Source organism: Pseudomonas putida (assembly GCF_022627325.1).
GTDB classification, from domain to species: Bacteria; Pseudomonadota; Gammaproteobacteria; order Pseudomonadales; family Pseudomonadaceae; genus Aquipseudomonas; species Aquipseudomonas putida_X.
In genome coordinates this window covers 111,949-153,713 of sequence record NZ_JAETZZ010000014.1, presented here as the reverse complement: position 1 = coordinate 153,713, position 41,765 = coordinate 111,949, and the positions used below count along the sequence as shown (strand labels likewise).

The window sequence follows — 41,765 nt, the reverse complement described above, 5'->3', positions numbered from 1 at the left end:
ATCGGCGCTTTGGTGGAAGGGGTGGGGCGATGTCTCCCACAGTCTGTACTGCGTCAACAGTCAGAATCCGGCATTTAGTCCCACCACCCCTTCAAGTCTAACCATACAAGCCGGCTTGCCGGCGATAAGGACGCCGCGGGTCAGCGCCTGGCACCTGGAACGCGCATGCGAGGATTGGTCACGATGCGCGTGAATCATCCATCTACTGCTGACCCTCAGTGCGCGCCGGCCGACTTGCTCAGGTCGCTTTGCGCCCATTGGGTGTAGATGCAGGCATCTGCAACCGCCCAGCGGACCTTCACGGTATCCCCGGGCTGCATGGACATTCCCGCAGCCGAGAGAGCTTTCACGGTCAGTTCGGTCCCGCCCGGGGTCATCACATGGCAGGTCTGGCTTTCGCCGAGGAACAGCACTTCGCCGACCTTGGCAATCACTTCGTTCCAGCCCGCTGGCAACGGTTGGCGTGCCGCTTGCTCGGTGGTGAGTGCCAGGGCCTTTTCCGGGCGTACCATGATCAACGCATCTTGCCCCGCCGCCAGGCCAGGCGTCAGGCGGATCGCCACCGGCTGGCCTTCGAAGCTGCCAGCGCCGTTGCTGGTGGCCGTGATGCGCAGGAAGTTGGAATTGCCCAGGAACGACGCGACAAAGGCGTTGGGTGGATTCTGGTAGAGGTCATAACCGGTGCCCAGGCCGACGATCTTGCCGTGGCTGAAGATGGCGATGCGCTGGGACAGGCGCATGGCTTCTTCCTGGTCGTGGGTGACGTAGACGATGGTGATGCCCAGCCGGCGGTGCAGCTGGCGCAGTTCATCCTGCAGGTCTTCGCGCAGTTTCTTGTCCAGTGCGCCAAGGGGCTCGTCCATCAGCAGGATACGAGGTTCGTATACCAAGGCGCGGGCAATCGCCACCCGCTGCTGCTGGCCGCCCGACATCTGCGAAGGCTTGCGATGGGCGAACGCCTCCAGTTGCACCAGCTTGAGCATGGCATCGACCCGCTTCTGGGTTTCAGCAGCGCTGAGCTTGCGGATGGCCAAGGGGAAAGCGATGTTGTCACGCACATTCAGGTGCGGGAACAGCGAGTAGCGCTGGAACACCATGCCGATGTCGCGCTTGTGTGGTGGCACATTCACCAGCGACTGCCCGTCGACCAGAATCTCGCCGCTGCTGGGCGTCTCGAACCCGGCCAGCATCGACAGCGTGGTGGACTTGCCCGAGCCGCTGGAGCCGAGGAAGGTGAGGAACTCGCCGTCCTGGATTTCCAGGTCCAGATTATCCACGGCGGTGAAGTCACCGTAATGCTTGTTCAGGCCGCGCAGGCTGACCAGGGTCTTGGTGTGCGCGTTGTCTTTGATCACTGCACTCATTGTTGTTTTCTCCGGGCGCTCAGGCGTTCGTTTCGGTGCGCCGGCGCAAGGCGGCGGCAATGACCATGACCAACAGCGACAGGCCGATCAGCAGCGTCGAGGCGACGGCGATCACCGGGCTCAGGTCCTGGCGCAGGGTGGTCCACATCTTGACGGGCAAGGTTTGCAGGTCGGGGCTGGCCATCATCACGCTCAGTACCACCTCGTCCCACGAGACCAGGAAGGCGAACAGCCCGCCGGCGATCATCCCCGGGCGAATGGCCGGGAAGGTCACCTTGAAGATCGCCTGCAGGCGCGAGGCGCCGCAGATGACCGCGGCGTCCTCGATCGATTGGTCGAACAGCTTGAGCGAGTTGATGATCGAAATGATGGTGAAGGGCAGGGCAACGATCACATGGCTGACCACGAAGGCGAACAGCGTGCCGGTGTAGCCGAGCTTCAGGAACAGTGCATACACCGCCACGGCAATGATCACCAGCGGCACGATCATCGGCATGGTGAACAGCCCATAGAGCATTTCGCGGCCAGGGAAGCGACCACGCACCAGGGCGAATGCGGTAGGCAGGCCCAGCAGCACGGCGGCGATGGTGGTCAGCACGGCGACCTTGAAGCTGGCCAGGGCGGCGTCCATCCACTCAGGGTTGGCGAAGAACTGGGCATACCATTTGAAGGTCCAGCCTGGTGGCGGGAATACCAGCCATTGCGATGAGCCGAACGACAGCAGGATGATGAAAACGACCGGCAGCAGCAGGAAGGCCGCAATCACGCCGGTGGTCAGGTACAGGCCCGTGCGCAGCGGGCGCCCCATGGCATTGGGAGACAGAAGCATGGCGGTTTACCTCGCGTTGCCGACCGGGGACTCCGGTTGCAGCTTCAGGTACAGGTAGAAGAGCACCAGGGTGATGACCACCAGCAGTGCGGCGGCGGCGCTGGCCAGGCCCCAATTGAGGAACGATTGCACCTGCTGGATGATGAATTCGGGCAGCATCATGTTCTGCGCGCCACCCAGCAGGGCCGGGGTGACGTAGTAGCCCAGCGACATGACGAACACCATCAGCGCACCGGAGAACAGCCCCGAGCGGCACAGCGGCAGGAACACCTTCCAGAAGTTGGTCCAGGGGCTTGCGCCGCAGATGGAGCCGGCCTGCAGCACCATCGGGTCGATGGCGTGCATGGTCGCCTGCAGTGGCAGCACGATGAACGGGATCATGATGTAGCTCATGCCGATCACCACGCCGGTCAGGTTGTGCACCATTTCCAGCGGGGCATCGATGATGCCCAGCGCCATCAACGCCTTGTTGATCACCCCCGAACCCTGCAGCAGCACCAGCCACGAGTAAGTGCGCGCCAAAAGGCTGGTCCACATCGACAACAGCACGATGTTCAGCAACCAGCGGCCCCAGCCGTTGGGCACCAGGGTGATTGCCCAGGCCAGCGGGAAGCCCAGCAACACGCTGATCAGGGTGACGACGCCGGCAACCGAAAAGGTGTTGAACAAGACCCGCGCATACGCCGAGTTGGCGAACAGCTGCTCGTAGTTGCCCAGCCCCGGCACGGGCTCCAGCACCCCGCGCAGCAACAGGCCGATCAGCGGGGCGAAGAAGAACAGGCCAAGGAACAGCAGGGCAGGCAACAGGTTGCGGCTGCCTTTCCAGCGCTGGCCGAGGCTCATGCGGCGCGGGGCCGTCCCGGGGGCGCCGGCGCCCGTGGGGGCACCTTGCGCGTTGTGCAGGGCGTTGATGGCGACTTTCATTTCACCAACCACTCATTCCAGCGCGCGGCGATGGCCTGGCCGTTCTTGGCCCAGTAGGCGAAGTCCAGGGTTACCTGGTCCTGGGCGTAGGCGGTTGGCAGGTTCTGCGCGAGGTCTTTGTCGAGCTTGGCCACGCTGTCCAGGTTCACCGGCGCGTAGGCGGTCTTGTTGGCGAAATCGGCCTGGCCTTCGGCGCTGCTGGCCTGGGCCAGGAACTTCATGGCCGCGTCCTTGTTCTTGGCGCCCTTGGGGATGACCAGGAAATCGGCCATGACCAGGTTTTGCTTCCAGCTCACGCCCACGGGCGCTCCATCTTGCTGCAGGGCGTAGACGCGGCCGTTCCAGAACTGGCCAAGCGAGGCTTCGCCGGAGGCCAGCAATTGCTGCGACTGGGCCCCACCGCCCCACCAGACGATGTCTTTCTTGATGGTGTCGAGCTTCTTGAAGGCGCGGTCCAGGTCCAGCGGGTAGAGCTTGTCAGCCGGCACGCCGTCAGCCAGCAGGGCCAGTTCCAGCACGCCGGGGCTCGGCCACTTGTACAGGGCGCGTTTGCCGGGGTAGGTCTTGGTGTCGAACAGGGCGGTCCAGTCCACCGGTTTGTTGGCGCCGAGCTTGCCTTCGTTGTAGCCGAGCACGAACGAGAAGAAGAACGAACCGACGCCATGGTCGGAGACGAAGCGTGGGTCGATCTTGTCGCGCGCGATGGTGGTGAAATCGAGGGGTTCGAGCAGGCCCTCACTGGCGGCACGCAGGGCGAAGTCGGCTTCCACGTCGACCACGTCCCACTGCACGTTGCCGCTCTCGACCATGGCTTTGAGCTTGCCGTAGTCGGTCGGGCCGTCCTGTACCACTTTGATGTTGGTCGATTTGCTGAAAGGTACGGCCCATGCTTCTTTCTGGGCGTCCTGGGTGGTACCGCCCCAGCTGACGAAGTTGAGGCTGTCAGCGGCCTGGGTCGCCTGACATGCCAGGGTCAGCAGGCTGGCGGACAGCACTGCGGTTACACGTTTGCTCAACAGCATGGTTACGCCCTCGTTGCTTTTTGTTATTCGAGGCGGGGCTGGTAGTGCGCCCGCCAACAGTATTCGGGGAGCAGCTAAAACAAAGTGTCGGTGGCCGTTGGGTAAGTGTAGGTAGCGGCCTGCGATTTCAAGGTCTACGGGATATCATATTATGGTATTCCAAGATTTTGGCAAGAGGGAGAGGCTACCGGCCATCACTCTTCTTTGAGCTCCAAGCTTCAAGCTGCAAGCTGCAAGTAGAAGCGGGCTTCTGAGCGGCAAGCTTCAAGCTGCAAGCTGCAAGTAGAAGCGGTTCGCGTCGTGCCGAAGATCGGCTTTTGCTTTTGCTTTTGCTTTTGCTTGCAGCTTGCAGCTTGCAGCTTGCAGCTTGGAGCTTTCAGCTGGGGGCTTGGAAGGGGATGCTTTGGACCACTTCCAGCTCATAGCCCGCCAGGCCTGCGTATTTGAGCGGGGGGCCCAGGTGGCGGAGCTTGCCGACGCCCAGGTCCTGGAGAATCTGCGCGCCAGTGCCGACTTCCGAGTACACCTTCGACTGGCCCCGCTGGTACGGACGCAGCGGCTGAGTCAGTTGCGGGATGCGTTCGAGCAGTGCCTGGGATGATTCATGGTTGGCCAGGATCACCACCACCCCGGCACCTTCCTCGGCGACCTTCTGCAGCGCAGCCCACAAGGTCCAGTTCGCCGGCCCGGCATACTCGGCACCGACCAGGTCGCGCAACGGGTCGATGACGTGCACGCGCACCAACGTCGGCTGCTCGCGGCGGATATCGCCCATCACCATGGCCATGTGCACACCGCCTTCGATACGGTCTTCATAGGTCACCAGGCGGAAGGTGCCGTGCACGGTCGGCAGCTCGCGCTCACCGATGCGCTTGATGGTCTGCTCGGTGCTCAGGCGGTAGTGGATCAGGTCGGCGATGGTGCCGATCTTGATGCCGTGCCGAGCGGCGAATACTTCCAGGTCCGGTCGGCGGGCCATGGTGCCGTCATCGTTGAGCACCTCGACGATCACCGAAGCCGGGGCAAAACCGGCCAGGCGTGCCAAGTCGCAACCCGCTTCGGTATGGCCGGCGCGGTTCAGCACACCGCCTTCGCGGGCACGCAGTGGGAAGATGTGGCCGGGCTGCACCAGATCCGCCGGGCGGGCATCGGCGGCCATGGCTGCGGCCACGGTGCGCGCCCTGTCAGCCGCAGAAATGCCCGTGGTCACCCCCGTGGCCGCCTCGATGGATACGGTGAAGGCGGTGCTGAACGCGCTGCCGTTGGCCGGTACCATCTGCTCCAGCCCCAAGCGCTGACAATGCTCATCGGTCAGGGTCAGGCAGATCAGGCCCCGCGCTTCGCGGGCCATGAAGTTGATGGCCTGCGCGTCACAGCGCTCGGCGGCGATCAGCAGGTCGCCCTCGTTCTCCCGATCCTCGTCGTCCACCAGCAGCACCATCTTGCCTTGGCGGTAGTCCTCGAGGAGTGCTTCGATCGTGTTGAAAGCCATGCTGAACGCTCACTGTGAATGGGTGATTATTATGGTATACCATCATACACAAATAGTTTTGCATCAGGAGAGTAGCGAATGAAAGCGTATTGGATTGCCCACGTGGACGTGACCGACCCCGAGCAGTATCAGCAGTACACCCAACGTGCGCCCGCCGCCTTTGCCGCATTCGGCGGGCGGTTCCTGGCCCGGGGCGGGCGCAGCGAGGCGATGGAAGGGCGGTCGACGCCCCAGCGGACCGTGGTGATCGAGTTCCAGACCTACGAACAGGCGCTGGCCTGCTATCGATCCGAGCTGTACCAACAAGCGTGCAGCCATCGTCACGGCGTGGCCAAGGCTGAGGTGATCATCGTCGAAGGGTTCGAGCCCTGAGCGCGGGGCGAAATTGCTGAGCTGTTGTGCTGGGTCATTCCAAGAGGCTGGCTTTTCCCCTATTGTCGAACCTATGTTCCCACGTGATTTGGCAGGCCCATGGAGAAAGTCATTGTCATCACCGGCGCCAGCCGTGGCATCGGCGCCGCCACCGCGCTGCAGGCTGCCCGTGAGGGTTACCGCATCTGCATCAACTACCACGCCGATGACCAGGCCGCGCACGCCATTCTTGCCCAGGTCCGCGCACTCGGCGCCCAGGCCATTTGTGTGCGTGCAGACGCCAGTGTCGAGGACGAGGTGATCCAGCTGTTCCACCGCGTCGATGAAGCGCTCGGCGCCGTCACCGCACTGGTGAACAACGCGGGCACCATCGGCCAGCAGAGCCGCGTGGAAGACATGTCGGAGTTCCGCCTGCTCAAGGTGATGAAAACCAATGTCGTCGGGCCGATGCTTTGTGCCAAGCACGCCTTGCTGCGCATGGCCCGCCGCCACGGTGGCCAAGGTGGGGCCATCGTCAATGTGTCATCAAGGGCTGCACGCCTGGGCTCACCCAACGAGTATGTGGACTACGCCGCGTCCAAAGGCGCCCTCGATACCTTCACCCTTGGCTTGGCCAAGGAAGTGGCAGGTGAGGGTGTGCGGGTCAATGGCGTGCGCCCAGGCTACATTCATACCGACTTCCACGCCCTGTCCGGCGACCCCGACCGTGTCGCCAAGCTGGAACCTGGCTTGCCCATGGGGCGTGGCGGTCGCCCGGAAGAAGTGGCCGAGGCCATTCTCTGGTTGCTGTCGGACAAGGCGTCCTATTCCACTGGTAGCTTTCTCGACCTTGGCGGCGGGCGCTAATCGGCACCGCTCAGCAGTTGCTGCACGCACTCGGCCAGCACGTCCAGCTCGAACGGCTTGCCCAGCACATGAGCGCCATGGAGTAGCGGGCCGCCCCCCAGCGCCGCACTGTTGTCATAGCCGGTAATGAACAGCACTTTGAGGTCGGGGTGCTGCCGCCGGTAGTGCTCCGCCACATGGCGACCGTTGGGGCCGTCGGGCAGGCCGATGTCGCTTATCAGCAGGTCCGGCCGTTCGCTGTGTTCCAGGTGTGCCAAGGCGCCCCGCCCATTCTCGAAGGCGCTGACCCGGTAACCCTGCTCTTGCAGTACCTCGCTGATCACCACGCGCAGGGCTAGCTGGTCTTCCACCAGCACGATGCGCTGCCCGTTGGCACGGTGTTGATCCAGAGCGCTGGCCTTGGGCGCCTGGGGCTGCGCCGTGGGCTGCTGGTGATGGCGCGGCAGGTACAATTCCACACGTGTGCCCATGCCGGGTTGCGAAAGCACGCGTGACTGCCCACCGGACTGGCGCACGAAACCATAGGTCATCGACAGCCCCAGGCCGCTGCCCTTGCCAATGGGTTTGGTTGAGAAAAAAGGGTCGAAGGCACGTGCGACCACTTCCTCGCTCATCCCGCAGCCGTTGTCGACAACGCTAAGGCGCACGTAGTCGCCGCTGGGCAACCCCAAAGGGCGTGCCTGATCACTGTCGAGCGCCACGTTGTCACCATGGATACTGATGACACCCCCGTCAGGCAGCGCGTCACGTGCATTGATGCACAAGTTGAGCAGGGCGCTTTCCAACTGTGGCGGGTCGATGAAGGTGGGCCATAGTTCAGGAGCGAACCGGCTGTGCAGGGAAATGGAGGGGCCGATCGTTCGGCGTAGCAGCTCCTGCATGCCGCCCAGCAGCTCTGCCACCTCCGTGGCGCGTGGTTGCAGGGTTTGTTGGCGCGAGAATGCCAGCAGTCGTTGCACCAGGGATGAGGCGCGTTTGGCCGTGCTGTTGGACATGTCGAGTAAATTGTCCAGCTCGGTATAACGCTGTTGCTGCAGGCGCAGCTGGATCAGTTCCTGGGTATTGAGGATGCTGCCGAGCAAATTATTGAAGTCATGTGCGATGCCGCCGCTAAGCTGCCCGACGGCCTCCATCTTTTGCGCCTGGCGCAGGGCCTGCTCTGCGTTGGCAAGGCGTTGTTGCGCCTGTACGCGGTCGCTGATGTCATAGGCGAACAGGTAAGCGCCTACCGGGGCCCCAGCAGCGTCACGCAGGGCATTGAAGCGCAGTTCATAATGGCGCTGGTCTGGTTGCTGGCCGAATGCACCGATCTCGGTGAACTGCTCGCCCTGCAGTGCCCGTCGCCATAAGGGCAGGATCGTCTCGCGATCTGCGGCATTGTCACCCATCAGCGACGGCATGTAGGCGCCGACTACCGGTGTATGGCCATACAGGAACCGAAAGTCCTCTCTGGCCTTGCGATTGACGGCCAGCCAGTGCATGCCGTTGTCGAGCACGTGCACGTTGGCTGCGCTCTGGTCGATAAGCTCTGCGAACAGGCTGCGCTGTGCCATAGCTTCGCTTGCCCGTTGCTCCAGGTGTGCATTGAGCTGCGCAAGGGCCTGCTCGCTGTTGCACCGCTCGGTCACATCCTTGAACAGAACCGCAACCTGCCGGCGCTCCGGCGGCTCGATACGAAAAGAGCTCACTGACAGAACGCGGCCGCTGGCTCGTAGTTCCTGTTCGAATTGCTGGGGGGCACCGGTGTGCAGCACGGGACCGTAACGGGCAACCCACGCGTCGGCTTCATCAGGCAATATGTCGCGCATTTTCTGGCCGGTCGCGTCAGCGATGCCGGCGTGCTTGGTATAGGCGGGGTTGACGAGCACGTGCACGAAATCACTCAGCGGGCCATGGGGGCCGTCAATGAATTCGATGATGCAGAAGCCTTCGTCCATGGTATCGAACAGAAAGCGGTAAACATCCAGGCCTAGCGGCGAATGCTGCTGCAGTTCGGCTTCAAGCTGCGTGATACGTTGGCGCAAGGTGGCGATTTCTTCGCGCAGGGCAAGCATCTCGTTCACAGGCATGGCAGCGTCCGGCAGCAGTGCGTGGCTAAGACTTTAACGCTGCGGCTGTGCTACGCCTACTCGTAATTTTGCCAGGTTACGCCCGAATGCCCATTTTGCTGTCAGAACGAGCGGATGATGCGGCCTAGGGTTCCCATGGCCCGCTCGGCGGTGTCGCTCCACGGGGTGCCATAGTTCAGGCGGATGCAGTTGCCAAAGCGGCGGGTGGGCGAAAATATAGGCCCCGGCGCGATGCTGATGCCTTGGGCCAGGGCCATGTGGAACAGCTTCAGCGCGTCTATCCGTTCGGGCAGTTCCAGCCACAGAAAGTAGCCGCCAGAAGGCTGGCTGACTCGCGTCTGCGCCGGAAAATAGCGCGAGATGGCGGCGAGCATGTTGGCTTGCTGGCCTTCCAGGGCATAGCGCAGTTTGCGCAAGTGGCGGTCATACCCACCGTGTTCCAGGTAGTCGGCAATGGCCGCCTGGGCCGGCATCGAGGCGCACAGTGAGGTCATCAGCTTGAGCCGCTCGATCTTCTGGGCAAAGCGCCCTGCGGCTACCCAGCCGATCCGGTAACCGGGCGCCAGGCTCTTGGCGAATGAGCCGCAGTGCATGACCAGGCCTTGAGTGTCGAAGGCCTTGGCAGGCTTGGGCGCCTGTTGCGAGTAATACAGCTCGGCGTAGACATCGTCCTCGATCAGCGGCACCTGATGGCGCTCCAGCAACGCTACCAACGCCTGTTTCTTCGCCTCGGGCATGCTCGCGCCCACCGGGTTCTGGAAGTTGGTCATGCACCACACGGCTTTGACCGGGTGCTTTTCCAAGGTCTGGGCGAGGGCGGCCAGGTCCATGCCCTCGCGTGGCTGCACGGGTATTTCCACTGCCTTGAGCTTGAGCCGTTCCAGCACCTGTAGGCAGGCGTAGAAGGCCGGTGCCTCGACCGCCACCAGGTCACCCGGCTCGGTGACCGCCTGCAGGCACAGGTTCAGTGCTTCCAGCGCGCCGTTGGTGATCAGCAACTCCTCCATGGGCAGCATCATCCCGCCAACCATGTAGCGCAGGGCGATCTGCCGGCGCAGTTGCGGGTTGCCCGGTGACAGGTCGGTGACCACCATGCGTGGGTCCATGGCCCGGCTGGCGCTGGCCAGCGAGCGCGACAGGCGCTGCAGCGGGAACAGTTCCGGGCTGGGGAACGCTGAGCCGAACGGCACGGTGTTCGGGTCCTTGATCGATTCGAGTATCGAGAACACCAAGGCGCTGACATCCACGTCAGTCGATTCGCTCAGCGGCTCCAGTGCCTGTGGCTCGCAGAAGTGACGCGGTGCATGGGCAGTGACGAAATAGCCTGAACGCGGCCGTGCGCGGATCAGCCCACGGCGTTCGAGCAGGTAGTAGGCCTGGAACACGGTCGACGGGCTGACACCGTGTGTCTGGCTGGCGTAGCGCACCGATGGCACGCGTTGGCCGGGGCCGAGCACGCCAGAGCGGATCAGTTCGGCAATGTCATCGGCGAATCGTTCGTAGCGTTTCATGAAGGCTCGGCAGCAGGGTGAACAGGCAAGTCACCCCCACTATGGGCCCGAAGCGGTTTTCAGTACAGGCTCAGGCCATGCACCAAAAACCGGATCAGTTGCTGCTCGGTGCTTCAGCCACTCTAGATTACCGAGCCAGGAACGCTCGCCTTCAAGTGTTTTCGGCTGTCCACGGCGCCGGCTACGGTCAGCGCGTCGGCTTCGGCTTCGGTGATCGGCACACGCTGGCCTGCCAACAGCGCCACGGACATGCGCAACTGTTCATCGGTAATGATCTCAATGTCCGGGCCATCACCTTCGATGCGCAGGTCTTCGCCTATGAGGGTGCAGCGGCGGGTGCTTTCTTCGATTTCGACGGGCATGGGCTAGTCCTCCGGGTTGCAGTTACAGCTGTGACCGCAGGCACTCAACGGTTGCTGCATCAAACCGCCGGGCGGGGCACTTTGTGGGGGCGGCGGCGGTCCACCCTCAAAGAGCCCTGCCGTACGCGGCTCTGAAGGCTGCGCTGTGAGCGCGAACTCAGCCGCGAAACGGCGCCAGGGCCGGCCACTAGCATGACCGCGAGAAATTTTTCATGGACGTGATCTGGCAAACCATACAAGCCGAATTCGCCGATATCACGCAAGTGCGTGAAGTCACCCGCATCATCCTGCGCCTGTTGATGGCCGCCAGTCTGGGGGCCATTCTGGGCTTCGAGCGTGAGCACAAAGGCAAGTCCGCTGGGGTGCGTACACATATGTTGGTGTCGATGGGCGCCGCGTTATTCGTGCTAGCGCCAAGCATGGCCGGTGCCGACGAGCAGGCCTTGAGCCGGGTGATCCAGGGTATCGTCGCCGGTATCGGGTTTCTCGGTGCGGGCACCATCCTCAAAGGTAATGGTCGCGACACCAGCCACGTCAAAGGCCTGACCACGGCTGCCGGCCTGTGGATGACGGCTGCCATCGGTACCGCTGCAGGCATGGGGCGTGAGGCGACGGCGCTGATCAGCACAGTGCTTTCACTGCTGGTGCTGGCCACGATGCCGATAATGGTGGAGAAGGTGGAGGGGCAGGACGAGGAGAAGCAGCAGGAGGAGGATGTCAGGAAGCACTGAGGGGAGCCGAAGCTCCCCTCAAAGCGTTGTTGCCTGCTCTTTTCTTATTATTGAAGGCCGACCTTTTATTGTTTTTGTAGGCTTGCCTTGGTGCTGCGAGTGACCCCCAACCGGGGTCAAGAGCAAACGTATTTTTTTGAGCGCTGACCTGCTTTCATCCTGAGGATCCGATGCTGGCTGCCGCTACCTTGAGGTAGTTTTATTGTTCTGTGCCAGACCGCGGGGCGAACCCCTGAAAAGCGTGTCTACTCCAAAAAAATCTGCTTGCTGCGCCTCTGCCGTGTTGTTCTTGTTATGTCAGAGCCGGTACATGTTGTTTTTATTGGGTGTCGCATTTTTTGTTGTTGTTGTACGAAAGATATAGCAGGCGCCGTGCCAACTTTTGAAAAGCTTTGTAAATCAATGGGTTGAGCTGAATCGCCCAATTCGGGTGGCGTGAAATTCTGTCGAATTGTTTCCCTGTTACCCGATTTTTTGCTGAGGCCTGTGGGGGCGGTAACACTCACCCACACATTTGTGACGACCGTGTGAATCACTGTGCGCTGCGTGCTCGCGCCACACGTGAGCCGTTGGCCCGGCCCAGCACCTCGCTGATCCGCTGCCCCGCAGCGATCAAGCGGTCCAGGTCAATGCCGGTTTCAATCCCCAGCCCCTGTAGCAGGTAAACTACGTCCTCGCTGGCGATATTGCCCGTGGCACCTTTGGCATAGGGGCAACCCCCAAGGCCCGCCACCGAGCTGTCGAACACACTGATACCTTCGAGCAGGCTGGCATACACGTTGGCCAGGGCCTGGCCGTAGGTATCGTGGAAGTGGCCGGCCAGTTGCTCACGCGGCACGTGCGCCGAGACGACTTCGAACAGTTTGCGGGTAGCACCTGCGGTACCAGTGCCGAGGGTGTCACCCAGGGACACTTCGTAGCAGCCCATCTCATGCAGGGCCTTGGCCACGGGGGCGACCTGTTCGGCACTGACCTTGCCTTCATACGGGCAGCCGAGCACGCAGGAAACGTAACCGCGCACCCGCACACCGTGGCTGCGCGCCGCCAGCATGATCGGCTCGAAACGTTTGAGGCTTTCGCTGATCGAGCAATTGATGTTGCGCTGGGAAAACGCCTCGGAGGCAGCGGCGAACACCGCCACTTCCTTCACCCCGGCCGCCAGGGCGTCCTCGAAACCCCGCAAGTTGGGCGCCAGCGCCGCATAGGTAACACCCTCGCGTTGCTTGATAGCGGCGAACACGTCGGCGGAGCCGGCCATCTGCGGCACCCACTTGGGCGAAACGAAACTGCCGACCTCAATGTAGGCCAGCCCGGCGTCGGTAAGGTCGTCGACCAGGCGCACCTTGTCAGCAACGCTGATGGGCTGGGCTTCGTTCTGCAGGCCGTCGCGGGGGCCGACTTCGACCAGGCGGACTTTTTCGGGCAAAGGCATGGTGGGGTTCCTGTGGCGGGTCAACGGTTGTCGTTATTGTTCAGGGTTGCGGCCAGGGCCTGTTCGCAACGTTCCTGGGCAGTGTCCAGCTCCAGTTGCATCTGGTGAATATCCAGCATCTGTTGCTCAAGCTGGGCGCGGCGCTCGGTGATCTTGGCCAGCATGCTGTTGAGTTGCTTGAGGTTGCCGCTGCTGGGGTCGTAGAGCTCGATCAGTTCACGGCATTCGGCCAGCGAAAAACCGATGCGCTTGCCACGCAGGATCAGCTTCAGGCTGACTTTGTCGCGTGCCGAATAGATGCGCTCCAGGCCACGACGCTCCGGGCTGAGCAGGCCCTGTTCCTCATAGAAACGGATGGCGCGGGTGGTGATGTCCAGCTCGCGGGACAGGTCGGAGATGCTGTAGGTCTGGGTGCTCATGCGTGGGCTCGGCGTGGAGTATGACGGTATCCTGAATGCAGGTTGACGTAAACGTCAAGCAGGCTGTTGCGCAGGCGTCGCGCTTGGCCGTCCAGTAAAGGCATTTGCAGTCAATCGGGCTGGACCGAGCGACGGTAACCATTGGGTGTCTGCCCACTCAGGCGCTTGAAGAACCGCGCAAAGTAGGTCGGGTCACTGAACCCGAGGCTGTCCGACAACTGCCCGATGCTCATCCGCGTGTAGATCAGGTTGCGCTGTGCCTCCAGCAGCAGCCGCTGATGCACCAGTTGCAGTGCGGTCTGCCCGCTCAAGGCCCGGCACAGCTGGTTGAGCTGCAGGCTCGGGATCTTCAACCGCGCGGCGAAGTCCTCCACTGAAAGGTGCTCACGGTAGTGCGCTTCGACCAGGCGCAGGTATTGCCCCAGCAACTGACGGTCACGTTCGTCTCGGTTGCGGGGCGCCTGGCCCAATTGCTGGCGACGGCTGATCCACACCATCAGCGCGGTCACCAGGGCTTCGAGCATGGGCGCCCGTGCCGGGGCATGGCCCTGGTACTCCTGCTGCAGTGTGTCGATCAGGCCGCGCAGGCGCACGCGGTCCTTGCCCAGCGGGTAACAGGCAGGCTTGGCCAGCACCCCCAGCGGTGCGCCCAGGCGCTGCTCAAGGTTGGCTACCAGCGCGGTGCCGAAGGTCAGTACATGCCCCTGGATATCGGCACTGAAGCGAAACCCGTGCACGGTCAGCGGTGGTACCACTTGAATTGCCGCTTCGCCAATGGCACTGCGCACGCCCTCGATCTCTACCTGCGCCTGGCCACGTTGCACATACAGCAACTGAAATAGCTCGGCGTGCTGGTGCGGTTTGATTTCCCAATGGTGCAGCCGGCTGCGGGCCGGGATCGACTCGCAATGCAGCAGGTCCGTGCCGGGCCATGCCTGGTTTTCGCCATACAGCTGAAACAGCGGGACGCCGGGGAGTGACGATTTCATCAAGAACTGACCTGTCCGTTAATCGAACGCTTTTTACAAAAGTGCAGTTTTCCCATCGGATAGCACAGCTAATCCGCCTGCGCAGCCCGTAAAAATGCAAGTAGAAATCTAATAACACGAGAGAACAACAATGAAAACTCAGGTTGCAATCATCGGTGCAGGTCCGTCTGGCCTACTGCTGGGTCAACTGCTGTACAAGGCTGGGATCGACACAGTCATTCTGGAACGACAGACACCAGACTATGTACTTGGCCGCATCCGTGCCGGCGTGCTCGAGCAAGGGACTGTCGACCTGCTGCGTGAGGCAGGTGTTGCCGAGCGCATGGACCGTGAAGGTTTGGTGCACGAGGGTGTCGAGTTGCTTGTCGGTGGCCGCCGGCAACGGCTGGACCTCAAGGGCCTGACCGGAGGCAAGACGGTCATGGTCTATGGCCAGACCGAGGTGACGCGGGACTTGATGCAGGCGCGCGAGGCCACTGGTGCGCCGATCATCTATTCGGCCAGCAATGTGCGGCCCCACGAACTCAAGGGCGAACGGCCCTACGTTACCTACGAGAAGGACGGCCAGACCCACCGCCTGGACTGCGATTACATCGCCGGCTGCGACGGCTTCCACGGTGTGTCGCGCCAGAGCATCCCCGAAGGTGTGCTCAAGCACTATGAGTGCGTGTATCCGTTCGGTTGGCTGGGGATGCTGTCCGATACGCCGCCCGTGAACCACGAGTTGATCTACGCCCATCACGCGCGTGGTTTTTCGCTGTGCAGTCAGCGTTCGCAGACCCGCAGCCGCTACTACCTGCAAGTGCCGCTGGATGAACGCGTGGAGGACTGGTCCGACGAGCGTTTCTGGACCGAACTCAAGGCCCGCTTGCCCGAAGACGTGGCAGAGCGCCTGGTCACCGGCCCGGCGCTGGAAAAGAGCATTGCGCCCTTGCGCAGCCTAGTGGTCGAGCCGATGCAGTACGGGCACCTGTTCCTGGTCGGTGACGCGGCCCATATCGTCCCGCCCACCGGGGCCAAGGGCCTCAACCTGGCGGCTTCGGACGTGAATTATCTTTACCGTATCCTGGTCAAGGTCTATCGCGAAGGGCGTACCGACCTGCTGCAGCAGTACTCGCCCTTGGCCCTGCGCCGCGTGTGGAAAGGCGAGCGCTTCAGCTGGTTCATGACCCAGTTGCTGCATGACTTTGGTGAACACAAGGATGCCTGGGAGCAGAAGATGCAGGAGGCGGACCGTGAATACTTCCTGTCTTCGCCTGCGGGGCTGGTGAACATTGCTGAGAACTACGTCGGGTTGCCGTTCGAAGAGGTGGTGTAGGGGCGGGGCATGACGTGAGGGTTCCGCGGGGCTTGCGAGCAAATTAAGAGGGCCGCAGACCAATGGCCGTCAGTTAACGTGACCAGGGCTGCCGCGCAGCCCATCGCCGGCAAGCCGGCTCCTACAGGTACTGCGCTGCGGTTGAAACCAGTGCAAAGCCTGGGCTGCCCCCCAAGGCTGGATCAGTATCCAGCTTGCGGGGGCAGTCCATACAAGCCGGCTTGCCGGCGATGGGCCTGGGTAATTGCGAAGATCAATGCGCCTGTGCGTGACGGCGCGCCCGATTGATCGGCTGCTGCTTGGCCGGAACCTGCGGTGGCAGGTGGTGGTGCTGTGCATGACGCCGCACGATGCGTAGTACACCCCAGAGCATGGCGGCAGCGACGCTAAGCCACATACCTACCAGCATGAGGATTGCCATGGTCAGGCTCATGTCTACCTCCTTCTCTTGGGTCAGCTTTCGGCTCACCCTCCAGATATTGCTTTAGTCTAGCTCCCGCCGCGTGACGTTCCATCTATCGAAGGTCTATTGCTTGGTTCGTTTGGTTCCAAGCCCGCAGCGGGCTATACCCGCGTCGACTGGCATCCTATGATCGTCGGCCAAGGCCGGGCGTTGGCAGCCTGGCGTCAGAACAAGCGAGTGTCCATGGTGCAAATTTCCTTCAAGTCCCGGTTTTTCGAGCCGCGCCGCGTGATGGTGGCCTGCCTGCTGGCCGCCAGCCTCTCAGGTTGTGCCGGCACGCCACCCACCGCCGTCAAGGGCGTTGCGCAGCGGGTCGAGATCAGCAGCGTGCCGTTCTACCGAGGCAACGCCAACCACAGTGGGGCCATGGCGCTGGCGGCGTTGCTCTCGCAGCAGGGCGCGCCGATCACCCCGGGGCTGCTGGACAAGCCGCTGAACCTGCCCCAGGGCGCCGAGTCACTGGGCACCGGCATCCCCCGCGTGGCGCGCGATTACGGCAGGGTCGTGTACCCGCTGGACAAACAGCTGGACGCTCTGTTGACCCAAGTGGCTGCAGGCAACCCGGTGCTGGTGCGTTTTCAGGAAGGTTCGGCGTGGTGGAGCGAGCCGCGCTATGCGGTGCTGATCGGCTTTGACCGTTACAAGCAGCGGGTGCTGCTGCGTGCGGGGATGCACCGGCGGCAGATGATGGCCTTTGAAGATTTCAAGTCGGCGTGGGCGCAAGAGGGGAGCTGGGCGATACTGGTTCAGCCGCCGCGGCAACTGCCGGCCCAGGTGGACCGGCAGCGCTGGCTGCAGGCTGCCGATGAACTGGCCCGCGCGGGCCAGGAACTGGCGGCGAAGCAAGCCGTGGCCAGCCTGCAAAGGTAAGCCACCAACCCTGGCCTGACCTCGCTAAGCCGGCGATCAGGCCAGTGATGGCAGCAGCATCAGAAGCCCAGGCGGTCGCGCAGGCTGTAGTACCAGGCTCCCAGGGCGCTGAACGGTACGCGCAGCATCTGGCCACCCGGGAACGGGTAGTGCGGCAGGCCGGCGAACGCGTCGAAGCGCTCGGCCTGGCCACGCAGTGCCTCGGCCAGCACCTTGCCCGCCAGGTGGGTGTAGGTGACGCCGTGGCCCGAGCAACCCTGCGAGTAATAGATGTTGTCGCCGATACGGCCAACCTGTGGCAGACGCGACAGGGTCAGCAGGAAGTTGCCGGTCCAGGCGTAGTCGATCTTAACGTTCTTGAGCTGCGGGAAGGCCTTGAGCATCTTCGGGCGGATGATCGCTTCGATGTTGGCCGGGTCGCGTGCACCGTAGACCACGCCACCGCCGAAGATCAGGCGCTTGTCGCTGGTCAGGCGGTAGTAGTCGAGCAGGTAGTTGCAGTCCTCGACGCAGTAGTCTTGCGGCAGCAGGGTGCGGGCCAGTTCCTCGCCCAAGGGCTCGGTGGTGATCACTTGAGTACCGCAAGGCATTGATTTGGCCGCCAGTTCTGGCACCAGGTTGCCCAGGTAGGCGTTGCCGGCGACGATGATGAACTTGGCGCGCACTTTGCCCTGTGGGGTGTGCACGACCGGGTTGGCGCCACGCTCGATGCGGATGGCCGGGGTCTGCTCATAAATGATGCCGCCCAGTGACTCCACTGCGGCCGCTTCGCCCAAGGCCAGGTTCAGCGGGTGGATGTGGCCGCCGCTCATGTCCAGCATGCCGCCGATATAGCTGTCGCAGGCGACCACTTCACGGATGCGCTTCTGGTCCATCAGCTCCAGCTGATTGTGGCCAAAGCGTTCCCACAGGCGCTTTTGCGATTCCAGGTGGCCCATCTGTTTGGACGTCAGCGCAGCGAACACGCCACCGTCCTTCAGGTCGCACTGGATGTTGTACTTGGCTACGCGTTCACGGATGATGCGCCCGCCTTCGAAGGCCATGTGGCCCAGCAGTTGCGCCTGCTTGGGGCCGACCGTGCGCTCGATGACGTCAATGTCACGGCTGTAGCTGTTGACGATCTGGCCGCCGTTGCGACCCGACGCACCGAAGCCGACTTTCGCCGCTTCGACGATGCTCACCTTGAAGCCGTTCTCCAGCAGGAACAGGGCGCTGGACAGGCCGGTATAGCCTGCACCGATGATGCACACATCGGTTTCCACCTCACCCTGCAGCGCCGGACGTGGCGGCACCGGGTTGGCCGAGGCGGCGTAGTAGGACTGGGGGTAGGGGGTATTGGCCATGCTCGAGAAACCTCGTGTTTTATATTTTTAACGAATGTACCGATGCTATCAATAATAATAAACACCCGCTAGTCGTCCGTTGAAAATCCTTAACTGCTCCTTGGTCGGCGCTTCTCTATAAAGAGGTTTAGATTCAGTAGGTTAGCGCAAAAAAAAGTGTTGACAGCGGTTTTGGAATGCGTAGAATGCGCACCACACGACAGGCACATAGCTCAGTTGGTTAGAGCACCACCTTGACATGGTGGGGGTCGTTGGTTCGAGTCCAATTGTGCCTACCAAACATCAGAAAAGGCGATCCGAAAGGGTCGCCTTTTTTGTGTCTCGCTTTTATAGGCGGCCGCGTCACCCAGGCCGGCAGGCTGCTGAAAGTTTTTGATTTTTTTGAAAAAAACGCTTTACAGGTACGCATTCGGTGACTAATATGCGCACCACACGACAGGCACATAGCTCAGTTGGTTAGAGCACCACCTTGACATGGTGGGGGTCGTTGGTTCGAGTCCAATTGTGCCTACCAAACATCAGAAAGGGCGATCCGAAAGGATCGCCCTTTTTGTATTGTGCGTTTCTGGCAGATGGCCGGTATGTAGCAAGGTGTAACGTATGGTCGCGGTCCGGGTCAGGGGTCGCCATGCTAGAATTCGCCGCTTCGAAACGGGAGATACACGCGTGCGCAAACTGGCAGTGGTAATGGCAGTGCTGGCCCTGGTGGGCTGTGAGAATGAGGTTGAAGGTGTGCACAAACAGGTGGCCGAGCACCTGCACAACCCCAGCACCGCCAAGTTCGGCAACGTGCGGATCGACACCAAGGGCAGCATTTGCGGCCAGGTGCGTGGCAAAGACGATGCCGGGCAGTACGAAGCTTACCGTAGCTACGTCGCCATCAAGGGTGACGATGGCCAGTACGACATTATCGTCGACGACAATGGCAACAACCTGCGTATTCGCGAAATCTGCGGGGGCGCTGAGTTGCAGCGCCGCGCCGAGGCCCTTGCCGATCAGCCTGCCCCTCAAGGCTGGGATGTCGAGGTGATCCAGGGCGCCAACATGGGTGCATTGAGCGACATGACCGCCCGCCTGATCGAGAAGGGCATCCCATCCTCGGTCGAATACCGCAATGGCAAGCCAGTGGTGCTGCTGGGGCCGTTCCCCACCAAAGAGGAAGCCGAGGCTCGCAAGGCAGAGGTCATGGCCAAGCTGGGTACGGACTCGGTTGTCATTCAGCACGGAGCGCAGCGCTGATAGCAGCGTGCCGCGCCCTTTAGCATGGCCTCGGTGGCTGCCGGCTCGCCGGCGAGCACCGGGTCAGTCGCTGCCATGCATCGAGTTGCCTGGCCTGTACCGGGGCGAGCCGCCCCTTGTCAGTGCCTGTGAAAGCGCCGGAACAGACGCCTGTCATCTGTAACCCTACCGGTCTATGCTTGTTTGGGAGACGGTTTGAAGCGGGGAGGGCCTCATGTCTACACTGGAGCGGGCCATCCTGGTGGCCACCAGGGCGCATGAAGGGCAATACGACAAAGGCGGTGCGGCGTATATCCTGCACCCTTTGCGGGTGATGATGCGGGTGTCCACGCCCGAGCAGCGCATTGTCGCTGTGCTTCACGATGTGATCGAAGACACGCCGCTTACGCTTTCCGACCTGGCCCGCGAGGGTTTCACGCTCAAGATCCTGGCTGCTTTGCTGGCCTTGAGCCGGCGTGATGGCGAAAGCTACGAGGACTTCGTGGTGCGCCTGGGCTGCGACCCATTGGCGCGTACCGTCAAAATGGCCGACCTGGCCGACAACAGCGACCTTTCACGCATCGCCCGCCCAGGCCCGGCCGACCTGAGGCGGCTGGCTCGTTATCAGCAGGCCAGCGCTTACCTGCAGGCGCTGGCCTAGGCCCAGATTCGCATCGCCCAGGCCCGTGCGAGTCAGTCGTCCTTGGGCACCGTCCAGAAAATCTGCACGCCGCCATCATCGCGGTGGGCGAGGGTGACGTTGTCGTTCTCGGCGATCTCCTCAAGCAGGGTTTCCCAATCGTCGGGCGACTCCTGCTCCAGGCGGAAGATCAGGGCGGCGCGGCTACGTTGAGCGATGGGGCTGTTGATGATCTTCTGGATGCGCGTACCCATCAGTTCATAACTGCTCGGCGTTGCAGGGGCGGTACTGGCCACGGGGCTTTTCCTTGTTTTGCTGTATGCGCATACAGTATTTCACTGTAGGGTATTTCGCAACTGCGTGTAAGGTAAAAAGCGGAGGACCGCGGGTGGCCGATACATGGGGAATGAAGCCGGTCGAAGGGCTGGCTAAGCCAGCCCCGCGGGCCCTGTCACACCGCGATCAGTATTCCCAGAAAATCCGCTGCAGCTCCTTGCTGTCCTGAGTCTTGGTCATTGCCACCATCGCCAGGATCCGCGCCTTCTGCGGGTTAAGGTCGTGCGCTACAACCCAATCGTTCTTGTCGTCCGGCTGCTCGGCGTTGCGCAGCACGAAACCGCCCTGGTTGACGTGCGACGAGCGGATGATCTGCACACCCTCCTTGCGTAGCTCCTGCAGTGCCGGCACCACGCGCGAGGACACCGAGCCGTTGCCGGTTCCGGCATGAATCAGGGCTTTTGCGCCGTTCTGCGCCAGTGCCTTGTAGGCCGTGTCGGTCACGTTGCCGTAGCCGTAGGCGATGTCGACCTGCGGCAGGCTGCTGATCTGCTTGATGTCGAATTCCGAGTTGACGGTGTGACGCTTGGCCGGCAGGCGGAACCAGTACGATTTGCCTTCCACCACCATGCCCATCGGGCCCCAGGCGCTCTTGAAGGCTTCGGTCTTGATGTTGACCGCCTTGCTCACATCGCGGCCGGACTGGATCTCGTCGTTCATGGTCACCAGTACCCCCTTGCCTCGGGACTGCTTGTCGCTGGCCACGGCTACGGCGTTGTACAGGTTGAGCATGCCATCGGCCGACATGGCCGTGCCCGGGCGCATGGAGCCCACCACCACGATCGGCTTGTCGGTCTTTTCTACCAGGTTGAGGAAGTAGGCGGTCTCTTCCAGGGTGTCGGTGCCGTGGGTGATGACGATGCCGTCCACGTCCTTGCTTTCGGCAAGTTCGGCGACGCGTTTGCCCAGCTTGAGCAGGTCGTCGTTGCTGATGCTTTCGGAGGCGATCTGCATCACTTGCTCGCCGCGCACGTTGGCAATGTCGGCAAGCTCCGGCACGCCGGCGATCAGCTTGTCGATGCCCAGCTTGGCCGCCTGGTACGTGGCGCTGTTGGCAGCGCTGGCGCCGGCGCCGGCAATGGTGCCGCCGGTGGCGAGGATGACTACGTTGGCCAGTTGCTGTTGGGTTTGAGCTTCTTTGGCCGAAGCGGTGGTTGGCAGAATCAGCAGCAGCGCCAGGGCGCTGGGTGCGAAGGACTTCAGTGCAGCATTCATAATTATTGTTCTCTCTTCCTAAGTGAGATTGTGCTGTGTCGCACAGGGTGCAAGGCAGTTTTCGTACCATCCTAGGCTGGGCGCGGTAATTCTCTGCGCGCCGCGGTGGCTGTGGGTTGGGATTAACCCCAAGGCGCCGCAGGCGGGCCCCTTGGTTCGGAAATCCGAACAAAAATAAGAAAAGCTGTTCGGTTTATCGGAAAAATCCCAGATAATCTCCGGCATAAGTAACTTGCCATCGCCAGCGAAACGGATTTGACAAAACCTCGTCCTGTTTCCATAGTTAGCCAACGCAAACGTTTGCGATCCGATAAAAACCACAAGATTCGGAGTCATCTCCCATGAAACTGCCGTTCCCCGGTCGTCTGCTGGCGCTCGCCGTCATTTCCTCGCTGTCGCTTGCCCTGCCACTCGGCGCTGCCCATGCTGAAGACAAACCCAAGGTCGCTCTGGTGATGAAGTCCCTGGCCAACGAATTCTTCCGCACCATGGAAGATGGCGCCAAGGCCTACCAGAAAGAACACGCCAACGAATTCGACCTGGTGGCCAATGGCATCAAGGACGAGACCGACACCAGCAACCAGATCCGCATCGTCGAACAAATGATCGCCACCGGCGCCAACGCACTGGTAATCGCACCGGCCGACTCCAAAGCCTTGGTGCCTGTGATCAAGAAAGCCATGGACGCCGGCATCACCGTGGTCAACATCGACAACCGCCTGGACCCTGACGTACTCAAGAGCAAGAACCTCAGCGTACCCTTCGTTGGCCCCGACAACCGCAAGGGCGCACGCCTGGTAGGTGATTACCTGGCCAAGGAGAAGCTCAAGGCCGGTGACCAGGTCGGCATCATCGAAGGCGTGCCGACCACCACCAATGCCCAGCAGCGCACTGCCGGCTTCAAGGACGCCATGGAAGCCGCGCAGATGAAGATCGTCTCGGTGCAATCGGGCAACTGGGAAATCGACAAAGGCAACAACGTCGCCGCCGCGATGCTCAACGAATATCCCGACCTAAAAGCACTGCTGGCCGGTAACGACAGCATGGCCCTGGGCGCCGTATCGGCCGTGCGCGCGGCCGGCAAGGCCGGCAAGGTGCAAGTGGTGGGCTACGACAACATCAACGCCATCAAGCCCATGCTCGAGGACGGCCGCGTACTCGCCACCCTCGACCAGGCGGCCAGCCAGCAGGCGGTGTACGGCATCCAGGCGGCATTGCAGATGCTCAAAGGCCAGAAGCCGAACGTGGACGTCGACAACGTCATCCAGACCCCGGTCGAACTCATCACCAAGCCTTGACGGCCAGGAGACATGGCCATGCCTGTAACGGCCAACGAAGTGCTGCTCGCTGCCAGCGGCCTGGGCAAGCGCTACACGCAACCGGTGCTGGGCGACGTCAGCCTGGCCCTGCGCGCCGGCGAGGTGCTGGCCCTTACCGGCGAGAACGGCGCGGGCAAGAGCACCCTGTCCAAGCTCATCAGCGGGCTGGAAACACCCACCACCGGGCACATGACCTTCCGCGGTCAGCCCTATGCACCTGGCAGCCGCAGCGCCGCCGAGCGCCTTGGCGTGCGCATGGTCATGCAAGAGCTCAACCTGCTGCCGACCCTGACCGTGGCCGAAAACCTGTTCCTCGACAACCTGCCCAGCCGCTTCGGCTGGATCAGCCAGAAGCGCCTGCGCCAGTTGGCCACGGCCGCCATGGCCCAGGTCGGCCTGGACGCTATCGACCCGGACACCCCGGTGGGCGAATTGGGCATCGGCCACCAGCAGATGGTGGAGATCGCACGCAACCTGATCGGCGACTGCCATGTGCTGATTTTCGACGAACCCACCGCCATGCTCACCGCCCGCGAGGTGGAACTGCTGTTCACCCAGATCGAGCGCCTGCGCCAGCGCGGCGTGGCCATCGTCTATATCTCGCACCGCCTGGAGGAGCTCCAGCGCGTGGCCCAGCGCATCGTGGTGCTGCGCGACGGCAAGCTGGTGTGCGACGAGCCGATCCAGCGCTACAGCAGTGCCGAGCTGGTCAACCTGATGGTCGGCCGCGAGCTGGGCGAACACATCGACCTGGGCCGCCGCCAGATCGGCGCGCCGTTGCTCAAGGTCGACCGGCTGTGCCGCGGCGACAAGGTGCGAGACGTGTCGCTGCAGGTCAGGGCAGGGGAGATCTTCGGCATCTCCGGGCTGATAGGTGCCGGCCGCACCGAGTTGCTGCGGCTGATCTTCGGCGCCGACCGTGCCGACAGCGGCAGCATCGAAATCGGCCAGCCACTCAAGGCGGTGACCATCGATTCGCCCAAGGCAGCGGTCGAGGCCGGTATCGCGCTCATCACTGAAGACCGCAAAGGCGAAGGCCTGCTGCTGACGCAATCGATCAGCGCCAACATCGCTTTGGGCAACCTCGTTGCGCTGTCCCGCGCCGGGGTGGTCGACGGCGACGCCGAAAAGGCCCTGGCCGAACGCCAGATCACCGCCATGCGCATCCGCAGCGCCAATGCCGCCCAGGCGGTCGGCGAGCTGTCCGGCGGCAACCAGCAAAAGGTGGTGATCGGCCGCTGGCTGGAGCGTGACTGCCAGGTGCTGCTGTTCGATGAACCTACCCGCGGCATCGATGTGGGCGCCAAGTTCGATATCTATGGCTTGCTGGCCGAGCTGGCGCGCCAGGGCAAGGCCCTGGTGGTGGTGTCCAGCGACCTGCGCGAGCTGATGCTGATCTGCGACCGCATCGCGGTGCTGTCGGCCGGCCGCCTGATCGATACCTTCGAGCGCGACCACTGGAGCCAGGACCAGCTCCTTGCCGCCGCCTTCGCCGGCTACCAGAAACGTGACGCCCTGCTGCACGACGCAGCGCCCAGGATGGATGTATGAAAACCACACCTCTCGACACACAGGCCGGCGCCCCCGTGCGCCGCAGCGGCACCTACTTCGGCCTCGGCACCTACCTGGGCCTGGCGGGCGCCTTGCTGGCGATGATCGTGCTGTTCTCGTTGCTCAGCAGCCACTTCTGGTCATACGCCACCTTCAGCACCCTGGCCAACCAGATCCCCGACCTGATGGTGCTGGCCGTAGGCATGACCTTCGTGCTGATCATCGGCGGTATCGACCTGTCTGTGGGCTCGGTGTTGGCGCTGGCGGCATCGGCCGTCAGCGTGGCCATCCTCGGCTGGGGGTGGAGCGTGCTGCCGGCCGCCTTGCTCGGCATGGCCGTCGCCGCGCTGGTCGGCAGCGTCACCGGCGCGGTCACAGTGGCCTGGCGCATACCCTCGTTCATCGTCTCGCTCGGCGTGCTGGAAATGGCCCGCGGCCTGGCCTACCAGTTCACCGACTCGCGCACCGCCTACATCGGCGATGCCTACGCCTGGTTCTCCAACCCCATCGCCTACGGTATCTCGCCGGCCTTCATCATTGCCTTGCTGGTGATCGTCCTCGCCCAGCTGGTGCTGACCCGGACCGTATTCGGCCGCCACCTGATCGGCATCGGCACCAACGAAGAGGCCGTGCGCCTGGCCGGCATCGACCCGCGCCCCTACAAGGTGCTGGTGTTCGCCCTGATGGGCCTGCTGGCCGGGCTGGCCGCGCTGTTCCAGATTTCCCGCCTGGAGGCCGCCGACCCCAATGCCGGCGCCGGCCTGGAGCTGCAGGTGATCGCCGCTGTCGTGATCGGCGGCACCAGCCTGATGGGCGGGCGCGGCTCGGTCATCAGCACGTTCTTCGGCGTGCTGATCATCTCGGTGCTGGCCGCAGGCCTTGCACAGATCGGCGCTTCAGAACCCACCAAACGCATCATCACCGGGGCGGTCATCGTCATCGCCGTGGTGCTCGACACCTACCGTAGCCGGCGAGCAGGCCGGCGGAACTGAAAACATGGCAACCATCAAAGACGTCGCGGCACTCGCGGGTATTTCCTACACCACGGTGTCCCATGTACTGAACAAGACCCGCCCGGTCAGCGAACAGGTGCGGCTGAAGGTCGAAGCGGCCATCGTCGAGCTCGACTACGTGCCCAGCGCCGTGGCGCGCTCGCTCAAGGCGCGCACCACGGCCACCATCGGGCTGCTGGTGCCCAACAGCGTCAACCCATATTTCGCCGAGCTGGCGCGCGGCATTGAAGATGCCTGCGAGCGCAACGGCTATTGCGTGATCCTTTGCAACTCCGATGACAACCCACAGAAGCAGCGCAGCTACCTGCGCGTGCTGCTGGAAAAGCGCATTGATGGCCTGGTAGTGGCTTCGGTGGGCGAGGACAGTGACCTGCTGCAGAGCCTGGCCTGCGTGCGTACCCCGATGGTCATCGTCGACCGCGCGCTGGAAGGCGTCGACGCCGACCTGGTGCGCATCGACCACGAGCAGGGCGCGTACCTGGCCACCCAGCACCTGCTGGAGCTTGGCCACCGCGACATCGCCTATATCGGCGGGCCGGCCGCGACCGGCGTCAGCCAACTGCGCCTGGCCGGCTTCCACCGTGCCATGGCCGAGGCGCAGGTGGCCGTGCGCGGTGCGCACATCCTGCAGTGTGACTTCACCAGCCCCGGTGGCCATGCGGCGGCCGCGCAACTGCTCGATGGTCAGCGGCCCACCGCCATTTTCGCCGGCAACGACATGATCGGCTTTGGCGTGCTGCGTGCGGCTGCCGAGCGCAATATCAGCGTGCCGGGCGAGCTGTCGGTGATCGGCTTCGACGACATCGAGCTCAGTCGCTATGTGTACCCGCCGCTGACCACCGTCGGCCAGTCGATCCGTGAGCTCGGTGAAAGTGCAGCGGCGCTGTTGCTGTCGCGTATCGCCGCACCGCGGCGCGAAGGCGCAGAGCAGCGCATCGTCGCCCCGCGCATCGTGCTGCGTGAGTCCACCGGGCCGCGCCCGGACCTGTTCAATGATTACCGCTAAGGAATGCTCATGAGTGCCAAGGTAGTGGTGGTCGGTAGCCTCAACATGGACCTGGTAGCCCGCGCCGAGCGGCTGCCACGTGCAGGCGAAACAGTGGCCGGCGAAAGCTTTTTCACCGTACCGGGCGGCAAGGGCGCCAATCAGGCGGTGGCCGCAGCCCGCCTGGGCGCGAGCGTGGCGATGGTCGGTAACGTCGGCGATGACGCCTACGGCCAGCAGTTGCGCCAGGCCCTGGAAGTGGAAGGCATCGACTGCCAGGCAGTGAGCGCGTGCCCGGGCGTCTCCAGTGGCGTGGCGCTGATTACCGTGGATGCCGCCAGCCAGAACTGCATCGTCATCATCCCCGGCGGCAACGGCCAGCTGACGCCGGCAAGCGTGCAGCGTTTCGACGCACTGCTGCAGGCTGCCGAGGTGATCATCTGCCAGCTCGAAGTGCCTGCCGACACGGTGGCCTGGGCCCTGGCCAGGGGGCGTGAGCTGGGCAAGACGGTGATGCTCAACCCGGCCCCGGCGACCGGCCCGTTGCCCGCCCAGTGGCTGGCCCATATTGATTACCTCATCCCCAACGAAAGCGAGGCCGAGGCACTGACCGGCGCGCCAGTGGACGACCTGGCCAGCGCCCTCCGTGCCGGCGAACGCCTGCTGCAGATGGGGGCCGGCAAGGTCATCGTCACCCTCGGCGCGCAGGGCGCGTTGTTCGTCAGCCGTGACGGCAGCCGGCACTTCCCTGCGCCGCAGGTCAAAGCGCTGGACACCACGGCAGCGGGCGACACCTTTGTCGGCGGTTTTGCAGCCGCGCTGGTGCGTGGCCTGGGGGAGGACGATGCGATCACCCTTGGCCAGCGCGCTGCGGCGCTGTCCGTCACTCGCGCCGGGGCGCAGCCCTCGATCCCGACCCTGGCGGAGCTGGCCCCATGAAAAAGACCGCGCTGCTCAATATTGCCCTGTCACGCACCATAGCCGGGCTGGGCCATGGCGACATCCTGGTGATCGGCGATGCCGGGTTGCCCGTGCCGCCTGGGGTCGAGCTGATCGACCTGGCCTTGACACCGGGCATTCCCGACTTCGCCAGCGTGCTGCGCGCCGTGCTCAGCGAGATGCAGGTGGAGCGCCATGTGCTGGCCGAAGAGATGCAGAAGGTCGTGCCGCCCGGCCTGGTCGAGATCGAGCGCCTTCGCGGCAAGCTCGGCAAGCGTGAGTGGCTGAGCCATGAGCAATTCAAGGGGTTGTCGCGCAGCGCCCGCGCCGTGGTGCGTACCGGCGAGTGCCAGCCCTACAGCAATATCGCCCTTATAGCCGGGGTAACCTTCTAGCTCCCACCGCGACCGCGCAGTTCTTCAGGCCTGCGCTTTACCTGTGCAAGTCACCGGCTTGCCCAATTTCTAAAAGCCGACGTAATACCAGATGGAAGCCGGCTTGCCGGCGATGGGCCGCAAAGCGGCCCCAACCGTTTCACCACAAGGCAACAGGAGTGCCCCATGCTCAAACCCCTGCTACAAGGACTCGCCCTCATGGCCGCAGCTGCCACCACCACGCTCCAGGCCGCACCTCGCGACCTGATCATCGACACCGACCCCGGCGCCGACGATGTGGTCGCGCTGTTCCTGGCCATGGCTTCGCCGGACGAGCTCAACATTCGCGCTATCACCACCGTCGCTGGCAACGTGCGGCTCGACAAAACCTCGCGCAATGCCCGCCTGGCCCGCGAGTGGGCCGGCCGTGAAGACATCCCGGTGTACGCCGGGGCAGGGCGCCCGTTGCTGCGCACGCCGATCTACGCTGCCCAGGTACATGGCGAAGAGGGCCTGACCGGTGTCCCGGTGCATGAACCGAAACAGCCCCTGGCCCCAGGCAATGCCGTGCAGTACCTGGTCGACACCCTCGGCGCTGCCGAACCCCACAGCATCACCGTGGCCATGCTCGGCCCGCAGACCAATCTTGCCCTGGCACTGATCCAGAGCCCGGACATCGCCAAAGGCATAAAGGAAGTGGTGGTAATGGGCGGCGCCCATTTCAACGGCGGAAACATCACCCCGGTGGCAGAATTCAACCTCTACGCCGACCCGCACGCCGCCGAGGTGGTGCTGGCCAGCGGCGTGCCACTGACCTACCTGCCGCTGGACGTCACCCACAAGCTGCTCACCAGCGACGCCCGACTCAAGCAGCTGTCAGCCGTGAACAACCCGGCCAGCAAGCGTGTGGTCGACATCCTCAATGCGTACATCAAGCACGACATGGACCTGTACGGCATGCCCGGCGGCCCGGTGCATGACGCCAGCGTCATTGCTTATCTGCTCAAGCCTGAGCTGTTCAGCGGGCGGCGCATCCACATGAGTGTCGACAGTCGCGAGGGCCCGAGCTTCGGCCAGACCGTGGCCGACTGGTACGGCGTGCTCAAGCAGCCGGCCAATGTAATGTGGGTGGGCGAGGGCGATGCCCAGGGCTTTTTCGACCTGCTCAGCGCGCGCCTGGCTCGATTGCCATAGCGGCGTGCGGTGCATAGCGCTCGAACACCTGGTCGATGAAGCTGCGCGCCGCCTCACTGCCCAGGTCACGCACCAGCAGGTCCAGGGCGATCAATACCAGCTCTTCTGGCGTACTGGGGCTGTAGGCGCTCTGGCCCTCCGCCCATTTGACCTTGATGTCGGCGTCGATGCTGTGGTGGCTCATGAAAGGCTCTCGTTTGGGCCCGTAGCGGAGGGGCGAACACCTGACCCTGGCGTTCGCAGCAGGCACTGTGCCTGCACTTCTTAAAGTAAATCATCACTTTGCGTCAATGGCTCTTCGACTTAAGAATAAAAAGCCTGCCCAAGCAAACCAACTGCGTGGTGCAAAATCCGGTCACGATTGCCTTTCGCCACACGCGGTGAGTTCAGGCAGACTTGGGCGGTTTTGCAACGAATTCAGGGTGGAACTGTCGGAACAGACAGTTCCCATATCTATTTAGGAGGATTCATGTTCCGTACCCGTGCTTCCCTGGCAACCTTGCTGGTCGCTGCGGTGCTGGCTGGTTGCAGCACTGGTGGCCACTCTGACGGCGGCAGCGCCCCGGCTGCACCTGCAGGCAACGATGGGCGCTGCGAGGCCAGCGGCGCCGATTTCGCCATTGGCAAGCAAGGCAGTGCCGACCTGCTTGAACAGGCGCGCAAGGCCAGTGGTTCGCAGATGGCGCGTATCCTCAAGCCGCATGACGTGGTGACCCTGGAGTACCGCTCCGAGCGTCTGAACCTGAATGTGGACGAGCAGGGCAAGGTGACCCGCGTCAACTGCGGTTGATGCACCCCCAAGGCCGCCCCTGCGCAGGCAGGTGTGCGTTGCCTTGGTAAAGCCCATAAAAAAACCCGCCACAAGGGCGGGTTTTTTTACAGCTATCCGAATTACTCCGGACGAACCTGCGCAGCCTGCATACCCTTCTGGCCTTTTTCGGCAACGAAGGAAACAGTCTGGCCTTCTTTCAGGCTCTTGAAGCCGTCGGATTCGATGGCTTTGAAGTGAACGAACAGGTCGTCGCCGCCGCCTGCTGGGGTGATGAAGCCGTAGCCTTTCTCATCATTGAACCATTTGACGGTGCCTTGTTGGCGATTGGACATGGGTGAATCTCCAGAACATTTAATTTTCAGTGGTGCAATGTGGCCGAGGCTACGGAGCACGGACACCATAATAGTCTAATTCTGCGCCTGTAGCGTCTTTTACCTTCGCAGGATGCTGATCTAGGGCAAATAAAGCCCGGAAAGCCCTCCGCGCATGGCTCATTTCGGCTTGCAGGCCGCTTGCACGATGGTCTGTGCCTTCTGCATCAGCTTGGCGTCAACGCCGTCCTTACTGTCCAGGTCTTCGATCTCCTTATCGGTGAAATTTTCTTTGATGGCTTGCGCGCCGCACGAGCAATGCTTCTCTGCAGTTGCAGCGTCGACACCTTGGCTTTGCGCCACCTGCTTGCATTGCGTCATGTAGGCACCCTCCTTGCCGGCAGGGAAGTTGCCAGCGTTGGCTGCCGTGGGCAGCAGCAGGGCGCCAGCGGCCGCCAGGGCCAGAAGAGACGGAACTCGCATAACCAGACACTCCTTGGGTTAAGGTCTCATCAAGAGTAGGTTGCTTCCCAAAGTCTGATTGGAAATTTTCCGTGTAAGTTCACCGCTACCGCGTAAATTCCAAATATTTCTGCGCTGCCATGCAACCCCCGTGCTAGCATGCCCGGCTTGCAGCTACACACGTGCAGCGTGCAACTATCTTTTACTTTCCAGTCACTCAGGTCCCCCTGGCAAGCCGAAAGGCTTCTGCCGCTGTGAGGCAGGCTTCCTTCAAGGAAGGCAGGTCGGATCTTGTACTGGCTCATCCCAACCCACGTGACCTTTGGTAGGGGTCACCACTAGGAGAGGAGGCGCCATGCCCACTATTACTCTTCCCGATGGCAGTCAACGCGCGTTTGATCACGCGGTATCCGTAGCCGATGTCGCCGCTTCGATCGGTGCCGGCCTGGCCAAGGCCACCGTGGCCGGCAAAGTCGACGGCAAGCTGGTCGATGCCTGCGAACTGATCACCCACGACGCCACCCTGCAGATCATCACCCCTAAAGATGAAGAGGGACTGGAGATCATCCGTCACTCGTGCGCCCACCTGGTCGGCCACGCGGTGAAACAGCTGTACCCGACCGCCAAGATGGTCATCGGCCCGGTCATCGACGAAGGCTTCTATTACGACATCGCCTACGAGCGCCCCTTCACCCCTGAAGACCTGGCCGCCATCGAAAAGCGCATGCAGCAGCTGATCGAAAAAGATTACGACGTCATCAAGAAGATGACCCCGCGTGCCGAAGTCATCGACGTGTTCAAGGCCCGTGGCGAGGACTACAAGCTGCGCCTGGTCGAAGACATGCCAGACGAGCAGGCCATGGGCCTGTACTACCACGAAGAATACGTCGACATGTGCCGCGGCCCGCACGTGCCCAATACCCGCTTCCTCAAGGCATTCAAGCTGACCAAGCTGTCCGGCGCCTACTGGCGTGGCGATGCCAGGAACGAGCAACTGCAGCGTGTGTACGGTACCGCCTGGGCTGACAAGAAGCAGCTGGCTGCCTACATCCAGCGCATCGAAGAAGCGGAAAAACGCGACCACCGCAAGATCGGCAAGCAGCTGGACCTGTTCCACCTGCAGGAAGAAGCGCCAGGCATGGTGTTCTGGCACGCCAACGGCTGGACCGTCTACCAGGTGCTCGAGCAGTACATGCGTCAGGTGCAGCGCGAAAACGGCTATTCGGAAATCAAGACCCCGCAGGTTGTCGACCGCATCCTCTGGGAGCGTTCCGGCCACTGGTCCAACTACGCCGAGAACATGTTCACCACGTCGTCGGAAAGCCGTGATTACGCGGTCAAGCCGATGAACTGCCCGTGCCACGTGCAGGTGTTCAACCAGGGCCTGAAGTCGTACCGCGACCTGCCGCTGCGCCTGGCCGAGTTCGGTGCCTGCCACCGGAACGAGCCGTCCGGCGCGTTGCACGGCATCATGCGCGTGCGTGGCTTCGTGCAGGACGACGCGCACATCTTCTGCACCGAAGACCAGGTGAAGAAAGAAGCCGCCGACTTCATCAAGCTGACCCTGGACGTGTACAAGGACTTCGGTTTCACCGACGTCGCCATGAAGCTCTCCACCCGTCCCGCCAAGCGCGTGGGCTCCGAAGAGCTTTGGGACCGTGCCGAAGGTGCACTGGCCGACGCCCTGAACGAATCCGGCCTGGAGTGGGAATACCAGCCAGGTGAAGGTGCCTTCTACGGCCCGAAAATCGAATTCACCCTGCGCGACTGCCTGGGCCGTAACTGGCAGTGTGGTACCCTGCAGTACGACCCGAACCTGCCGGAGCGCCTGGATGCCAGCTACATCGCCGAAGATAACGCGCGCAAGCGCCCGGTGATGCTGCACCGCGCGATCCTCGGCTCGTTCGAGCGGTTCATCGGCATGCTCATCGAGCATTATGCCGGCGTGTTCCCGGCGTGGCTGGCACCGACCCAGGCCGTGATCATGAACATCACCGACAAACAGGCGGATTTCGCCCTTCAGGTTGAGAAATCTCTGAACGGTAGCGGTTTCCGTGCCAAGTCGGACTTGAGAAATGAGAAGATCGGCTTTAAAATCCGCGAGCATACTTTGCTCAAGGTCCCGTACCTTTTGGTTATAGGGGACCGCGAAGTCGAAACGCAAACCGTCGCTGTGCGTACTCGCGAAGGTGCAGACCTGGGCTCCATGCCCGTCGCCCAGTTCGTTGAGCTTCTGACACATGCGGTTTCCCGGCGTGGTCGCCAAGAATCGGAGTAATGACTATTAAGCGTGAAATGAGAAACGATAAACGTGCTGCACCGAAGGCCCCGATCAACGAGAATATCTCGGCCCGCGAGGTTCGGTTAATTGGCGCAGACGGCGAGCAGGTTGGCATCGTCTCGATTGATGAAGCGCTGCGTATCGCTGATGAAGCGAAGCTGGACCTGGTTGAAATCTCTGCAGACGCGGTACCGCCTGTCTGCAAGGTCATGGACTACGGCAAGCACCTCTTCGAAAAGAAGAAGCAGGCTAACGAAGCCAAGAAAAACCAGAAGCAGATCCAGATCAAAGAAATCAAGTTTCGTCCAGGGACGGAGGATGGGGATTACCAGGTAAAACTACGCAACCTGGTACGTTTCCTTACCGATGGGGACAAGGCCAAGATCTCTCTGAGATTCCGTGGTCGTGAGATGGCCCACCAGGAGCTGGGTATGGAGCTGTTGAAGCGGGTTGAAGCTGACCTCGCCGAATACGGCACCGTCGAACAGCATCCGAAGATGGAAGGACGCCAACTTATGATGGTCATCGCCCCCAAGAAAAAGAAGTAATCTCCCGGGCACGGCAGGCCTGATGATTATGTGTAATTTTATCGAATGCGGAGTTCCAACATGCCAAAAATGAAAACCAAGAGCGGTGCTGCAAAGCGCTTCCTGAAGACCGCTACCGGCTTCAAGCACAAGCACGCTTTCAAGAGCCACATCCTGACCAAAATGTCGACCAAGCGTAAGCGTCAACTGCGTGGTAGCAGCTTGCTGCACCCGTCTGACGTCGCGAAAGTCGCGCGCATGCTGCGCGTTCGTTAATTCTGGTCAAAGATAGAGGAAGTTACTCATGGCTCGTGTAAAGCGCGGCGTTATCGCTCGTAAGCGTCACAAAAAAATTCTGAAACTGGCTAAAGGTTACTACGGTGCACGCTCGCGCGTATTCCGCGTAGCCAAGCAGGCAGTCATCAAGGCAGGCCAATACGCCTACCGCGACCGTCGCCAGAAGAAGCGTCAGTTCCGCGCACTGTGGATCGCTCGTATCAACGCCGGTGCCCGCACCAACGGTCTGTCTTACAGCCGTCTGATTGCTGGCCTGAAAAAGGCGTCGATCGAAATCGACCGTAAGGTTCTGGCTGACCTGGCAGTGAACGAAAAAGCGGCGTTTGCTGCAATTGTCGAGAAAGCTAAAGCCGTTCTGGCTTAAGTACCCACGACAATCATCCGGCAGCGCTCTGTGCTGTCGGGTGTAAAACGTCATCGATAGGGGAAGAGCCTTCAAAGCTCTTCCCCTATTTTCGTATCTGGAGTCTGTACATGGAAAACCTGGACGCGCTGGTCTCCCAAGCCCTTGAGGCCGTGGAGCGCGCTGAAGACATCAATGCCCTGGAACAGATCCGGGTTCAGTATCTGGGCAAGAAAGGCGAACTGACCCAGGTGATGAAGACCCTGGGCAACCTGCCAGCCGAAGAGCGCCCGAAAGTCGGCGCGCTGATCAATGACGCCAAAGAGCGCGTCACCGAAGTGCTCAACGCACGCAAGGCAGCCTTTGAAGAAGCCGAGCTCAGCGCTCGCTTGGCCGCCGAATGCATTGATGTGACCCTGCCAGGCCGTGGCCAGGCCACCGGTGGCCTGCACCCGATCACCCGTACCCTCGAACGCATCGAGCAGTTCTTCACCCACATCGGCTACGGCATCGCCGAAGGGCCCGAGGTCGAAGACGACTACCACAACTTCGAAGCGCTCAACATCCCTGGCCACCACCCGGCCCGGGCGATGCACGACACCTTCTACTTCAATGCCAACATGCTGCTGCGCACCCACACCTCGCCGGTGCAGGTGCGGACCATGGAGTCCACTCAGCCGCCCATCCGCATTGTGTGCCCGGGCCGCGTTTACCGCTGCGACTCGGATATCACCCACTCGCCGATGTTCCACCAGGTCGAAGGCCTGCTGATCGATCGCGACATCAACTTTGCCGACCTCAAGGGCACCATCGAAGAGTTCCTGCGCGTGTTCTTTGAAAAAGAACTGGCCGTGCGCTTCCGCCCGTCGTTCTTCCCCTTCACCGAGCCGTCCGCCGAAGTCGACATCCAGTGCGTGATGTGTTCCGGCAAAGGCTGCCGCGTGTGCAAGCAAACCGGCTGGCTGGAAGTGCTGGGCTGCGGCATGGTGCACCCGAACGTGCTGCGCATGTCCGGCATCGACCCTGAAGAATTCCAGGGCTTCGCTTTCGGCATGGGTGCCGAGCGCCTGGCCATGCTGCGCTACGGCGTCAACGATTTGCGTCTGTTCTTCGACAACGACCTGCGGTTCTTAGCCCAATTCCGCTAGGCCCAATCGACGCAACTTTCAGGAGAACAGCATGAAATTCAGTGAACAGTGGCTGCGCGGTTGGGTAAACCCGCAAGTCTCCCGTGATGAACTGGTCGCCCGCCTGTCCATGGCCGGCCTTGAAGTCGACAGCGTAACCCCCGCTGCCGGCCAGTTCAGCGGCATCGTCGTGGGCGAAATCCTCGCCACCGAACAACACCCCGACGCCGACAAACTGCGCGTCTGCCAGGTCAGCAACGGCCAGGAAACCTTCCAGGTCGTCTGCGGCGCCCCCAACGCGCGCGCCGGCATCAAGATCCCGTTCGCCATGATCGGTGCCGAACTGCCGGGCGACTTCAAGATCAAGAAGGCCAAGCTGCGCGGCGTCGAATCTTTCGGCATGCTGTGCTCGGCAGCAGAGCTGCAGATCAGCGAAGAAAACGACGGTCTGCTCGAACTGGCTGGCGACGCCCCGGTAGGCGAAGACATTCGCCAGTACCTGAACCTGGACGACGCCAGCATCGAAATCGGCCTGACCCCCAACCGCGGTGACTGCCTGTCGCTGGCGGGCCTGGCCCGCGACGTCAGCGCCCTGTACAACGTACCGGTCACCCGCCCTGTGGTGCCGGCCGTACCGGCTGCCCACGATGAAGTGCGCCCGGTCGAGGTCAGTGCCCCAGCCGTGTGCCCACGCTACCTGGGCCGCGTTATCCGCAACGTCGACCTCAGCAAGCCCACCCCGCTGTGGATGGTTGAACGCCTGCGCCGCAGCGACGTGCGCAGCATCGACGCCGCTGTCGACATCACCAACTACGTGATGCTCGAACTTGGCCAGCCGATGCACGCCTTCGACCTTGCCGAAATCAATGGCGGCATCCGCGTACGCATGGCCGAAGAGGGCGAGAAGCTCGTGCTGCTCGACGGCCAGGAAGTCGCCCTGCGCGCCGACACCCTGGTCATCGCCGACCATACCCGTGCCCTGGCCATTGCCGGCGTGATGGGTGGCGAGCACAGCGGCGTCAACACCGAAAAAACCCGCGACCTGTTCCTCGAAAGCGCCTTCTTCGAGCCGATCGCCGTTGCTGGCAAGGCCCGTTCATACGGCCTGCACACCGACGCCTCGCACCGCTACGAGCGCGGCGTCGACTCGCAACTGGCCCGCGAAGCCATGGAGCGCGCTACCGCGCTGGTGCTGGAGATTGTCGGCGGCGAAGCCGGCCCCATCATCGAAGCCGTGAGTGAACAGCACCTGCCGCAGGTCGCCCCGGTGACCCTGCGCGCCGAACGCATCACCCAGATGCTCGGCATGGAGTTGCAGGCCGCCCAGGTCGAGCAGATGCTCAACGCCCTGGAGCTGACCACCACGGCCAGCGGGGCAGGGGAGTGGACCGTCAAGGTGCCAAGCCACCGGTTCGACATCAGCCTGGAAGTCGACCTGATCGAAGAGCTGGCCCGCCTGCACGGCTACAACAGCCTGCCAGTGCGTTACCCACAAGCGCGCCTGGCGCCCAAGGCCAACCCGGAAACCCGCGGTGAGTTGCCCAACCTGCGCCGCCTGCTGGTCGCCCGCGGCTACCAGGAAGCCATCACCTACAGCTTCATCGACCCGAAGCTGTTCGAGCTGTTCACCCCTGGTGTAGAGCCGCTGCTGCTGGCCAACCCTATCTCCAGCGACATGGCCGCCATGCGCGCCTCGCTGTGGCCAGGCCTGGTCAAAGCCATGCAGCACAACCTCAACCGCCAGCAAGACCGCGTGCGCCTGTTCGAAAGCGGCCTGCGCTTCGTCGGCCAGCTGGGTGACCTGAAGCAGCAGCCGATGATCGCCGGCGTCGTCACCGGCAGCCGTCTGCCAGAAGGCTGGGCCAACGGCCGTGACAGCATCGACTTCTTCGATGTAAAGGCAGACGTCGAAGCCTTGCTGGGCTACTCGGGCGCCCTGAGCGACTTCACCTTCGCCGCCGGCAAACACCCCGCCCTGCACCCAGGCCAGACCGCTGTCATCCAGCGCGACGGCAAGGAAGTCGGCTACCTCGGTGCCCTCCACCCGGAAGTCGCCAAGGCCCTGGGCCTGGACCGCCCGGTGTTCGTCTTCGAGCTGGTGTTGGGTGATGTGGTCGAAGGTCGCCTGCCGAAATTCAGCGAGCTCTCCAAGTTCCCGGAAACCCGTCGCGACCTGGCCCTGATCGCCGGCCGTGATGTCGCCGCCAGCGCCGTGCTTGAAGTAATTCGTGACAATGCAGGCGAATGGCTTACAGACCTCAGGCTGTTTGACGTCTACCAGGGTAAAGGTATTGATCCTGATAGAAAAAGCCTGGCCGTCGGCTTGACCTGGCAGCATCCATCGCGCACTCTTAACGACGATGAGGTGAACACTACCCTGCACAATATCCTCACCTCGCTTGAACAAAGGTTGAACACCACGTTAAGGAAATAACGGCATGGGTGCTCTGACGAAAGCTGAGATGGCCGAAAGGCTGTACGAGGAGCTGGGGCTTAACAAGCGTGAGGCCAAGGAGTTGGTCGAGCTGTTTTTTGAAGAAATTCGGCACGCACTTGAAGAGAACGAGCAGGTCAAGTTGTCCGGTTTCGGCAACTTCGACCTTCGCGACAAACGCCAGCGGCCGGGCCGCAACCCCAAAACAGGGGAAGAGATCCCGATCACTGCACGGCGCGTCGTCACCTTTCGTCCAGGGCAGAAGTTGAAGGCCCGGGTTGAGGCCTATGCTGGAACCAAGCCATAACGACGAACTGCCCCCCATACCGGGCAAACGCTACTTCACCATTGGTGAAGTCAGCGAGTTGTGTGCCGTAAAGCCACACGTGCTGCGGTATTGGGAGCAGGAGTTCCCTCAGCTCAACCCTGTGAAGCGGCGGGGCAACCGGCGGTATTACCAGCGCCAAGACGTGCTGATGATCCGCCAGATTCGCGCGCTGCTGTATGACCAGGGGTTCACCATTGGCGGGGCGCGGTTGCGGCTCTCCAGTGATGAGGTGAAGGATGAGTCAAGCCAGTACAAGCAGCTGATTCGGCAGATGATTGTCGAGTTGGAGGATGTGCTGGTGGTGTTGAAGAAGTGAGTTTGGCCGATGAATGGAAATTTTTGAAAAAAAGCTTCCATTTATCAAAAGGTTAGGGTAGATTCTTCATCGTTCTCAGAGGTTATGAGAATGTAGTCGGGGCGTAGCGCAGCCCGGTAGCGCACTTGCATGGGGTGCAAGGGGTCGAGTGTTCGAATCACTCCGTCCCGACCAAAAAACTCCAAAAAAATCCAGTCACTTAGCGGTGGCTGGATTTTTTTATGGCTGTCCGCTTTTTCGTGGTTAGCAATTTTGCCCAACTTTTTGCCCCACCGAATTTCAATTACCGTTAGTCAAGAATTCAGAAACGACAGAGTCTTGGGCATTTGCATCAGCTCATGCGAAATGGCGATTAGCCGAGAGGGGGCAACGGCTGGAAGGTTCGAATCCCTACGCTTCCGCCACAAATTTTCATCAGAGCCCTGATTTTTCGGGCTTTTTTGTGCCTGTGCGTTTTTTGGTCCCTCACGTACTACAGCGGCTTGATGGGCTCACTTTATAAAATGCACTATGAAGTTGAGAAATACATGGCCACGACGCCAACTACGGAGGCGACATTCAAGGTTTACGATGATCTGAAGCTGCTGTCATCCATGATCAACTTCGACTGGGATCAATTTCAAGAGCGCGCTGAGCGGAAGCGGATCCGGATGAAAAGGTAGTGTGCCCATTGCAGGCACCGCCCTCGCCGGGGAGGCGTTATCGTTGAATAGGGGAAGGCTCTGGCGGGCAGCGCCGCGCAGTGATTCTTGCTGGTATGCTTCGCCGCTTACCTAACAGGGACAGTGGTAATGGTGCGACGGAACAGATTGAAGGCTCTTTTTTCACGTCTGACGACGAATCGCTGGCGTACCGGATCTTTATTAGGGTTCGTGGCTTGGTGCAGTCTGCTGCGCTACGGTGACCTGGGCATGCTACCCACAGTTTTAAGTATGCCTTTCGGCATCGCCCTCTTTGCTATGGGCCCCTTGGAATTCCTCCCAGACAGATGGTTCTGGGTTGACTCCTTTCTGTCTGCTGTGACGGGGCTGTTCTTCCAAGGAAGCTTGATGCTCATATGGGGCGTTTTGGCCTTTGAGCTTACATTGAGCCAATATGCCAGGACCGCATTCGTGGTGCTCTGCATTGTACTGCAGGTCATTATTATCGGCTGGATTCAGCGCCGGATGATGCGTTCGTATATCCGCAAGCGAAGTGAGCAGAGAAATCGCGCGCAATGAACTAAGGCCTTCGTTGAATAGGGGAAGGCGCTGGCGGGCAGCGCTCGGTGTCAGTTTTTGCGAAGGGTTGCGATCTTTGGTATAAAAGCCGGCCATTTCACAGGAAGGAACCTCATGAAACGCACCATCGTAGGCGCAGCCATCGTTGCCATTGCTGCAATTTCCCTCAGCGGATGCTGGGAGTCTGAGGAAGAGAAGAAGGCTCAGGCACAGCAGGAAGCCAGCGAGAATCTCTGGAACATCACTCCGCCTGATGAAAGCCAGGACGAGGGGTTCAAGCCGTGAAGTCATGCTTTGCCCCAATCCTTGCTGCGGCACTCGCTATGAGCTTGGCCGGCTGCAAAGAAGACGCCCTCGACACTGCTGCCTACGAGCCAACGACCGAGCACTGCCAGCCCGACTACCTGAAAACACTTCCAGACAACAAGGCTCGCGAAGACCTGGTCGAGAAGTGCATGACGGGAGGCTCTTACAAGAAGTCAGAGCCGAAGACCTGGTAACGTCCGATCTTCGTCAGTCAGCGCCGCCTTCTCAGGCGGCGTTTTCGTTCGAGGGAGAGGCGCTGGCGGGTAGCGCAGGGGTGTCAGTAGTCGGATTGGCTGTAACGCACTTCGTAGGTAGCGATCTCCTCGAAGTCGAGCTTCACCCCTCCGGTGTATAGGTTCAGCAGCAAAGCCTCGATACCGTAAGTGGCGCCAAGGAAGAGGCTCTTCTTCGGGTCAAACTCGTTGATGGTCAGGTCGAAGCATTCCCCATAGGGGCGCCGAAGTAGCCGCGCTGCTCAGCCAGGCGATAGGCTTCGCGCAGGTTGTGCGCGCTGATTTCCTCGATCTGCTCGTCCATCAGCGATTTGACCGGTGCGGTGCTCATGCCACTCTCCCGTTCGTTTCCATCCACTGCTGGTGAACGCGTTCAATGATCCGATTCAGCCGCTCTGTGTAGGCCCGCTGCGTGTCGATTCCGATGGCGCCTGTAAGGCCGGCCAGATCGATGGCCATAGCCAGCTCGCCGCGCAAGCTATCGCTGAACGAAGCGTTGATAGCATCGAAGCGCGAGTTGATAATGGCGACCACCTCGTCGCGTGTGCCTTTGCTCATGCTGTCCTCCGGGCGGCGCCTGTGCCACTCATGGCTTCCATCTTGTCGAGTGCTGACGCGATCGCCGTCCGGCTGCTTGCCTTCTGGTTCTTGTCTTGTTTGCGGATCATGGCGAGCCAAGCCCGGTTATTAGCCGCAGCCTGCTGTGGCGTAATGCCTTCCGCCCAGTGAACTTCCTGCTCACCAGAGAGACGACGATCCAAGGCCTGGGCGCTGTCGGCATAGAGGTCGTGCTGGGTGGCCATGGTCGCCTCCAGGTGGTGGGCTACTTGGTGGGGAAGGTAGGGGCATCCAATGAGTCGCGTACGGGTCGTACCAGAACCCCCAGCCTTCGGTGTCGTCGTAGACGTACTCGGAAAGCGCGACTTCGCCGGACTCGCAGACGATCAAATAGTCTGCCTTGATCTCCTCTGGCAGCCTGTCGCTGCATTTGATCCAGCCGCTCATGCTGCCTCCGGCCAATGGCGGGTGATGCTCTTTGGCGTAGTGCGTAAGGCGCTCGAAGCTGTTCACGCCGCCACAGCCGGGCATGGTTCCTTCCAGCTCGACGCAGGCCTTGATGTCACAGCGCCGCGAGCAGACCCAACCCCCGTAACGGCAGCGATTCACCTCGCCTTTCGGATCAGGGTGATAGGCCAGACCACCTTTCCAAGAAGGTGAACCACGCAGCTTGAGACCGCAGCCCCGGCACACGGCCTGGGTATCAGTGCAGTTATGCATTTGGTGATCCTCAGGACCGCATCGGCCAGGAGCCAGCCGCGGATGACCAAACCCACCGTGAAAGGTGGCCTGGCGCCTACCAGTGCGGTCGATGTGAAGGGAAGGGAGGTGTGGTGTTGCAGAAGGGCTACAAAAGGGGGCCGGCGGTGGAGTCTTAGTCCGAGCCGCCGGCAAAAAGAAGTACTACTCTACGGTGCAAATCCAGCGGTGGTTTAGTCGGTATGGCGCTCTGGTAAATGCAACGTCTGTTACTAGAGTCATGCCGCGCTCTTGAAGGGCTTCGGCAAGTTGAGCGAGTGTCTCTGCTTCGATAGTCATTGCTGTTACCTCGTCAGATTTACTGCGTTCATAATTCCTGACCCAGCAGGCAACTACGAGATTCAATTTTTT

48 protein-coding genes and 3 tRNA genes are annotated in these 41,765 nt (G+C 61.7%); 29 read left to right on the top strand and 22 right to left on the bottom strand.

Annotation, left to right across the window (positions count from 1 at the left end; genetic code table 11):
- Positions 1-215 precede the first annotated feature (215 nt).
- The 5 genes from JNA92_RS21325 to ribBA all read right to left on the bottom strand — a co-directional run bounded on the left by JNA92_RS21325 (position 216) and on the right by ribBA (position 5,631).
- Positions 216-1,364: an ABC transporter ATP-binding protein gene (locus JNA92_RS21325; RefSeq protein WP_241806510.1), complete on the bottom strand. Its 1,149-nt coding sequence runs from the start codon at positions 1,362-1,364 to the stop codon at positions 216-218.
- A gap of 19 nt (positions 1,365-1,383) precedes the next feature.
- Positions 1,384-2,193, bottom strand: a complete 810-nt coding sequence (locus tag JNA92_RS21320; protein ID WP_012313829.1) for an ABC transporter permease — start codon at positions 2,191-2,193, stop codon at positions 1,384-1,386.
- Between the two features lie 6 nt (positions 2,194-2,199).
- On the bottom strand, positions 2,200-3,117 hold the full coding sequence (locus JNA92_RS21315) for an ABC transporter permease (RefSeq protein WP_241806509.1): 918 nt from the start codon (positions 3,115-3,117) through the stop codon (positions 2,200-2,202).
- Positions 3,114-4,139 carry a polyamine ABC transporter substrate-binding protein gene (locus JNA92_RS21310; protein WP_241806508.1) on the bottom strand — a complete coding sequence of 342 codons (1,026 nt, stop codon included), beginning with the start codon at positions 4,137-4,139 and terminating at the stop codon, positions 3,114-3,116. The genes JNA92_RS21315 and JNA92_RS21310 overlap by 4 nt, the downstream gene beginning before the upstream one ends.
- Positions 4,140-4,515: 376 nt before the next feature.
- Positions 4,516-5,631 (bottom strand): bifunctional 3,4-dihydroxy-2-butanone-4-phosphate synthase/GTP cyclohydrolase II, encoded by a 1,116-nt coding sequence (gene ribBA / locus JNA92_RS21305; RefSeq protein ID WP_241806507.1) that lies wholly within the window; start codon positions 5,629-5,631, stop codon positions 4,516-4,518.
- A 78-nt stretch (positions 5,632-5,709) separates the two neighbouring features.
- On the opposite strand from ribBA, the gene JNA92_RS21300 reads away from it, so the two are divergent.
- Both JNA92_RS21300 and JNA92_RS21295 read left to right on the top strand, forming a co-directional pair.
- On the top strand, positions 5,710-6,003 hold the full coding sequence (locus JNA92_RS21300) for a DUF1330 domain-containing protein (RefSeq protein ID WP_241806506.1): 294 nt from the start codon (positions 5,710-5,712) through the stop codon (positions 6,001-6,003).
- A gap of 99 nt (positions 6,004-6,102) precedes the next feature.
- Positions 6,103-6,849 carry an SDR family oxidoreductase gene (locus JNA92_RS21295; protein WP_241806505.1) on the top strand — a complete coding sequence of 249 codons (747 nt, stop codon included), beginning with the start codon at positions 6,103-6,105 and terminating at the stop codon, positions 6,847-6,849.
- Here the strand turns inward: JNA92_RS21295 and JNA92_RS21290 are convergent.
- The 3 genes from JNA92_RS21290 to JNA92_RS21280 form a co-directional block, all read right to left on the bottom strand.
- Positions 6,846-8,918 carry a hybrid sensor histidine kinase/response regulator gene (locus tag JNA92_RS21290; protein WP_241806504.1) on the bottom strand — a complete coding sequence of 691 codons (2,073 nt, stop codon included), beginning with the start codon at positions 8,916-8,918 and terminating at the stop codon, positions 6,846-6,848. The genes JNA92_RS21295 and JNA92_RS21290 overlap by 4 nt on opposite strands.
- Positions 8,919-9,019: 101 nt before the next feature.
- Positions 9,020-10,429, bottom strand: a complete 1,410-nt coding sequence (gene mapR / locus JNA92_RS21285; protein ID WP_241806503.1) for a GntR family transcriptional regulator MpaR — start codon at positions 10,427-10,429, stop codon at positions 9,020-9,022.
- Between the two features lie 122 nt (positions 10,430-10,551).
- Positions 10,552-10,791 (bottom strand): DUF3203 family protein, encoded by a 240-nt coding sequence (locus JNA92_RS21280; RefSeq protein ID WP_241806502.1) that lies wholly within the window; start codon positions 10,789-10,791, stop codon positions 10,552-10,554.
- 212 nt (positions 10,792-11,003) lie between these two features.
- On the opposite strand from JNA92_RS21280, the gene JNA92_RS21275 reads away from it, so the two are divergent.
- Positions 11,004-11,522 carry an MgtC/SapB family protein gene (locus tag JNA92_RS21275; RefSeq protein WP_241806501.1) on the top strand — a complete coding sequence of 173 codons (519 nt, stop codon included), beginning with the start codon at positions 11,004-11,006 and terminating at the stop codon, positions 11,520-11,522.
- A 532-nt stretch (positions 11,523-12,054) separates the two neighbouring features.
- Here the strand turns inward: JNA92_RS21275 and JNA92_RS21270 are convergent.
- The 3 genes from JNA92_RS21270 to JNA92_RS21260 all read right to left on the bottom strand — a co-directional run bounded on the left by JNA92_RS21270 (position 12,055) and on the right by JNA92_RS21260 (position 14,362).
- Positions 12,055-12,954 carry a hydroxymethylglutaryl-CoA lyase gene (locus JNA92_RS21270; RefSeq protein WP_241806500.1) on the bottom strand — a complete coding sequence of 300 codons (900 nt, stop codon included), beginning with the start codon at positions 12,952-12,954 and terminating at the stop codon, positions 12,055-12,057.
- A gap of 20 nt (positions 12,955-12,974) precedes the next feature.
- Positions 12,975-13,373 (bottom strand): MerR family transcriptional regulator, encoded by a 399-nt coding sequence (locus JNA92_RS21265; protein WP_012313840.1) that lies wholly within the window; start codon positions 13,371-13,373, stop codon positions 12,975-12,977.
- Positions 13,374-13,483: 110 nt separating this feature from the next.
- A complete protein-coding gene (locus JNA92_RS21260; RefSeq protein ID WP_241806499.1) occupies positions 13,484-14,362 on the bottom strand; it encodes a helix-turn-helix domain-containing protein in 879 nt (292 codons plus the stop codon).
- A gap of 130 nt (positions 14,363-14,492) precedes the next feature.
- Here JNA92_RS21260 and pobA point away from each other — a divergent pair, with 130 nt between their 5' ends.
- Positions 14,493-15,680 carry a 4-hydroxybenzoate 3-monooxygenase gene (gene pobA / locus JNA92_RS21255; protein ID WP_241806498.1) on the top strand — a complete coding sequence of 396 codons (1,188 nt, stop codon included), beginning with the start codon at positions 14,493-14,495 and terminating at the stop codon, positions 15,678-15,680.
- A 253-nt stretch (positions 15,681-15,933) separates the two neighbouring features.
- Here the strand turns inward: pobA and JNA92_RS21250 are convergent, their stop codons facing one another.
- A complete protein-coding gene (locus JNA92_RS21250; protein ID WP_241806497.1) occupies positions 15,934-16,113 on the bottom strand; it encodes a hypothetical protein in 180 nt (59 codons plus the stop codon).
- A 156-nt stretch (positions 16,114-16,269) separates the two neighbouring features.
- Between JNA92_RS21250 and JNA92_RS21245 the strand changes: the two genes are divergently transcribed.
- A complete protein-coding gene (locus tag JNA92_RS21245; protein WP_241806514.1) occupies positions 16,270-17,013 on the top strand; it encodes a peptidase C39 family protein in 744 nt (247 codons plus the stop codon).
- A gap of 59 nt (positions 17,014-17,072) precedes the next feature.
- On the opposite strand, the gene JNA92_RS21240 is transcribed toward JNA92_RS21245, so the two are convergent.
- Positions 17,073-18,356 (bottom strand): NAD(P)/FAD-dependent oxidoreductase, encoded by a 1,284-nt coding sequence (locus JNA92_RS21240; protein ID WP_012313845.1) that lies wholly within the window; start codon positions 18,354-18,356, stop codon positions 17,073-17,075.
- A gap of 201 nt (positions 18,357-18,557) precedes the next feature.
- Between JNA92_RS21240 and JNA92_RS21235 the strand changes: the two genes are divergently transcribed.
- The 4 genes from JNA92_RS21235 to JNA92_RS21220 all read left to right on the top strand — a co-directional run bounded on the left by JNA92_RS21235 (position 18,558) and on the right by JNA92_RS21220 (position 20,235).
- Positions 18,558-18,634, top strand: a tRNA-Val gene (locus JNA92_RS21235).
- A 159-nt stretch (positions 18,635-18,793) separates the two neighbouring features.
- Positions 18,794-18,870 (top strand) — tRNA-Val (locus JNA92_RS21230).
- A 152-nt stretch (positions 18,871-19,022) separates the two neighbouring features.
- Positions 19,023-19,595 (top strand): SPOR domain-containing protein, encoded by a 573-nt coding sequence (locus JNA92_RS21225; protein WP_241806496.1) that lies wholly within the window; start codon positions 19,023-19,025, stop codon positions 19,593-19,595.
- 214 nt (positions 19,596-19,809) lie between these two features.
- Positions 19,810-20,235: a GTP pyrophosphokinase gene (locus JNA92_RS21220; protein ID WP_241806495.1), complete on the top strand. Its 426-nt coding sequence runs from the start codon at positions 19,810-19,812 to the stop codon at positions 20,233-20,235.
- A 32-nt stretch (positions 20,236-20,267) separates the two neighbouring features.
- On the opposite strand, the gene JNA92_RS21215 is transcribed toward JNA92_RS21220, so the two are convergent.
- The gene (locus tag JNA92_RS21215; RefSeq protein ID WP_241806494.1) at positions 20,268-20,510 is read right to left on the bottom strand and encodes a DUF1654 domain-containing protein; all 243 of its coding nucleotides are present in this window, start codon (positions 20,508-20,510) and stop codon (positions 20,268-20,270) included.
- A gap of 166 nt (positions 20,511-20,676) precedes the next feature.
- Positions 20,677-21,765: an asparaginase gene (locus JNA92_RS21210; protein ID WP_241806493.1), complete on the bottom strand. Its 1,089-nt coding sequence runs from the start codon at positions 21,763-21,765 to the stop codon at positions 20,677-20,679.
- Between the two features lie 341 nt (positions 21,766-22,106).
- Here JNA92_RS21210 and JNA92_RS21205 point away from each other — a divergent pair, with 341 nt between their 5' ends.
- The 7 genes from JNA92_RS21205 (at position 22,107) to JNA92_RS21175 (ending at position 29,140) form a co-directional block, all read left to right on the top strand.
- A complete protein-coding gene (locus JNA92_RS21205; RefSeq protein WP_241806492.1) occupies positions 22,107-23,063 on the top strand; it encodes a sugar ABC transporter substrate-binding protein in 957 nt (318 codons plus the stop codon).
- Between the two features lie 18 nt (positions 23,064-23,081).
- A complete protein-coding gene (locus JNA92_RS21200) occupies positions 23,082-24,635 on the top strand; it encodes a sugar ABC transporter ATP-binding protein (RefSeq protein WP_241806491.1) in 1,554 nt (517 codons plus the stop codon).
- Complete coding sequence (locus JNA92_RS21195) at positions 24,632-25,627, top strand: ABC transporter permease (protein ID WP_241806490.1); 996 nt, start codon at positions 24,632-24,634, stop codon at positions 25,625-25,627. Before JNA92_RS21200 ends, JNA92_RS21195 begins: the two co-directional genes overlap by 4 nt.
- Positions 25,628-25,631: 4 nt before the next feature.
- Positions 25,632-26,654 (top strand): LacI family DNA-binding transcriptional regulator, encoded by a 1,023-nt coding sequence (locus JNA92_RS21190; protein ID WP_241806489.1) that lies wholly within the window; start codon positions 25,632-25,634, stop codon positions 26,652-26,654.
- A gap of 9 nt (positions 26,655-26,663) precedes the next feature.
- The gene (gene rbsK, locus JNA92_RS21185) at positions 26,664-27,572 is read left to right on the top strand and encodes a ribokinase (protein ID WP_241806488.1); all 909 of its coding nucleotides are present in this window, start codon (positions 26,664-26,666) and stop codon (positions 27,570-27,572) included.
- Positions 27,569-27,967, top strand: coding sequence for a D-ribose pyranase (gene rbsD, locus JNA92_RS21180; RefSeq protein ID WP_241806487.1), 399 nt, complete (start codon positions 27,569-27,571; stop codon positions 27,965-27,967). Before rbsK ends, rbsD begins: the two co-directional genes overlap by 4 nt.
- 165 nt (positions 27,968-28,132) lie before the next feature.
- Positions 28,133-29,140, top strand: a complete 1,008-nt coding sequence (locus JNA92_RS21175) for a nucleoside hydrolase (protein ID WP_241806486.1) — start codon at positions 28,133-28,135, stop codon at positions 29,138-29,140.
- Here the strand turns inward: JNA92_RS21175 and JNA92_RS21170 are convergent.
- Positions 29,112-29,324, bottom strand: coding sequence for a hypothetical protein (locus JNA92_RS21170; protein WP_241806485.1), 213 nt, complete (start codon positions 29,322-29,324; stop codon positions 29,112-29,114). The genes JNA92_RS21175 and JNA92_RS21170 overlap by 29 nt on opposite strands.
- 285 nt (positions 29,325-29,609) lie before the next feature.
- On the opposite strand from JNA92_RS21170, the gene JNA92_RS21165 reads away from it, so the two are divergent.
- Positions 29,610-29,930 (top strand): I78 family peptidase inhibitor, encoded by a 321-nt coding sequence (locus JNA92_RS21165; RefSeq protein WP_241806484.1) that lies wholly within the window; start codon positions 29,610-29,612, stop codon positions 29,928-29,930.
- Between the two features lie 101 nt (positions 29,931-30,031).
- On the opposite strand, the gene JNA92_RS21160 is transcribed toward JNA92_RS21165, so the two are convergent.
- Both JNA92_RS21160 and JNA92_RS21155 read right to left on the bottom strand, forming a co-directional pair.
- Complete coding sequence (locus tag JNA92_RS21160; protein ID WP_012313861.1) at positions 30,032-30,244, bottom strand: cold-shock protein; 213 nt, start codon at positions 30,242-30,244, stop codon at positions 30,032-30,034.
- 159 nt (positions 30,245-30,403) lie between these two features.
- A complete protein-coding gene (locus tag JNA92_RS21155) occupies positions 30,404-30,706 on the bottom strand; it encodes a hypothetical protein (RefSeq protein ID WP_241806483.1) in 303 nt (100 codons plus the stop codon).
- A gap of 334 nt (positions 30,707-31,040) precedes the next feature.
- Here JNA92_RS21155 and thrS point away from each other — a divergent pair, with 334 nt between their 5' ends.
- From thrS to trbK, 12 genes are all read left to right on the top strand, one after another.
- Positions 31,041-32,963, top strand: coding sequence for a threonine--tRNA ligase (thrS, locus tag JNA92_RS21150; RefSeq protein ID WP_241806482.1), 1,923 nt, complete (start codon positions 31,041-31,043; stop codon positions 32,961-32,963).
- Positions 32,963-33,514, top strand: coding sequence for a translation initiation factor IF-3 (infC, locus tag JNA92_RS21145; protein ID WP_012313864.1), 552 nt, complete (start codon positions 32,963-32,965; stop codon positions 33,512-33,514). Before thrS ends, infC begins: the two co-directional genes overlap by 1 nt.
- A 60-nt stretch (positions 33,515-33,574) precedes the next feature.
- Positions 33,575-33,769, top strand: a complete 195-nt coding sequence (gene rpmI, locus JNA92_RS21140) for a 50S ribosomal protein L35 (RefSeq protein WP_012313865.1) — start codon at positions 33,575-33,577, stop codon at positions 33,767-33,769.
- 28 nt (positions 33,770-33,797) lie between these two features.
- On the top strand, positions 33,798-34,154 hold the full coding sequence (rplT, locus tag JNA92_RS21135) for a 50S ribosomal protein L20 (protein WP_003250671.1): 357 nt from the start codon (positions 33,798-33,800) through the stop codon (positions 34,152-34,154).
- Between the two features lie 110 nt (positions 34,155-34,264).
- Positions 34,265-35,281: a phenylalanine--tRNA ligase subunit alpha gene (gene pheS / locus JNA92_RS21130; RefSeq protein WP_012313866.1), complete on the top strand. Its 1,017-nt coding sequence runs from the start codon at positions 34,265-34,267 to the stop codon at positions 35,279-35,281.
- 31 nt (positions 35,282-35,312) lie between these two features.
- Positions 35,313-37,694 carry a phenylalanine--tRNA ligase subunit beta gene (gene pheT, locus JNA92_RS21125; RefSeq protein ID WP_241806481.1) on the top strand — a complete coding sequence of 794 codons (2,382 nt, stop codon included), beginning with the start codon at positions 35,313-35,315 and terminating at the stop codon, positions 37,692-37,694.
- A 4-nt stretch (positions 37,695-37,698) separates the two neighbouring features.
- The gene (gene ihfA, locus JNA92_RS21120; RefSeq protein WP_003250679.1) at positions 37,699-38,001 is read left to right on the top strand and encodes an integration host factor subunit alpha; all 303 of its coding nucleotides are present in this window, start codon (positions 37,699-37,701) and stop codon (positions 37,999-38,001) included.
- Entirely contained in the window at positions 37,982-38,338 is a 357-nt protein-coding gene (locus tag JNA92_RS21115; protein ID WP_008100384.1) for a MerR family transcriptional regulator, read from the top strand. Before ihfA ends, JNA92_RS21115 begins: the two co-directional genes overlap by 20 nt.
- Positions 38,339-38,435: 97 nt before the next feature.
- Positions 38,436-38,512 (top strand) — tRNA-Pro (locus tag JNA92_RS21110).
- Positions 38,513-39,129: 617 nt separating this feature from the next.
- A complete protein-coding gene (locus JNA92_RS21105; RefSeq protein WP_241806480.1) occupies positions 39,130-39,558 on the top strand; it encodes a hypothetical protein in 429 nt (142 codons plus the stop codon).
- 114 nt (positions 39,559-39,672) lie between these two features.
- Complete coding sequence (locus JNA92_RS21100; RefSeq protein ID WP_241806479.1) at positions 39,673-39,843, top strand: hypothetical protein; 171 nt, start codon at positions 39,673-39,675, stop codon at positions 39,841-39,843.
- On the top strand, positions 39,840-40,058 hold the full coding sequence (trbK, locus tag JNA92_RS21095) for an entry exclusion lipoprotein TrbK (RefSeq protein WP_267822815.1): 219 nt from the start codon (positions 39,840-39,842) through the stop codon (positions 40,056-40,058). Before JNA92_RS21100 ends, trbK begins: the two co-directional genes overlap by 4 nt.
- A 235-nt stretch (positions 40,059-40,293) precedes the next feature.
- Here the strand turns inward: trbK and JNA92_RS25855 are convergent, their stop codons facing one another.
- The 4 genes from JNA92_RS25855 to JNA92_RS26210 are packed head-to-tail and all read right to left on the bottom strand — an operon-like array spanning position 40,294 to position 41,102.
- A complete protein-coding gene (locus JNA92_RS25855) occupies positions 40,294-40,428 on the bottom strand; it encodes a hypothetical protein (RefSeq protein ID WP_277818235.1) in 135 nt (44 codons plus the stop codon).
- Positions 40,425-40,655, bottom strand: a complete 231-nt coding sequence (locus JNA92_RS21090; protein WP_241806477.1) for a hypothetical protein — start codon at positions 40,653-40,655, stop codon at positions 40,425-40,427. The genes JNA92_RS25855 and JNA92_RS21090 overlap by 4 nt, the downstream gene beginning before the upstream one ends.
- The gene (locus tag JNA92_RS21085) at positions 40,652-40,900 is read right to left on the bottom strand and encodes a hypothetical protein (RefSeq protein ID WP_241806476.1); all 249 of its coding nucleotides are present in this window, start codon (positions 40,898-40,900) and stop codon (positions 40,652-40,654) included. Before JNA92_RS21085 ends, JNA92_RS21090 begins: the two co-directional genes overlap by 4 nt.
- Complete coding sequence (locus tag JNA92_RS26210) at positions 40,836-41,102, bottom strand: DUF551 domain-containing protein (protein ID WP_431312475.1); 267 nt, start codon at positions 41,100-41,102, stop codon at positions 40,836-40,838. Before JNA92_RS26210 ends, JNA92_RS21085 begins: the two co-directional genes overlap by 65 nt.
- Between the last annotated feature and the right edge of the window lie 663 nt (positions 41,103-41,765).

Excerpts from the sequence above, each read along its gene's own strand:
- JNA92_RS21325 (WP_241806510.1), bottom strand. The coding sequence starts at position 1,364 with ATGAGTGCAGTGATCAAAGACAACGCGCACACCAAGACCCTGGTCAGC.
- JNA92_RS21320 (WP_012313829.1), bottom strand. The coding sequence starts at position 2,193 with ATGCTTCTGTCTCCCAATGCCATGGGGCGCCCGCTGCGCACGGGCCTG.
- JNA92_RS21315 (WP_241806509.1), bottom strand. The coding sequence starts at position 3,117 with ATGAAAGTCGCCATCAACGCCCTGCACAACGCGCAAGGTGCCCCCACG.
- JNA92_RS21310 (WP_241806508.1), bottom strand. The coding sequence starts at position 4,139 with ATGCTGTTGAGCAAACGTGTAACCGCAGTGCTGTCCGCCAGCCTGCTG.
- ribBA (WP_241806507.1), bottom strand. The coding sequence starts at position 5,631 with ATGGCTTTCAACACGATCGAAGCACTCCTCGAGGACTACCGCCAAGGC.
- JNA92_RS21300 (WP_241806506.1), top strand. The coding sequence starts at position 5,710 with ATGAAAGCGTATTGGATTGCCCACGTGGACGTGACCGACCCCGAGCAG.
- JNA92_RS21295 (WP_241806505.1), top strand. The coding sequence starts at position 6,103 with ATGGAGAAAGTCATTGTCATCACCGGCGCCAGCCGTGGCATCGGCGCC.
- JNA92_RS21290 (WP_241806504.1), bottom strand. The coding sequence starts at position 8,918 with ATGCCTGTGAACGAGATGCTTGCCCTGCGCGAAGAAATCGCCACCTTG.
- mapR (WP_241806503.1), bottom strand. The coding sequence starts at position 10,429 with ATGAAACGCTACGAACGATTCGCCGATGACATTGCCGAACTGATCCGC.
- JNA92_RS21280 (WP_241806502.1), bottom strand. The coding sequence starts at position 10,791 with ATGCCCGTCGAAATCGAAGAAAGCACCCGCCGCTGCACCCTCATAGGC.
- JNA92_RS21275 (WP_241806501.1), top strand. The coding sequence starts at position 11,004 with ATGGACGTGATCTGGCAAACCATACAAGCCGAATTCGCCGATATCACG.
- JNA92_RS21270 (WP_241806500.1), bottom strand. The coding sequence starts at position 12,954 with ATGCCTTTGCCCGAAAAAGTCCGCCTGGTCGAAGTCGGCCCCCGCGAC.
- JNA92_RS21265 (WP_012313840.1), bottom strand. The coding sequence starts at position 13,373 with ATGAGCACCCAGACCTACAGCATCTCCGACCTGTCCCGCGAGCTGGAC.
- JNA92_RS21260 (WP_241806499.1), bottom strand. The coding sequence starts at position 14,362 with ATGAAATCGTCACTCCCCGGCGTCCCGCTGTTTCAGCTGTATGGCGAA.
- pobA (WP_241806498.1), top strand. The coding sequence starts at position 14,493 with ATGAAAACTCAGGTTGCAATCATCGGTGCAGGTCCGTCTGGCCTACTG.
- JNA92_RS21250 (WP_241806497.1), bottom strand. The coding sequence starts at position 16,113 with ATGAGCCTGACCATGGCAATCCTCATGCTGGTAGGTATGTGGCTTAGC.
- JNA92_RS21245 (WP_241806514.1), top strand. The coding sequence starts at position 16,270 with ATGATCGTCGGCCAAGGCCGGGCGTTGGCAGCCTGGCGTCAGAACAAG.
- JNA92_RS21240 (WP_012313845.1), bottom strand. The coding sequence starts at position 18,356 with ATGGCCAATACCCCCTACCCCCAGTCCTACTACGCCGCCTCGGCCAAC.
- JNA92_RS21220 (WP_241806495.1), top strand. The coding sequence starts at position 19,810 with ATGTCTACACTGGAGCGGGCCATCCTGGTGGCCACCAGGGCGCATGAA.
- JNA92_RS21210 (WP_241806493.1), bottom strand. The coding sequence starts at position 21,765 with ATGAATGCTGCACTGAAGTCCTTCGCACCCAGCGCCCTGGCGCTGCTG.
- JNA92_RS21205 (WP_241806492.1), top strand. The coding sequence starts at position 22,107 with ATGAAACTGCCGTTCCCCGGTCGTCTGCTGGCGCTCGCCGTCATTTCC.
- JNA92_RS21200 (WP_241806491.1), top strand. The coding sequence starts at position 23,082 with ATGCCTGTAACGGCCAACGAAGTGCTGCTCGCTGCCAGCGGCCTGGGC.
- JNA92_RS21195 (WP_241806490.1), top strand. The coding sequence starts at position 24,632 with ATGAAAACCACACCTCTCGACACACAGGCCGGCGCCCCCGTGCGCCGC.
- JNA92_RS21190 (WP_241806489.1), top strand. The coding sequence starts at position 25,632 with ATGGCAACCATCAAAGACGTCGCGGCACTCGCGGGTATTTCCTACACC.
- rbsK (WP_241806488.1), top strand. The coding sequence starts at position 26,664 with ATGAGTGCCAAGGTAGTGGTGGTCGGTAGCCTCAACATGGACCTGGTA.
- rbsD (WP_241806487.1), top strand. The coding sequence starts at position 27,569 with ATGAAAAAGACCGCGCTGCTCAATATTGCCCTGTCACGCACCATAGCC.
- JNA92_RS21175 (WP_241806486.1), top strand. The coding sequence starts at position 28,133 with ATGCTCAAACCCCTGCTACAAGGACTCGCCCTCATGGCCGCAGCTGCC.
- JNA92_RS21170 (WP_241806485.1), bottom strand. The coding sequence starts at position 29,324 with ATGAGCCACCACAGCATCGACGCCGACATCAAGGTCAAATGGGCGGAG.
- JNA92_RS21165 (WP_241806484.1), top strand. The coding sequence starts at position 29,610 with ATGTTCCGTACCCGTGCTTCCCTGGCAACCTTGCTGGTCGCTGCGGTG.
- JNA92_RS21160 (WP_012313861.1), bottom strand. The coding sequence starts at position 30,244 with ATGTCCAATCGCCAACAAGGCACCGTCAAATGGTTCAATGATGAGAAA.
- JNA92_RS21155 (WP_241806483.1), bottom strand. The coding sequence starts at position 30,706 with ATGCGAGTTCCGTCTCTTCTGGCCCTGGCGGCCGCTGGCGCCCTGCTG.
- thrS (WP_241806482.1), top strand. The coding sequence starts at position 31,041 with ATGCCCACTATTACTCTTCCCGATGGCAGTCAACGCGCGTTTGATCAC.
- infC (WP_012313864.1), top strand. The coding sequence starts at position 32,963 with ATGACTATTAAGCGTGAAATGAGAAACGATAAACGTGCTGCACCGAAG.
- rpmI (WP_012313865.1), top strand. The coding sequence starts at position 33,575 with ATGCCAAAAATGAAAACCAAGAGCGGTGCTGCAAAGCGCTTCCTGAAG.
- rplT (WP_003250671.1), top strand. The coding sequence starts at position 33,798 with ATGGCTCGTGTAAAGCGCGGCGTTATCGCTCGTAAGCGTCACAAAAAA.
- pheS (WP_012313866.1), top strand. The coding sequence starts at position 34,265 with ATGGAAAACCTGGACGCGCTGGTCTCCCAAGCCCTTGAGGCCGTGGAG.
- pheT (WP_241806481.1), top strand. The coding sequence starts at position 35,313 with ATGAAATTCAGTGAACAGTGGCTGCGCGGTTGGGTAAACCCGCAAGTC.
- ihfA (WP_003250679.1), top strand. The coding sequence starts at position 37,699 with ATGGGTGCTCTGACGAAAGCTGAGATGGCCGAAAGGCTGTACGAGGAG.
- JNA92_RS21115 (WP_008100384.1), top strand. The coding sequence starts at position 37,982 with ATGCTGGAACCAAGCCATAACGACGAACTGCCCCCCATACCGGGCAAA.
- JNA92_RS21105 (WP_241806480.1), top strand. The coding sequence starts at position 39,130 with ATGGTGCGACGGAACAGATTGAAGGCTCTTTTTTCACGTCTGACGACG.
- JNA92_RS21100 (WP_241806479.1), top strand. The coding sequence starts at position 39,673 with ATGAAACGCACCATCGTAGGCGCAGCCATCGTTGCCATTGCTGCAATT.
- JNA92_RS25855 (WP_277818235.1), bottom strand. The coding sequence starts at position 40,428 with ATGAGCACCGCACCGGTCAAATCGCTGATGGACGAGCAGATCGAGGAA.
- JNA92_RS21090 (WP_241806477.1), bottom strand. The coding sequence starts at position 40,655 with ATGAGCAAAGGCACACGCGACGAGGTGGTCGCCATTATCAACTCGCGC.
- JNA92_RS21085 (WP_241806476.1), bottom strand. The coding sequence starts at position 40,900 with ATGGCCACCCAGCACGACCTCTATGCCGACAGCGCCCAGGCCTTGGAT.
- JNA92_RS26210 (WP_431312475.1), bottom strand. The coding sequence starts at position 41,102 with ATGAGCGGCTGGATCAAATGCAGCGACAGGCTGCCAGAGGAGATCAAG.